This is a genomic window from Mesorhizobium sp. M1396, from assembly GCF_040317725.1.
In the GTDB taxonomy this organism is placed as follows: Bacteria; Pseudomonadota; Alphaproteobacteria; order Rhizobiales; family Rhizobiaceae; genus Mesorhizobium.
Window position 1 is genome coordinate 1 of record NZ_JAMYLA010000056.1, and the last position, 44611, is coordinate 44611.

Here is a 44611-nt window from a genome sequence, read left to right on the forward strand (position 1 = left end):
CGACCACGGTCGTCCCGCACATGTAAGTCCGGCTTAGCGTGACCTGGCCGTCCTCCGGCCGATTCTCCCAGCTCGAAATGGCAACAGCCTGGGTCACCGCATCAATGGCCGATCCGCTCATGACCAGGTTCGCGGCGGTCTTGACGCCGGCGCGCATCGACAGCGAACTCGTTACGTAGGACCAGCCGTCCAGAATACCAAGCAGCACAAGGCACAGGATGGGCAGGACCAGCGCGAACTCGACCGCCGCAACGCCCGCTTCATCGCCAAGGATCGGCGTCGATCGGCGTTCCACGAAGCTACTCTGCCAGTACCACGGATTGCGCGGCTGGAATGTCGCGCATGCCGAGGCTCGAGCAATCCTGATTGATGGTCGCATTGCCGGACCATTGGATCGTATTGGCGACGACCTGAGTGCAGCCACCATTGCCCGAGAAATTGCCAAGATAGTTCACTTGCTGCTTGGGGAAGTAGATGGCCCCTGTCAGCAGCGAATCCGCCGTGCCATTGAAGGTACTCTGCGCCGCGGTCCCCGTCCTGTCGCCGTAGAACAGAACGCCTGAATAGCTGCCCGAAGTCGGCGCGCTAAGCTGCACGGACGCATTGCCATTCATGCTGACGGTTGAACTGCCCGACATGAAGATGGTCACTCCGCTGCCGGTAATGGCCGCGTTGGCGTTTATCTTGAAGTTGCCCTGGACGATATAGACGCCGGGCGAAAGCGTGACATTACCATTGAGGTTCATGCCACCGCAGTAGGTCCCGGGCTGGATTGTCTGCGTCGTTTTGTTGCCGTTAACATTCTTGCACGGATTGCTGGCCGCAGGCGTTGGCAGGTCGGCAAATGGATCGGCGGCAGGCAGTGCCTGGGTGATCGGGGCCGCGCAGACGGTGGTGACGGGATTGCTGAGAGAGACGCCGCCCGCCGATATCAGGCAATCGACCTGGAGGTGCGCCGAGCCCTGAAGATTGATGGCGTCCGGGGCGTTCGAATTGGTCATGATGACGCAGTGTGTGAAATTCACGCTGGTATTGCCGGAAAACTGTACAGCCTGCGGGGCGGTCGGATCGAGTGCGGTTAAGCAGGACTTCGAGGCATCGGTGATGAGGGCCACCGCTCTCGCCTGTTCGGGAACCTGGCTCTGCGTGAAGATCAAGGTGAACATCCGGTCGAGGTTCTGGCCGACGATCACCTCGACCGCTTTCTTCGCCGTATTCGGTCCCGACGCCGGCGGCGTGTTGACGACGATCGTGCCCGAGCCAAGGCCATTGGCGCCGGCCGACTGGGTCGCGGCCGCGACGATGCTCGGCTTGTTGGGACCCGAGATCTGTTCGAGCGCGCCGGCATAGGCGGCGGCATCGGCCATCGCCTGCAATCTCAGGCTGTTGTAGTACCAATACGAGGTCTCGACACCGAAGCCGGCGGAGCCGACAACGATCGGCAAGGTCAGGGCGAAGATCGTGGCAACATTTGCGCCGGTGCCCCGGCATATACCGTTTGCGATAAGTCGAATCCGGGTGAAGCAATTGAAGGCCATGACGTAGATTAGAAAGCACGCATATGTGAACGAATGGCTAAAAAGTTCAGTTCATTTTTTGTCAGCGATCTATTGTCCCCCAAAAGAAGGGGTTCGTTGGCTGATCGACGGCCATTGAAGGCAGCAAGACGACCAAAAAAACCCGTATCCCGCGTGGCGATAGTTTACTGTTTGCTAACAGCGCAATTGCAGAGACGGCGGCAAATGACCCGCTATGGGGCAATCGGCCGGCTCGCGTTCGCAATAGGACTTATGCGCGGCAAACCGGGACCAAGGTCCGTCTGGCGGGTTCATCGACGCCGTCGCATGATTTATCGAGCGGGACGGCCGACTCGAAGGATGGACCATGAAAAATCGAACCAATCTGCTCGCAGCGGTCGCGGCGCTCACACTTCTCGCCTCTTCGGCGTTTGCTGGTCCTGGCGGCAATGGCAATGGCGGCGGCAACGGCAACGGCGGTGCGAACGGCAACGGCGGGAATTCAGCTGGAGCTGGATCGCAGGGGCATGGAGCTGCGACATCCACGGCGGCAAAAGATCCTTCCACCAGCGGTTTGACAAAGGCGCTCAGCGTCGTGGCGACCACGCCGGCATCACCGCAGGCCACGCTGTCCCTGCAGGCAGCCCTGGACAAGCTTTTGGCCAAGAACGCAACTGAAGATCCGGCAGACACGACGGATGACTCATCTGACGAAATCACTGGCTCTACGGAATAGATAGCTTTGGGGTAGTGGCGCTTTGACGTGACACTCCTTGTGGCCCGCGCCGGTTCGCCGGTGCGGGCTTTTTTCATAGTCGCGTATCTTGGCGGCCGTGCGGGGCCGGCGCCAGCAAGTCACGGCGGCGAGAGCGACCGTCTTAGCGCGTCCCGCCTGCGATGCGTTCAGCTGGATACCATGCCGCTCGAACCCATGCAGCCATGCGGCGCTGCCCCATAGCCACGAAATTTGTTTCAAGCGGAAAGAATTGGCATCGTCTCCGCACCCATATCGGCCAACATCTCTCTCTGTACGGCCAGGAAGAACCTGCGCACCTCGTCGCCGGCTGCTGTTCTGTCCCTGCCGGATCCGGCAACGAGGTCGAGCAACTCCGACGCCTTGGCCCTCCAGAAGGAGGTGGCGGTCTCGCCATGCAGATTGCCTAACTTGGCGGCAACCTCCCTGACCAAGAATACCTGACGGTCGATCGGGAACGCACGAACTTTTTCTGAGGACATCTTCCGAACCATGAGACTGACGCAACGAATCAACCATTGCCAACAAGCAATGGCGTAGCCGGCAAGGTGGAAACGGATGCTTAACGGGGCAGACGCTGGTGCATCCTGGTGCGGGTTCGTCGGGGACGAGACAGGCGCAGTGGTACGCGTCGCCCCGTGCCTTCAAACGCGATCGTTGGCGTTGCAATCGGACAAGGCGAAACGGTGGCAGCCCTCAGGCCTGGAGCGCCCTCGACCCACCGCCGCGCCTGCGCGGCGTCATCATGTCCCTGGCCATCAGTCCGCTCGCCCGGCAAAACGCCATGAACGCCCGGCACGCGTCCTCGGTCTTGACCACGTCCACCGTGGCGCCAAAGCAGGCGTTGAACGCTTTCTGATAGATCGGGCCCTGACGGCGCGCCGGCCAGTCCTGGAGAAAATCGAGCGCCTGTTCGACCCCGTAGATCTCCTCGACTGGCAGGCCGGGCGCGGGTGCGATGCGCACCGGCACCTCGAATTGCAGTCTGTCCATTCCACATCTCCCGAACCGGCGTCACCGGGGCGGCAACGCCGTTCGTCGTCAAAAGCTGCTTTGACCGCTTTTGGTCGAGAAATGTGTCGTCACTTGGGATGACCAGAAAGGAAAACCGGGCAAAAACCGGATAGACGTCGCCCCATGCACGAGGAATTTCCCGAAGCGCGGCCGCGTTGGGCAGTTCTTCCTTGAACCTTCTGCCCTCAAGTGCCAAATCTGGGGAGATCTTCACATCGGCTCTCCTGCCGGGCCCTATCGCCTACACGGACAAAATGGTCACCTATCTCGACGCAGCCACGGCACCACTCAGAAACACCGGCCAGATCCGCCTCTATGGCGAGGAAGGCTTTGCTGGCATGCGCAAGGCATGCGATCTCACCGCGCGCTGCCTCGACGAGCTGGTGCCGATGGTCGAGCCCGGCGTCACCACCGAAACCATCGACCGCTTCGTCTTTGAATTCGGCATGGACCATGGCGCGCTGCCGGCGACACTCAACTATCGCGGCTACACGAAATCGTCCTGCACCTCGATCAATCATGTCGTCTGCCATGGCATCCCCGACAACAAGCCGCTCAAGGATGGCGACATCGTCAACATCGACGTCACCTACATCCTCGACGGCTGGCACGGCGATTCCTCGCGCATGTATCCAGTCGGCACGATCAAGCGCGCCGCCGAGCGCCTGCTCGAAGTCACGCATGAATGCCTGATGCGTGGTATTGCGGCGATCAGGCCCGGCGCCCGCACCGGCGCCATCGGTGCTGCCATCCAGACCTATGCCGAGGGCGAGCGCTGCTCTGTGGTGCGCGACTTCTGCGGCCACGGCGTCGGCCAGCTTTTCCATGATGCGCCGAACATCCTGCACTATGGCAGTGCCAATGAGGGCGTCGAGATGCGGCCCGGCATGATCTTCACCGTCGAGCCGATGATCAATCTCGGCCGGCCGCACGTGAAGGTTCTGTCGGACGGCTGGACCGCGGTGACGCGCGACCGCTCGCTGTCGGCGCAATACGAGCACACGATCGGCGTCACCGACACCGGTTGCGAGATTTTCACGCTGTCGCCAAAAAAGCTCGACCGTCCGGGCCTGCCGGCTTAGAGCGCATCTTGCCCGGCGGAGGCCGTCTATGCCGACTGCACATCCGCGGCATTCGGCAGGTCGATGGTGACGACCAGTCCGCTGGGCTGGTTGTCCTGCAATTCGATCCTGCCGCCGTGACCCTGGACGATGTCGGCAACGATCGAGAGGCCCAGACCGAAGCCATGCTTCGATGCAATGCCGCGCGACGCATCTTCCTTGAAGAATGGTTCGAAAACACGAGCACGTGCCGTCATTGGAATACCCGGCCCGTCGTCCCCTACCGTGATGCGCGCCGCCGTGCCGGTCGCTGTCAAGGCGACCGTGACATTGCCAGCGAATTTGACCCCGTTGTCGCAAAGATTGGCGATCGCACGCGCCAATGCATTGGGCTTGCACCAGCCCAGGAGCCGGTCCGGCCCAGAGTATGAGACAGGAAATCCGACATCGGAGAATTCGGCGCAGACGGTTTGCAGAACGCTGGCAATGTCGGCGCGCTGCAGCTTCTCCGTCGAAACATCGTTGCGCAGATAGGTTAGGGTCTCGTCGATCAGGATTTCGATGTGCTGGACATCGGACAGGATTGCGGTTCGGATTGGGCCATCATCCATGCGCTCGGCGCGAAGCCGCAGCCGCGTCAAAGGCGTGCGCAGATCATGACTGACGCTGCGCAACATGCGCGTGCGGTTTTCGATCATCGTGCGGATGCGCGTCCTCATCCTGTTCAGGGCGCGCGCCAGCCCTACCATTTCAATGGAGCCGTGTTCGACGAAGAGCTGGTCGCTATTCTCAATCTCGGCTGAACCGACTGCCGCCGAGATGCGCTTCAACGGATCCGTCACGGCCCAAACCGCAAACAGCCAGATCAGCACCGGCAAGGCGACGAAAGCCATGAACCTATAGAACGAGGCACGGACGAGGCCCGATGTCAGCCAGGAATCGGGCATGCCGAAATGGGCCAGGACGTCCCGCTGGTCCAGGTCGATGACAAACGCGTATCGGCCGCCGATCCTTATCCAGCGTCCGTCAACCGTCCCCCTGTCGATACGCAAAAGCCATTCGATACTTCGCCATTGCAGATAGGACTGGGGAATGCCGCGTATCTGGTCCTTGGGCAATATCTCGAAATCAAAGCCGGCCCGCTTTGCTGTCGCCAGAATTGCGCCACGCGCCTCCGCCGGCGTTTCTTGCAACAAGGCAGCAACAACGGCCGCACGCCTTGCGTTATCTTCCACGGCGGGAAGGTCGACATTCTCTATGAAACTCTCGACGACCGAACCGACGAACATGATCACGATCACCGCCATGAAAATGATCGCCACAAACTGCCCACGCACGGACTGTGGCAAGAAACGGCGGATGAAACCCCTCATGCTTCCTCCACCGTCGCGGTGAAGATGTAGCCACCCAACCGAACGGTCCTCAAAAGCACCGGATCGCGCGCGTCCTTTTCGATCTTCCTGCGGATCCGGCTGATATGGACATCGACGCTACGCTCGATCGGCCCCGCGAGCCCGGCGTGGGTTACGCCCAGAAGTTCCTCGCGCGAGAGAACCCGGCCTGCATTACGACAAAACGCAAGCAACAGGTCGAATTCATGCGTTGTGGTCGTAACCCGCGCATTGTTGGGGTCATGCAATTGCCGGCGTATGGGATCGAGGCGCCAGTCATTGAAACGAAGCACCTTCGACCAGTCCCGCTCGTCTGGAGCATAGGCTGTACGGCGCAGCAGCGCCCGTATCCTGGCCGTCAGTTCGCGCGCGCTGAACGGTTTCGTCACATAATCATCCGCGCCGATTTCCAGTCCGAAGATGCGGTCGATTTCCTCACCGAGCGCGGTCAACATCAGGATCGGAATGTTCGTTCCGGCACGAAGGCGGCGGCAGATATTGAGACCGTTTTCACCCGGCAGCATGACATCCAGCACGATGAGATCGAATTTCTGATTGCGAAGCGCGGCGTTCATCTGGACGCCGCTCTCGGCAATTTCCACGATCATGCCGTTATCGGTGAGTGTTTCACCCAGCATGCGTGCGATCTCGATATCGTCTTCGACTATGAGGATACGCGAACCTTGCTTCGCCGATCTGGATTCGGCGCTCAAATCGCTTTGGTGCCGTTGCTGCGCCATGTCGGAATTTGTCTAGCCTGCATTGATGCCTGGTAGGCGTCAGAACCGATATCCGACGAGAAGCATCCCTGAAGGCTGGAGCTTTTCGACGACAACAGGGCTGTCGGCAGCGTCACCCAAGAGAACGCCGACCCCCGCTTCGCCGCGCACCATCCAGTTCTCGTTGAGCATATATGTGGCGGAAATCGAAAAATCGGCGCGCTTCAACCCGGCGCCGGCGTCATAGCGCGCCAGACCCGAGCGAGCCGACTGTTCGGGCGTGACGCCAAAATAGGCCTGCATGTAATTTTCGTCGGCGAAGACGGCCGATGCGCTGGCGCCGATCACCAACGATTGGGACAGAGGTTGGGTCACCTCGATCCCCACCTTGCCCAACAGGCCATCGCTGCCGCCGATGGTCTTGTCCAATTGCGCGAAGATTTCAGCCGGGCCGAACTTCACCGCGGCCTTCGCACCGACCGTCGCGCCCGTGCCGACATCCCCCAATCCGCGGAGATGATCGGAGTCGTCTTCCTTACGACCCATCTCAAAGCCAAGCCGCGCGCTGAATTCGAACGGTCCTTGTCCATAGACGGCGATGTTGGCGCCTGTCGGATCGATCGTCACCGTGTCCAGGAATGTCGCCGTGACGAAAGGCACCGGCATGATCTTGAACTCGTCGCTGCCCTCATATTTGGGGACGATGATGGCGCCGCCGCCGAGCACGACATGCCAGTCGGACAGTTTCTGTTCGAAGCGCGCGAAACGGGAAGGCTCGGGCGGCAGGGTAAAACCATCGGAATTCACCGCAATGGCGTCTGCCGCCAGCGCGCCCTCTGAATGCGTTGAAAACAGGATTGCCATGGCCGCAAGAGATGCCCGGCCGGCAAATAGTCCAGAGTCAATTTTGGCGAACATGCGTGCTCCAGTATAGCGAGGCAATGAGCCTCCGATGGCGTCACCATGTCAGGTGAAAGTGGCCGCATGCGTTAAGTGATGTTAAGTTTTGTTGCGCAATCGTGGTTTCATCTTGCCGCTGTACAAGGAAGCTGGAGGCTGATAGCGGGAGCCCGCCACGACCTGTCGCGGATCGTCTCGTGATGGGCGAACACAACTGTTTCAATCCAGGCCGGAACGGTTCTAATGTCGGCGCCAGAGCAATGTGGGCGGCATATGGGCAACACAAGCGACGACGACGAGCGGAGTTTCTTCTCCGAAGCGCCGATGCGACCAGCTGCGAAAGCCAAGGCGGCGGTCGGCGAAAAGCCGCATTATCTCGGCCATCGCGACCGCCTGCGCGAGCGCTTTGCCTCGGCGGGTCCGGACGCCCTGCCCGACTATGAATTGCTGGAACTCCTGCTCTTTCGCCTGATTCCTCGTGCCGACACCAAGCCGGCGGCCAAGGCTTTGATCGCCCGCTTCGGCACATTGGCCGAAGTGCTCGGCGCGCCGGTTGGCCTGCTGCGGGAGGTCAAGGGCATCGGCCCGTCGGTAGCGCTCGATCTCAAGATCGTCGCGGCAACCGCTCAGCGCATGGCGCGCGGAGAGGTCCACGGCCGCGAAATCCTCTCGTCGTGGACGCAGCTTCTCGACTATTGCCGATCAGTCATGGCGTTCGAGGCACGCGAGCAGTTCCGCATCCTGTTCCTCGACAAGAAGAACGCGCTGATCGCCGATGAGGTGCAGCAGACAGGCACCGTCGACCATACACCTGTCTATCCGCGCGAAGTGGTCAAGCGCGCGCTCGAGCTCTCGGCGACCGCCATTATCCTGGTGCACAACCATCCGTCAGGCGACCCAACACCGTCGCGCGCCGACATCGAGATGACGAAGGAAATCATCGACGCGGGCAAGCGGCTGGGCATCGCCGTGCATGACCACATCATCATCGGACGAAAAGGCTATTCCAGCATGAAGGGCCTGCTGCTGATCTGAGTGGTGAGTTCCAAAAGGTGAGCGCCTGAGCAAGTCGTGCCGCCTTGGCCCGCGCTCCGGTCACGGCGGATCGGTGTTGCAGCTGCCGGCCACCTGGTTAACCGCTTCACCGAACCCGGCGAGGTTGAAATCGGCCTCGCCGCGTCCCGACAGCAGCCCGAAGCGCCACGAAAGCTGGAGCCGGTTCGCGGCAACAAGGCGCCTGATGCCATCGGCGCCATCGCGCACCAGCATCCTGCCGCGCGGCCCGACCGACCAGCTCTCATCGAACTTGCTGCTTTGGTCGAGCGTGACCGACATGGTGATCTTGCGGCTGGCCGAGACGCCGTCATTCAGTTGCAGCCATTCGGTCCAATGCGGCTCGCCGTTTGCCCGGCAGGCAATCGTCAGGATCGGGCTGTAGCTCAAGGCACCGCCACCGGTGATCAGCTTGTTGGTGGCATAGAGCGACGCCGTGACGAGGCCGTCCTCGCCCGTTTCGAACCGCCAATTGTCAAGCACGGCTTCGGCACGGGCAATGCCGCAGACCGAGACCAGGATCAACGCAACCGCGGCAGCGTGCCCCACTTCGACGAATAGCCTCAACACGTCCTCCAACAACCCAAGCGGCTGCAATAGAAGCGCAGATAATGATCAAAGCTTGGTCGCCACAGGCCGTCGTGCGCAAAGCGCACCGGCTGTTGCAGTTTGGCAACGAAAAAGGCCGCCTCGAGGGCGGCCTTCTCCTGTTCCAGTGAAATGCTGGTGTTATTCGGCGTCCTTGGCGGCCTTCTTCTTCGGCGCGGCCTTCTTCTTGGGCTCTTCGGCGTCGTCGGCCTTCTTCTCGTCGGCCTTCTTGGCGGCGGCTTTCTTCGCCGGCTTCGCCTTGACGGCGGTTTCGTCCTCCTCGTCGTCGGCCATCAGCTCTTCCTTGCTGACCTTGACGTCGGTAACCGAAATCTGGCCGAGCAGATGATCGACCACCTTCTCCTCGAACATCGGCGCCCGCAGCGTGTTCAACGCTTCCGGGTTGTTGCGGTAGAATTCGAAGACTTCCTGCTGCTGGTTGCCCGGATAGCGGCGCACCTGCTCGAACAGGCCGCGCTGCAGCTCTTCGTCCGATACGGTGACGCCGGCCTTCTCGCCGATTTCAGCCAGCACCAGGCCGAGGCGCACGCGGCGCTCGGCGAGACGCAGATACTCGGCACGTGCCTCTTCTTCCGTCGTCTCTTCGTCGGCGAAAGTGCGTCCGGCCGCTTCCAGGTCGCGATTGACCTGCGCCCAGATGTTGTTGAACTCGGCCTCGACGAGCTTCGACGGAGCCTCGAACGAGTAGGACGCGTCGAGTTGGTCGAGCAGCTGGCGCTTGACCTTCTGGCGCGTCATGGCGCCGAACTGGTTCTCAATCTGGCCGCGCACGACGTCGCGCAGGCGCTCCAGCGACTCCAGGCCGAGGTTCTTGGCGGTCTCGTCGTTGATTTCGAGCGCGCCGGGCTGGGACACTTCCTTGACGGTGACGTCGAAGGTCGCTTCCTTGCCGGCAAGATGCGCCGCCTGGTAGTTTTCCGGGAAGGTCACGGTGACCTGCTTTTCGTCACCAGCCTTGGCGCCGACAAGCTGATCCTCGAAGCCGGGGATGAACTCCTTCGAGCCCAGCACCAGCGGCTGATCGGTGCCGGCGCCGCCGCTGAAGGCCTCGCCGTCGATCTTGCCGACATAATCGATGGAGACGCGGTCGCCAATGGCGGCCTTGCCGGTCTTCGGCTCGTAGCTGCGCGCCGATTCAGCAACGCGCTGGACCTGCTCGTCGATCTCGGTATCCGGCACGTCGAATACCTGGCGTGTCACCTTGATGTCGGAAAAGTCCTTGATCTCGATCGCCGGAATGATCTCGTAGTTGAGGCGGAATTCGAAATCGGCGCCGCCGGCCAGGATCTTCTCGGCTTCCTTCTCGTCCTCGGTCATGATGACTTCGGGCTGCATGGCAGCCTTTTCGCCGCGCCCGGTGATGATCGAACGGGTCGAATCGTTGAGGATCTCATTGACCACTTCGGCCATGAACGACTTGCCGTAGACCTTGCGCAGGTGCTGCACCGGCACCTTGCCGGGACGGAAACCGTTGATGCGGACCTTGTTCCTGGCATCCGAAAGCCGCGCCATCAGCTTGGCTTCCATGTCACCGGCCGGCACGGTGATCTTGATCTCGCGCTTGAGACCGGAGTTGAGCGTTTCGGTGACCTGCATCGTAAAACCTTTGTTTTCACCAATGAGACTGCACGGCCTCTGCCGTTTACAGCCTGCCGGTATATTCTTGCCGGGAATGGCTTTTGGTACGGAACCTGGCGATTTGACCGAAAAAACGGCTCAAACTCTCCCAAACTGCGTTCCAAAATGTGAATAAGTTCTTGTTTTTCCTACTTCTTATCACATTCTGTAGAAGCGGATCGTCGCGTCCCGTCACATTTGACACGCCTTTTGTCACAGGCGAGGCTAATTTTCAACAGTCTTCGCATTTCGGCGAATAACCAACATTTTGGTCCTAACCCAACATCTCGTCTCTGACATTGACAGAATGATGGCTACATGGGATTGCCGGTTCATGCGGATGTGGCGGAACTGGTAGACGCCCTGGATTTAGGTTCCAGTGCCGAAAGGCGTGGGGGTTCGAGTCCCTTCATCCGCACCACCCTTCGCTCTTCGAGATTCCGGTGGCAGGCCACCTTGGTTGAAACGTGCAGCCTTGGCCATCCCGCTGATAAAGCGCGGGGCGGCAAGGCTTTGCCGCCTATTTCCTTACAATCCACTCCAGCAAGTCGGGATCGACCGTCGCAACGCCGGTGAATTCACGGATCATCAGCAAAGCAAATTCCTGCCATCGATCTTCAGGGATATTCTCTTCGATGATTGCTTTATGGAAAGCGCTTCGCAGGATGTCGCTGTCGAGCGCCGACACGCGGCAAAGTTCAAGATCCTGATCCATGATGCGAGCCTCCCATCCACGGGCGGGAGCACAACCGCACTCAATCACCGATGCCCACTACCCTCGCCCTGTGACATTGGGGATTCTAATCCGTCAGATGCTGGATTCAATGCGATGTACGGTTTCGTACCAATCGCAAAACTCGGCATTTTCGTTTCGACTCGGAACTTTTTAGCTACGGCTAATGTTAATGACAGCGGTACATCCTTCGGGAGATAGGGGCATGAATAGGCGCCTAGTACTCTTTTCCGCGGTCACAGCAGTGTTCATCGCTGCTGGACCATTACCCCTCACCTCCGCTCGCGCTGATGAACCGCAATCGGCGGGAGACGTTCGAGCGGCAATGCGAAAGCTTTGGGAGGATCATATCACTTATACGCGCAATTACATTATCAGCGCACTCGCTGGCCTTCCGGGTTCAGATGAGGTTGCCAAGCGCCTTCTGCGGAACCAGGATGACATCGGCGACGCAGTAAAACCTTACTACGGTGATGCGGCAGGTCAAAAACTGGCGATGCTGTTGAAGGACCACATCAAGATTGCAACGGACGTGGTCAAAGCGGCCAAATCAGGCAGCAAAAACAAGCTCGCGGCGGCTCGGAAGAAATGGACAGGCAATGCTGACGACATTGCCATATTTCTCAGCAAGGCCAATTCGAACTGGTCCGAACAAGACCTGAAGGAAATGCTGCACAAGCATCTGGAGCTGACGACCGGCGAGGTCGTTGGCCGGCTGAAAAAGGATTGGGCGGCGGATATCAAGTCCTATGACGAAGGCCACGTTCATATGTTGAAGTTCGCTGACATGCTGACGGACGGTATCGCCAAACAGTTCCCTGACAAGTTCAACGGCTGACTGCCGCGAGGCATGGTACGGTTTTGCTTCGCCGCGTAGCGATTTTACCCGGGCGGCATCTGCATCTACGCCGCGAACGCTCTCCCCGTGAACCACTCGGCCAGCTTTGCCAGCTCCGGCCCCAGCACGCGATCGTCGCCGACAGGCGGCACGATATTTCTGATTTCATCGACGAATGACCGCAGTGCCGGCGGCGGCGCGCGTTCGGTGACGTGCAGCGCCTGCGAGGCCATCATCGCCAGCATCGCCATGGCGGCATCGACGCAGCGGCCGGCGGTCGCTTCCTTGGTCCAGGCGAAGAACGCCGTCGTGGCGACATCGTCCTGTCCAGCACCGGCCGATTCCGCTCCAGGGATGAAGGTGCGCTGTGCCGCCAGCTTGGCCTGCTCGAGATAGCCGGTGATCGCCATCGGCACATAGCCGACATTGCCGTGGCCGTCGCTGTCGGCCGAGTGCCGTCCGGTCATCAGGAGATCGGGCAGCAGCGACACCTTGCCGTTGAGGAGTTTTGAGGCGTGGCGGTCGCAGAGCAGGCAGATATCGGCCCATATCGCCGCCAGATCGTCCAGCGCCGGCGTCGCCATGGCATTGTGATAGCCGCCGGTGCTGATGCAGCGGCCGAGCGGATGTGCGTCGTCGGGAGGGATGTAGACCGGATTGTCCGATATGGAAGCCAGCGACACCGTGGCCGCTCGCTCCGCCGCCGACAGCGCTCGATGCGCCTGACCGAGCACGCGCGGCACGATGCGGTAGCTGACCGGCGCCTGATAGTTGCGCCGCCCATCGCCGGCGCCGACCAGAAACTCCCGCAACCCCTGGAGGGCCGCCGCTTCATGTTCATCACCCCAAAGCGTGTCGAGGGCCGTATCGTAGTGCTCGAGCGGGGCGCGAAACGCTTCGATCGACAGCGCGAATACTTTTTGGGCCATCCCGATACGGCGGCGTGCCGCGAGCGCTGCGTCGGCCACCAGAGCAGCGGCGCAGGGCGAGCCGTTGATCAGCGAGCCGCGCTCCTTGACCTCCAGGTCGAAGCGCGTCGAAAGCTCGGCAAACAGCGGATAGAGCGCCAGGATTTCGCCGGCGCCGCCCTGGCCGGAAACCGGCACCATCGGCATCGGGCGGCCATCGAGCATTGCGGCCACGGCAAGCGCGATGCGCGGCGTGGTGGCGGCGTTGCCCTCGATGAAGTTCGTCAGGCGGGCAAGCACGATCGCCCGGACCACTCGCTCCGGCAGCGGGTCACCGAACGAGGTCGCGGCGGCGAACGCCTTGATGCGCGCATGGCGGTCCCGCTCATCGAGTTCGAGCCTGCGGCTCGCCAGCTCCCCCATGGCGGTGGTGACGCCATAGATGACTGGTGGCGGATCGGTTTCAATCAGCTTGAGGAACGAGGCACGGCATTCGGCGATGCGCCGCAGGGCCTTCTCGCCGATCTCCACCGTATCCTTCTTCCAGGCGACGCGGAAAACAGTGTCGAGGTTGATGTCCTCACGCGTCGACAAGGTAACTGGCATGCTTCACACCACGGCAAACAAGGACATTAATAAAGCGGTTCCTCGAACAGCGTCTTGTCGCCGTCCACCAGCGCCTTGATCTGCGCGGTGCCGTCGCCGGCGAGCGCGAGGCGGATGCCGAACGGACGCACCCGCATGTCGTTCTGGATCGCCATCCCCTCGCCTTCCGGCAGATAGAAGCGCTCAATGCCGTAGTCCGGCGCGATGGTCATCGCTTCGCCGCGAAGATCCCAGCCCTCGGTGACATGGCCGGATATGTCAGCCTCGTCGGCAGCGGCCGGCGTTGGCGGCTTGCCGAGCCAGGCAGTCGTCGGCTGCCAATAGCCGTCGGCGCCCTTCTTCAACCGGACGACAATCGACGTATCGTCGCTGGAAAATTTGTCGGCCGGAATGTCAGCGATCATTTTCACCGGTATCCGCGAAATCTCGTAGCCGAGGATAATGTAGTCGCCGCGCAGGAGGTCGCGCGGATCGACGGGCTCGATCTTCAGCAGCACTTCCTTGCCGTTGCGCAGGATCGCCGCTCGGCCGGCGATGATCCAGTTCAGGAAGCCTATCTGGACAAGCGCCAGCACCAGCGCCGAGATAACAAGTCTTTTCCCGGCGATCATGCCGTGGCTCCCGTGGTGATTGGGCCCTTCATACGCTTTTCCACGCGAATGATGACCAGCGCAAGGATGCCGAGCAGCACCGCCGCGGCCAGGAAGAAGCCGGCCGTATCGAGCATCGATTGCAAGGTCACCACATAGATGATGGCGAGTTCGAAGGCGAAGCCGGCATAGGCAAGCCAGCGCAACCCACGGCTCTCCCGTCCTGCCAGCACGACTGCCGCGACGATGCCGGCAAGAGCGACCACCGAAGCAATGGCGAAACCGCTGTTGTAGCTGCTCTCGTCGGCCAGTTCGAACTGGATCATCGCCAGGCCGGTGAGGAAGCCGAGCAACGCGTGCAAGGGCAAGCGGCCGCCAAGCTGCACGATCCTGTCGGCCGGGCCCGGCGCGAAGACAGAAGCCGCAAACAGCAGCGCCGCGACGACGACCAGCGGGATCGCCACCTGCAGCGTATCGTGGTTGGAGACCAGCAGCACCAGATAGAACAGCACCGACAGGATGATCAGGTGCCGCGCCGGCTGGCTGCGGGTCCAGAACGAGACGGCAAACAGCACGATCGCCATGGGGACGAAGGCATGCGGAAATTCGCTGCGGCTGTAGTAATCGAAGCCCTTAAGAAACAGCCAGGCATCGGCGATGCCGACAGAAGCCACCGTCAGCGGGTTCGAACGCAGCGCCACCGCCGCCAACGCCGTGCCGGCGCCCCAGGTGATCAGGGCCGATGCCTCGTCGCCGGACAGATGATACATCTGGCTGATCAGTGCGATCGAGCCGCCGAAAGCCGCCGCCGCCACGATCCACAGCGCCTCGCCAATCGCCGCATGGTCGCGGGTCTTCAACAGCGCGCCACCGACGTAGCCGCCAAGGATGACCACGAACAGTGCCGCCACGCGCGCCAGCCGCGGGATCGCGTCCCAGTTGGCGGCGACGAAAATCAGGATGGCGGCGCCGAACAACAAGGCAGCCAGCATCGCCAGGATCGAGCCGAAGCTGAGCGACTCGCGCTCGTTGGCCTCGACATCGCGCGCCAGGGATTCGGCAATGGTGGCGTCGATCAGCCCGGCTTGCCGCCACCGCGCGATATCCGCCCTGACCCGCGACGAATAACTCGCCATGCCACTTCTCCCCCGGTTTGGTCTTTTTTTCAGCCGACCCGGCCAAACCGTTGACGCAACGGCATTTTCCGATTCGGGTTTCTTTGTGTCAGGTCCGTGAACGCGCGTTAATGCTGCATTGCACAATTTGCATTGCTGCCATGCAGCCATAGCGCTTTTAAATCGATATAGGCCCGCCTATCTATGGTTCGTACACAAACGGAATGATCCGCAAGAAAGACGAAACGAGAACTACCATGAACCTGATCCGCAACTACCGCAACTGGCGCCGCTACAGGGACACCGTGTCCGAGCTGAGCCGCCTGAGCAATCGTGAACTGACCGACCTCGGCATCAGCCGCAGCGACATTCCTTACGTCGCTCGCAAGGCGGTCTAATTCTTCGGACCGCGAATGGTCCGAACCAGTTTTGAAAAAGAGAACGACAATGAACCTGATCCGCAACTATCGTAACTGGCGCGTTTATCGCGAGACGGTTACCGAGCTGGGTCGCCTTTCGAACCGCCAGCTGCATGACCTCGGTATCGTCCGCGACGAAATCAAGGTCATCGCCCGCCGGGCGATCTAACCAGAATTTCGCCAGGGTCGACCTCCTCCCCGACCCTGACGAATCCGGTCAACCTTCACCTCCTCCCGAGGGTTGACCACCAAAACGGCGCCCGCCGCACCTCCTCCCGCGGCGGGCGTTGTTTCCCCGGAGCAAAACGAATTTTGCCCAAAAGGTTTCGCTCCTTTTCAAACTGCGAAAGAGATTTCGTCAAAGCCGACCTCCTCCCCGGCAATGACGAATAGGCCCGACCTTCACCTCCTCCCGAAGGTTGGCCATCAAAACGGCGCCCGCCGCACCTCCTCCCGCGGCGGGCGCTGTTTCCCCGGGGCAAAAACGAATTTTGCCCCAGAGGTTTCGCCCCTCGTAAAAACAGCGAAAGAGATTTCGTCAAAGCCGACCTCCTCCCCGGCAATGACGAATACGGTCGGCCTTCACCTCCTCCCGAGGGTCGACCCCAAAAACGACACCCGCCGGACCTCCTCCCCCGGCGGGTGTTGTTGTATTCAGAGGTTGCTTCCCTGAGCTGTTGTTTGCCCCGCACCACGCACGGCAATTGCAATCGCCGCATCAAGCGATTATTCCGGCGCTCATGAGCAAAAATCCCATCCACATCATCGGCGGCGGCCTCGCCGGTTCCGAAGCCGCCTGGCAGGCAGCACAGGCTGGCGTTCCCGTCATCCTGCATGAAATGCGGCCCGTTCGCGGCACCGATGCACACAAGACCGATAGCCTGGCCGAGCTGGTCTGCTCCAATTCCTTCCGCTCCGACGACGCCGAAAACAACGCCGTCGGCCTGTTGCACGCCGAAATGCGGCTGGCCGGCTCGCTGATCATGAGCGCCGGCGATGCCAACCAGGTACCTGCCGGTGGTGCGCTTGCCGTAGACCGCGACGGATTCGCAGACGCGGTAACGAAAAAACTCGAAGCGCACCCGCTGATCACCATCCAGCGCGAGGAAGTGCCGGGCCTGCCACCGGCGGATTGGGACCAGGCGATCGTCGCCACCGGTCCGCTGACCGCGCCATCGCTTGCCCAGTCGATTGCGGAAGCGACCGGCGCCGATGCGCTGGCTTTCTTCGACGCCATCGCGCCGATCGTCCATTTCGACACGATCGACATGGATATTTGCTGGTTCCAGTCGCGCTACGACAAGGTCGGACCCGGCGGCACCGGCAAGGACTACATCAATTGTCCGATGGACAAGGACCAGTACCTTGCCTTCGTGCAAGCGCTGGTCGATGGCCAGAAGACTGAATTCAAGCAATGGGAAGGCACGCCCTATTTCGACGGCTGCCTGCCGATCGAGATCATGGCCGAGCGCGGCGTCGAGACGCTGCGCTACGGGCCGATGAAGCCGATGGGGCTGACCAATGCGCACAATCCGACGGTGAAGGCCTATGCCGTCGTCCAGCTACGGCAGGACAATGCACTGGGCACGCTCTACAATATGGTCGGTTTCCAGACCAAGCTGAAGCATGCCGAGCAGGTGCGCGTGTTCCGCACCATTCCGGGTCTCGAAACCGCCGATTTCGCCCGCCTCGGCGGCCTGCATCGCAACACCTACATCAACTCGCCGACCTTGCTCGACGCTTCGCTGCAGCTGAAGTCGCGCCCCGGCCTGCGCTTCGCCGGCCAGATCACCGGCTGCGAAGGCTATGTCGAAAGCGCCGCGATCGGCCTGCTCGCCGGGCGCTTCGCTGCCGCCGAGAGGCTCGGCCATGCACCATCGCTGCCGCCGCTCACCACGGCGTTCGGCGCGCTGCTCAACCACATCACCGGTGGCCACATCGTTTCGGATGACGAACCTGGAAAACGCTCCTTCCAGCCGATGAATGTCAATTTCGGCCTGTTCCCGCCCGTGGAGGCGCCGAAGACCGAAGGCAAACGCATGCGCGGCAAGGACAAAACCGTTGCCAAGCGCCACGCCATCACATCGCGCGCACGCGCCGATTGCCGGCAATGGCTGGGATTGGCGGCGCAAACAGCCGAAGCAGCTGAGTAGCCAGCTTCCTCCCTGAGTGGACCTTAGGCGTTCGCGCTCACCTCCGGCATGATTGACGTTTACGTCAAAGTGCTGGCCAGCCCTTGCTCGCGCGACGCAACAACAGCCAATGCCGGCGCAAGGCCGACAGCCGCGCCACGCCGTCGAGCGGCGAGCCGCGCTCCATTTTCGTGAGGTAGGCGCGCGACAGGGCCAGCGGCAGAAATGCCGGGCGCAGCGAGACCGGCAACGCCGCAGCGCCTTGCTCAAAGGCGGTGAGATGCTCCCGCGCCAGCGCCATCATCGCCGCCACCGCGCGTTTGGCGCCAAGACCACCGTCGGCAGTGACGAACTCTGCCGGCGACGATCCCGCCGCGGCAAGGATATCGGCCGGGATAAAACACTGCCCGCGTTTGCGGTGCAGCGGCAATAACAGCAACAGGCCGGTCATCGCCTGCGCGCAGCCCGCCCTGCCCGCCAGTTCGGCAAAGCGTGGCGCCTCGCCAGGGTCGAGCAGCATCGCCGCAAGCTGGATGAGCGCCGCGGCCGTCTCGCCGCAATAGCCCTCCAGATCGGTGCGCGACGGCATCGGGTCGTCGTAGAGGTCGAAGATGCGCGCATCGAGCATGTTCTCGAAGGCCGGCTTCGGCAGGTTGAATGTCGCTATGGTGGCATTCAAGGCTTCGGCTATGGGGTGGCCGGCGCCCGCTTCCCCGCCGGCGGCAATGACATCGCGCCACCATTGCAGGCGCACCTCGCCCGGCAACGCTTCATGGATGCGATCGCGGATGCCTGCGATCTCGGCATTGAAGGCATAGAGCGAAAACAGCGCGTCGCGCTTGTCCGCCGGCGCGTAAAGGGCGGTCAGATAGCGGTCGTGATCGGCGGCGCGCACCGCGTCCATGACAATTTTGGCATTCTGGGACATCTCAGTCGACGGCGATGAGCGCGGCGGCCACGGCGCGCTCTTCCGCCAGAAGGACATTGTAGGTCCGTACCGCTGCACCGGTCGACATCGGGTCGGACGCAATGCCGGCCGCCTTCAGCGCGGCCCGCAGTGCGGCGGGCAATGGCCTGAGATCCCTGCCCATGCCGACCAGCAGGATCTCGATCCTGTCGGCTTGCGCCAGCAGCTTGTCGAAATCCGCTACCGTCAGCGCCAGAGGATCCGCCGGTTCCCAGCCATGGATGCCGGATGGCAGGCAGAGCAGCGAGCCGCGATGCGACATGTCGGCAAAGCGGAACCCGCCATTGCCGTAGGCTTCGATCGGCGCTCGACCGGGAAAATGCGCCTCGCGGATGACGATGCCTTTGCTGGTCACCGTTTTGTCACCCCTTGCGGGCGGCGCGTCAGGTCGCGACCGCCTTGCCGCCGCCGGCCGGCTTCTCCTCGTCGGCCGTAGCTTGCGGCCGCAGCTTGAACAGGATCAGCAGCGGTGCTGCGATGAAGATCGACGAATACGTGCCGAAGACGACGCCGAACAGCATCGCCATGGTGAACGAGCGGATCACCTCGCCGCCGAAGAGCACCAGTGCCAGCAACGCCAGGATCGTCGTCACCGAGGTCAGCGTCGTTCTCGACAGCGTCTCGTTGATGGCGTTGTTCAAGAGTTGCGGCAGCGGCATCCGCTTGTATTTTCGCAGATCCTCTCGAACACGGTCATAGACCACGATCGTATCGTTCAGCGAATAGCCGATGATGGTCAGGATCGCCGCCAGCGATGACTGGTTGAATTCGAGCCCGGAGATGACGAAGAAGCCAAGTGTCATGACCACATCGTGCACCGTCGCCACGATGGCGCCGACCGCGAACTGCCATTCGAAACGGAACCAGACATAGATCAGGATACCGAGCAGCGCGATCAGCATGGCGATCGTGCCTTGCTTGGCGAGCTCGCCCGAGACGGTCGGTCCCACCACTTCGACGCGGCGGAAGTCATAACTGTCCTGCAGTTCGCCGCGCACCTTGTCGATGACGGTCTGCTCGGCATTCTCGCCGCCATCCTGCGTCCCGACACGGATCAACACGTCATTCGGCGTACCGAACTGCTGGACTTGCACCTCACCGATGTTGAGTTCGGTCAGCCGCGCGCGGAGGTCCGCGAGGTCGGCATTGCCGCTCTTGGCCTGAACCTCGATCAGCGAACCGCCCTTGAAGTCGATGCCGTAGTTGATGCCGACCGTCATGAACAGCACCACCGACAGGATCGACAGCGCGCTTGACAGCGTGAACGTCCAGCGACGGATTCCCATGAACGGAATTTTCGTGCCGGGCGGGACGAAGGTCACCGGCGCACGCGGCAACTCCTTCGGGCGAGCACGGCGCAGCCAGATCGAGACCAGCAGACGGGTGAAGGTGAACGCGGTGAAGACGGTCGTCAGGATGCCGATCGCATACGTGATGGCAAAGCCCTTCACCGGTCCGGTACCGAGATAGAACAGAACCACGGTCGCTATCAGCGAGGTGATGTTGGAATCGACAATGGTCGCCAGCGCCTTGGTAAAACCGGTGTCGATCGCCTGGATCACCGAGCGGCCGGCACGCCGCTCCTCGCGGATACGCTCGTAGATCAGCACGTTGGAATCGACCGCCATGCCGATGGTCAGCACGATACCGGCGATACCTGGCAAGGTCAGTGTCGCGCCGAGCAGCGACAGCAGCCCGACGATCATCGCCACGTGCACCGCCAACGCGATGTTAGCGAGGAAGCCGAGCAATCCATAGGCAACGAACATGAACACGACGACCAGGATCGAACCGATGATGCCGGCGACCTTGCCGGCATGAATCGAATCCTGACCGAGACCCGGGCCAACCGTACGCTCTTCGATCACCGTCAGCGTCGCGGGCAAGGCGCCGGCGCGCAGCAGCACGGCAAGGTCGTTGGCGCTCTGAGCGGTGAAGTTACCCGAGATCTGGCCGGTGCCGCCGAGGATCGGCTCACGGATCTGTGGCGCCGAGATCACCTGATTGTCGAGGATGATGGCGAACAGCTTGCCGACATTCTGTGAGGTCGCCTGACCGAAGCGCGCGGCACCCTTCGAATCGAAGCGGAACGAGACCACTGGCTCATTGTTCTGCGAATTGTATGTCGCCTGCGCATCGACGAGGTTTTCACCCGAAACGATGACGCGGTTCTCGATCAGATACGGGACCGGCGGATCGTCCTGCGAATAGAGCACCGACGAACCGGCGGGCGGACGGCCGTTGAGCGCGTCCTGCACCGGCATCGACTGGTCGACCATCTGGAAGGTCAGCTTGGCGGTCTGACCGAGTATCTCCTTCAGCCGCTGCGGGTCCTGAAGACCCGGTACCTGGACAAGGATACGGTCGTCGCCCTGCCGCTGCACGATGGGTTCGGTCGTGCCGAGTTCGTTGACGCGGCGCTCGACCACCTCGATCGACTGCGTCAGCGCCGTCGATGTGCGGTATTTGATGCCGGCGTCGGTGACGTTGAACTTGAGCAGGCCGGGCTCGGAATCGTCCAGCGTCATTTCCTGGATGGAGCCGCCGGTGAACAGGCCGGCAGCGACCGGATCGGTCAGCGTCTTCAGTGCTGTCTTGGCGGCATCGACCTGAGCGGGATCGGTGATGCGGACCTGCAAGGTCCGCCCCGTGCCGGCAAGGCCAGTATAGCCGATCTTGGCGTCGCGCAGCAGCGTGCGGATTTCGTCGCGCGTCGTCTCCAGCCGGTCCTTGATCAGATCGTTCTGATTCATCTCCAGCAGGATGTGCGAGCCGCCCTGCAGGTCGAGGCCGAGCGTCATCTGCCGCTTCGGCACCCAGTCGGGAAGCTTGGCCAAGGTGCTTGCGGGAATGAGATTGGGCGCGGCGAGGATCACTGTGATGGCCACGGCCACCCAGATCAGGATCATCTTGAAGCGCGAAAAATACAGCATATGGCGTCGTCCGTCAGGGCATGCTGGCGGATCGCTCCGCCTAAAATTGGATTATTTCTTGGCGTTCTGGTTGGCCACCGGCTCGCCCTTGACGCGCACATCGGCGATCGTCGAACGCAGCGCGGTCACCTTGGTGCCGCCGCCGAGGTCGATCTCGAGCTCGTTATCGTCGATCACCTTGGTCACCTTGCCGACGAAACCACCGCCGGTGACGACCGTATCGCCCCGACGGACCGCCGCCAGCATCTCGCCGCGCTTCTTCAGCTGCGTGCGCTGCGGCCGGATGATCAGAAAATACATGATCACGAAAATCAGGACAAACGGCAAAATGCTGATGAACATGTCGGGAGAGGCGCCGATACCTTGGGCGTATGCCGGTGTCACGAACATCGAGGTACTCCTGAATTGGAAAACAGCCGCCAAACCGTAATTTGGCGGCCCCTTGAAATTTGGCCGGAATATAGTCGGTAAAGTTGTCAATGCAACTGCGCGGCCAGCCAAATCGGCTGCTTTTCCGGCCTGTTGAGCCGTGTTAGAGCATGATCGCGAAAAGCGCGAGCCGGTTTTGCGAAAAGATCCCGCTCGAACAAAAGGTTGCAACCGGTTTCGAACCCGACGCAATCGGGCAGGCTCACGCTCCCGCACGTCAAAAACGAGAAAACAAAAGACCGACATGACCGACAGCAGCATTGAAGCCTTGAACCAGAAACTCGACCGGCTGATCGAGGCGGTGAGCCGCCTCGCCGCACCGCCGGTGCCCCAAACCGACCTCGGCGAGGCCGATTGCTTCGTCTGGCAGGCCGATCCGGGCTATCTGGAGCCGGTGCGCAAGGTCAACCGCGTCGACATCGGCCTGATCCGTGGCGTCGACCGCGTCCGCGACATCCTCGTCGACAACACCGAACGCTTCGCCGCCGGCTATCCAGCCAACAACGTGTTGTTGTGGGGCGCGCGTGGCATGGGCAAATCGTCGCTGGTCAAGGCCGTGCATGCGGAGATCAACGCCAAGGCCAAGTCCGACCTGCCGTTGAAGCTGATCGAAATCCACCGTGAGGACATCGACACGCTGCCGAAGCTGATGGGCTTGCTGAAGGCGGCCCCCTTCCGCTTCATCCTGTTTTGCGACGACCTCTCCTTCGACCACGATGACACCTCCTACAAGTCGCTGAAGGCAGCGCTCGAAGGCGGCGTCGAGGGCCGCCCGGTCAATGTCATCTTCTACGCCACCTCGAACCGCCGGCACCTGTTGCCGCGTGACATGATCGACAATGAGCGCTCGACCGCCATCAACCCGTCCGAGGCGGTCGAGGAAAAGGTATCGCTGTCCGACCGTTTCGGCCTGTGGCTCGGCTTCCACAAATGTTCGCAGGACGAGTATCTCGACATGATCGACGGCTATGTCCGCCATCATGGCTTGGACATGAATCCCGAGCAGTTGCGCGCCGAAGCGCTTGAATGGGCAACGACACGCGGCAGCCGCTCGGGCCGCGTCGCCTGGCAGTTCACCCAGGACCTGGCCGGACGGCTCGGCAAGCCGCTCAAGGATTGATCTGCCCGCAACCAACTGAAAAAGCCCGCCCCTTGCGGAGCGGGCTGAGCCGGCGGGCGGACTGGAGGTCAGACGTCCCGCAAATTGCTTTTTTTCTTCTATTCGAGATAGCCCCCGACTATTCGAGATAGCCGGACGGATCGACCGGGGCCGAATTCTTGCGCACTTCGAAGTGCAGCTTCGGCGAGTCCGTCGTTCCGCTCATGCCCGACAGCGCGATTTCCTGGCCGCGCTTGACCTTCTGGCCGCGCTGCACCTCGATCGAGCTGGCGTGGCCGTAGACGGTGACCAGGCCATTCTCGTGGCGCACCAGCACCGTGTTGCCGAATTCCTTGAGGCCGTCGCCGGCATAGATGACGACGCCATTCTCGGCCGCCTTGACCGGCGTTCCTGTCGGCACGGCGATGTCGACGCCGTCCTTGCCCGACCCGAACCCGGAAATCACGCGGCCGCGCACCGGCCAGCGCATCTTGCCGATGCCGGTGGCGTCAGGCGCGACGGCGTCATCGTCCTCGGCCTGCTGGATGACTTTCGAATCTTTCTTCGGCGGCGTGTAGGACGCCAGCGTTTCCGACGGCGTGACCTTTGCGGCGGGCTGGGTGGTGGCCGTGGTCACCGGATCGATCTTGGCCGGCTTGGCGCTGGCGACGGTCGCGGTCCCACCGGCCGGCACCTTCAAGGTCTGGCCGATCTTGAGCAATCCATCCTGCATGCCGTTCGCCTGCTTGATCGCAACGACGCCGACGCCGGTCTTCCTGGCAATCGACGAAAGCGTATCGCCCGACTGGACCGTGTAGGTCCCAGCCGCGTTGGTCGCCTTGGCCGCGGCAATCTGCGGCTTGGGCTCCTTGGGCTGGTTTGCGGCGGCTGAGGTGTCGACCTGAGCGGCGGACTTGCCCTCCTTCAGCTTCGGCTGCTGCGGCAGCACCGCGACCTTTTCTGGTGCCGTGGCCGGCTGATCGTGCTTGCCGTCTTTCGCCGGCTTGGCATCGGCGACTTTCGGCTCGCCCTTGCTCGAATAGGCATAGGCCGGGATGATCAGCTTCTGGCCGGTCTTCAGCCCCTTGGTCGCGCTCAGCCCGTTGACCTTCATGATCACGTCGGACGGTACCTTGTAACGTTGCGCCAGGCCGCCGATCGTTTCGCCGTCCCGAACGACAATCTCGGTTGCATGCGGCTTACCAGAGGGCGCCACGCGGGGTTCATCGGGCTGGGCAACCTTGAAGGGCGATGCGGCCGGAGCGACGGTGCCGGTCGTGGTCCTGTCAACATGCGGTGCCGGAGCCAAAGCGGTGCGCATCGGCTTCGCGGCGGGCGCCAGTGCGGGAGCCGGCTGCGCCTGGGCAACGGGCGGCGGCAATGGCCGCGTCGAAACCGGATCGAGGCTGGAGCGGCTGACCGACTGTGTGTGGCTGCCATCGATGGGAGCGGCCGCGACATCACCCGGATAGGGCTGCTGCACGGCATCCTGCTTGTTGATGATGGTGCGCTGATTGTTGGTCGAGGATGTAAAGACGTCGTCGACGCCATTGAATCGCGAAACCTGGGAACTGCACCCCGCCGCAGCACCGGCGACCATGAGGACAGCGCAACCTCGCAGCAGGTTGCGTCCGTTTGTCTTCAAAACACTGAGTTGCATCGCACTAACCCGCACATACCCGGTACAAACTAGGCATGATTAAAGCGCGTTAATGTTACTCGACGGTTAACCCCATGGAATTCGACGCAATTTTTCTTAAAATATTACAAGGCGCGGAGCGGTGTTGAGATTCAGGTCAGGCCGAGTCGAAAACGCTGGGTTCCGAGAACCGGAGCGGAGCGTACTTTTGCGCAGGAAGCTGCCGTTTGCAGACCGGCACCACCTGAATATCAGCGCCCCTAGATGACGGCGGCCACGCTGCGCAGGATAGGCTGCAAGCGGACAAGGCCGATGTCCTCACGCTCGAACCGGCTGCCGACCTTGGTCAGCTTGGCCAGCACCTGCTCGCCCTCCTCGGGTCCGATCGGGGCGATGACGATGCCGCCGCTCGACAATTGGTCGAGCAGGAAGCGCGGCAGGCTGTCGAAGGCCGCCCAGGCGACGATGCGATCGAACGGCCCTTCATTCGGCAGCCCACCGGAACCATCGGCGTGGCGCACGATGACATTGCCGATACCGAGCGCCTCGAAGCGCTGCCTGGCCTGCTCGACGAGCGTCTTGTAGCGATCGGTGGTGACGACCCGCGCCGCCAGCCGCGACATCACCGCCGAGGTATAGCCGGAGCCGGTCCCGATCTCGAGCACGCGATTGCCCTGCTCGATGGCGAGTGCGGCGATCACCGCCGCCTGCATGTCGGCGCCTTCGATCGCCTCGCCGCATTCGATCGGCAGCATGCGGTCCGACCAGGCGATCTGATGGAATTGGGCCGCCAGGAAGCCGCGCCGCGGCGTCGCCTCGAAGGCCGCGATCAATGCCTTCGGCACCGTCCCCCGGCCGCGCAGGCGCAGCAGAAAGGCGGCAAAGCCTTCGCGGTCATCGATCCCCTGGTTCATGCAAGCGCCTTGCTCAGTTGGTCACGGATTTCATGCGCGGTGAGGTCGAGTTGCAATGGCGTCACCGACACCAGCCTGTTGCGGAGAGCGTAAAGGTCGGTGCCTTGCTTGCCTTCGACCGGCTCGCGGCCGAAACGCAGCCAGTAATAAGGCAGGCCGCGCCCGTCGCGGCGCTCGTCGACCCACAGGCTGTGCACCAACTTGCCTTGCGATGTGACCACCGTCCCGGCGACCTCTTCGGGAAGGCAGTTCGGAAAATTGACGTTGAGCAAAACGCCGTCCGGCAACGGCGTCGCGACCAGTTTCTTCAGCAATGCCGGCGCCAGCGCTTCGGTCGTCTCATAAGGGACGACGCGATCCTCGCCGACATAGCTGTAGCCCTGGCTGAGTGCGATCGAGCGGATGCCGAGCAGCGCGCCTTCCATGGCGCCGGCGACGGTGCCGGAATAGGTGACGTCGTCGGCGATGTTGGCGCCGGAATTGATGCCGGACAGGATCAGGTCGGGTGCGCCGGGCAGGATCTTCTTGACGCCCATGATGACGCAATCGGTCGGCGTGCCGCGCACGGCAAAGTGCTTCTCGCCGATCTTGCGCAGCCGCAGCGGTTCCGAGATCGACAGCGAATGCGCGTAGCCCGACTGGTCCTGCTCCGGCGCCACCACCCAGACATCGTCGGACAGCGTGCGCGCGACGCGTTCTAGCGACGCCAGGCCCTCGGCATGAATGCCGTCGTCATTGGTCAGGAGGATGCGCATTATTTCGATTCGATCTTTTCCAGACCGCCCATGTAACGTCGCAGCACTTCAGGAATGGTTACGCTGCCATCCTCGTTCTGGTAGTTTTCGATGACGGCTATGAGCGCGCGCCCAACCGCGGTGCCCGAACCGTTGAGCGTGTGGACGAAGCGGTTGCCCTTGCCGTCCTTGTCCTTGTAGCGGGCGTCCATGCGGCGCGCCTGGAAATCGCCGCACACCGAGCAGGACGAGATTTCGCGATAGGCGTTCTGGCCTGGCAGCCAGACCTCGATGTCGTAGGTCTTGCGCGCGCCAAAGCCCATGTCGCCGGTGCACAGCGTCATGGTGCGGAAGGGCAGGCCGAGCCGCTTCAGCACTTCCTCGGCGCATTGCGTCATCCGCTCGTGCTCGGCGAGCGATGATTCCTGGTCGGTGATCGACACCAACTCGACCTTGTAGAACTGGTGCTGGCGCAGCATGCCGCGCGTGTCACGCCCGGCCGAGCCCGCTTCCGAACGGAAGCAAGGCGTCAGCGCGGTGTAGCGCAGCGGCAGTTTTTCATGCGCGGTGATCTCCTCGCGCACAAGATTGGTGAGCGGCACTTCGGCGGTCGGGATCAGGCCAAGCCGGCCCTCCCCGTGCGACGTAAAGAACAGATCTTCCTCGAACTTCGGCAACTGGTTGGTGCCGAACAGAACGTCGTCCTTGACCATCAGCGGCGGGATGACTTCTTCGTAGCCATGCTCGGTCGTGTGCAAGTCGAGCATGAACTGGCCGAGCGCGCGTTCCATCCGCGCCAGACCACTTTTCAGGATCGTGAAGCGCGAGCCTGACAGCTTCGCCGCCCGCTCGAAATCCATCATGCCAAGCGCTTCGCCAATCTCGAAATGCTCCTTCACCCAATTCGGACGCGTTGGCACCTTGCCGACGATGTGCTTCACCACATTGTCGTGCTCGTCCTTGCCCACAGGCACGTCATCGAACGGCACGTTGGGCAGCACCGCCAGCGCATCGGTCAGCGCCTTGTCGAGCTCGCGCTCGCGCGCCTCGCCGTTCTGGATGAAGATTTTGATCTCGCCGACCTCGGCTTTCAGCTTCTCGGCAAGTGCCGCGTCGCCCGAACGCATGGCGTTGCCGATCTCCTTCGAGGCGGCGTTGCGGCGCTCCTGCCTGGTCTGCAGCTCGGTGACGTGTTCGCGCCGCGCCTCGTCCGAGGCGATCAGCCCGTCGACAGTGGACTGCGCCTCACCCGCCGACCACGAGCGCTTGACCAGCGCCTCGACAAGGGCCTTCGGGTTGTCGCGAATCCATTTGATGTCAAGCATGGTTCATCCGTCCTCAGGGAGCATGTCGCCCAAAGTGCGCAGCGGTTTTGGGACAACGACACGCTCAAAACAAAACTGAAACGCATCGCTTGATAGCGATGCGTTTCAGCCAGAGGGCGTAAACCGCATCCTTGATCGATGCAAGATGAGGCTAGGCCGCGGCTGCCGTTTTCCACGCAGCCCGGTGTTACGAGGCGGCAGGCGCCGGAGGCTCTTCCGGTGCTTTGTCCGCCACGGTTTCCGCCGCGTCCCTCTTCTCGCGCGCCACGCGCTGCTTTTCCTGATCGCGCTCGATCAATCGGGCAGCCCAGATGGAGACCTCGTAGAGAAGGATGGTCGGAAGGGCGAGGCCGATCTGGCTCATCGGATCGGGTGGCGTCAGCACGGCAGCGACGACAAAGGCGATGACGATCGCCCATTTGCGCTTCTCGGCCAGCCCCTTGGATGACAGCATGCCGACGCGCGTCATCAGGCTGGTCACCACCGGCAGCTGGAACACCAGGCCGAAGGAGAAGATCAGCGTCATGATCAGGCTGAGATATTCCGACACTTTCGGCAGCAGCGAGATCTGCACCTGATCGTCGGTGCCGGCCTGTTGCATGGCGAGGAAGAACCACATCACCATCGGCGTGAAGAAGAAATAGACCAGCGACGCCCCCATCAGGAACAGGATCGGCGATGCGATCAGGAACGGCAGGAAGGCGTTGCGCTCGTTCTTGTAGAGGCCTGGCGCGATGAACTTGTAGATCTGCGTGGCGATCAGCGGAAAGGCGATCACCATGCCGCCGAACATGGCCAGCTTCACCTGGGTGAAGAAGAATTCCTGCGGAGCGGTGTAGATCAGCTCGACCTTGTGCGGATCGAGCCCCGCCCACTTCGTCGCCCATTTAAACGGGATCACCAGAAGGTTGAACAGCTTCTTGGCGAAGAAGAAACAAACGAGAAAGGCGACGAAGAAGCCGCCGATCGACCAGATCAGCCGCCGGCGCAGCTCGATCAGATGCTCCATCAGCGGCGCCGACGATTTCTCGATCTCGTCCTTTTCCTTGTCCGAAACGCTCACCTGGCGGCTCCCGCCGTCTTCTTGGCCGCCGGCTTCTTCGCCGGAGCAGGCTTCGAATCGGCTTTCGCCACGGTCTTGCTCGCGATCGCCTTGGCCGCAATGGGCTTCGCGGCTTTGGGCGTTTCAGCCTTTGCCGCCGTCGCGGGCTTGGCCGGCACCTTGGGCAGAGGCGTTGCCTTGGCAATCTCCGCTTTCGCCGGCGCAGAAACTTTTGCGCCATTCGCCGAAGCCTTCGCCTGCGCTTTTACCACCGGCATCGCCTTTGCCGGCGCAGGCTTGGCTTTCTTCGCCGCTGACGCCTTCGGCGCCACAACTGATTCTGGCGGCACTGACGCCGTCACCACCGATTCATCGGTCATTGCCGGGAAAATCGGCGCTGCCGGTACTGCGTCCGGCCCGTTGACGCCAGGCATGGTCGTTGCGCCATTCTTCAACGGCTCGGCGGCCAGCGGGGTCGAAGCGGCAGGCATTGCCGGGTCCGCCGCCGGCTTCGGCTTCATCGCCGCGTCGACGCCGGAGCGAACGTCGGCCGCGGCCTGTTCGAACGGATTGAGCTGCTTCCTGATTTCGGCCATCGGGCTGAGGCCTCTGAGCTCGTCGACCGACTTCTTGACGTCGTCGAGCTCGGCTTCCTTCAGCGCTTCGTTGAACTGTTTCTGGAAATCGGACGCCATGGCGCGCAGCTTCGCCGTCGTGCGGCCGAAGGTGCGCAGCATATTGGGCAAATCCTTGGGTCCGACGACCACGATCATGACGATCGCGATGACCAGCATTTCGGTCCAGCCGACTTCAAACATGGCACTTTGTTCCGACTAGAACCTGTGGCTCAGCTCTTGCTGGCTTTTTCCTTCGCGGCCGCAACGGTCTCGTCGGCGCGATGTTCGACGGTGCGCTTGTCTTCGGCAACGTCGTCGTCGGCCATGCCCTTCTTGAAGCTCTTGATGCCCTTGGCCATGTCGCCCATCAGCTCGGGAATCTTGCCGCGGCCGAACACCAGCAGCACGATCACCAGCACGATCATCCAATGCCAAATCGAAAATGAACCCATAACAAATCTCTCTCGAATGTTTTCCCTGGCGATGATCTATGCGTTTTCGCGTTGGGATTCAAACACAACTGCGACAGAGTTTATGAAAGGGTGGCGGATGTCACGCATTTTCAACGCGATGGCCCGCTACGAATCCGCGCATCCTCGACAGATCGGCGGCCAATGCCAGTCAATCTTCCGTGACGCGCGGCGTCAGCAGGCCGAGTTCTTCAAGATCGATGTCGGTCAGCGCATCCTCGTCGTCGGTCAACGCATCAGGATCGGACGGAGGAACCGGAATGGCGAAATTCGACGGCATGCGGCCCGAAAGCAGTCCGGCCCCCTTGAGTTCCTCCATGCCGGGAAGATCGCGGATCTCCTCCAGCGCGAAATGGTCGAGGAAGGTCTCGGTGGTGCCGTAGGTGACAGGGCGCCCCGGCGTTTTGCGCCGGCCGCGCATGCGCACCCATTCCGTTTCCAGCAGCGTGTCGAGCGTGCCTTTCGAGGTTTCGACGCCTCGGATGTCCTCGATCTCGGCGCGCGTCACCGGCTGGTGATAGGCGATGATCGCCAGCACTTCGAGCGCCGCACGGGAAAGCTTCCTTTGCTGGACAGTATCCCGGCTCATCAGGAAAGCCAGATCGCCGGCCGTGCGGAATGCCCAGGCATCGCCGACACGCACCAGATTGACGCCGCGCCGCGCGTAGATCTGCTGCAGCTCGGTCATGGCCAGGGCGATACTGATGCCGTCCGGCAGCCGCGCCGCAAGTTGCTTTTCGCTGACGGGCTCGGCACTGGCGAACACGATAGCCTCGGCCATGCGTACCGCTTCCGCCAGATGCAGCCGTTCGGCCGGATTCTGCATTTGTTGCTCGGCCGGATCCCGGGAAAGCGACTCCTCTTCGGGTTCATCGCCGACCTTGAAAGGGATAACCGAAGCGTTGGCGCGTTCGCTCATGATGCCACCTCGACTGCCTTGATTGCCTGTGCGCGGCCGCGCAGATAGATCGGCGCGAAGACTTCGTCCTGCCGCATGTCCATCGTGCCTTCGCGCACCAGTTCCAGCGTGGCCGCGAAAGAGCTGGCGATCGCCGTGCGCCGCTCCTCGGGGCTGGTCATGTACACGATCAGAAAGCTTTCCAGCGTTGCCCAGTCGTGCAGAGCCCCAACCAGGCGGGTCAGGATATCGCGCGCGTCCTTGAGCGACCAGACACCGCGCCTGGCGATCGTCACATTGTTGATCGCCTGCTTCTGCCGCTGCTGGGCATAGGCAGTGAGCAGATCGTAGAGCGAGGCTGAATAGGCGTTGCGCTTTTCGACGATGACCATTTCCGGCATGCCGCGCGCGAACACGTCACGGCCGAGCCGATTGCGGTTGACCAGGCGCGCCGAAGCGTCGCGCATGGCCTCCAGCCGCTTCAGCCGGAACTGCAGCACCGCCGCCAGTTCCTCGCCGCTTTCGCCTTCGTCGCCCGGCTGCTTGGGGATCAGAAGCTTCGATTTGAGGAAGGCCAGCCACGCCGCCATGACCAGATAGTCGGCGGCAAGCTCGAGCCTGAGCGCCCTCGCCGTCTCGACAAAGGTCAGATATTGCTCGACCAGCGCCAGGATCGAAATGCGCGCCAGATCGACCTTCTGGGTGCGAGCCAGATGCAGCAGAAGATCGAGCGGGCCTTCGAAGCCGGCCACGTCGACGACCAGCGACGGGTCGCCGGTGACGCGTGAATCGTCATTCTCGGCCCACAGACGGTCCATCGGTGCGGCCTTTGCAGCCTTGCTTTCCAATGTTTCCGCCACTTCCTCTCAATTCCCTTTGTTAAGCCACCGCATCGAAATAGGTGGCGAATTCAGCGCGTATCTCGGTTTCTTCCACCGCGTCGCGGTTCTTAATATAGGTCAGCGCCCGCCTTGCGCGCTCCAGCGACGTGCCCTCGAGCCCCGTGGTCCGCGATGCGATGCCGGCCATCTCCTCGAAAACGCCATTGCAGTGAAGGACCAGATCGCAGCCCGCCGCAAGGATCGAGGCCGCCTTTGTCGGGAAATCCCCAGAAAGTGCCTTCATCGACGTGTCGTCGCTCATCAGCAGCCCGTCGAAGCCGATCTCGCGCCGGATGATCTCGTCGATGACCTTGCCGGAGGTGGTCGCCGGATTGTTGGGGTCGATCGCGCTGTAGACGACATGTGCCGTCATCGCCATCGGCAGATGGTTGAGCTCCCGAAACGGGGCAAAATCATGCCGCTGCAGATCGCTCAGCGAGGCGTTGACGACAGGCAACTCGAAATGCGTGTCGGCAAAGGCGCGCCCGTGGCCCGGAATGTGCTTCATGACGGGCAGTACCCCGCCCGACATCAGCCCTTCCGCCGCAGCGCGGCCGAGTTCAATCACCGGTCGCGGGTCCTTGCCATAGGCACGCGCGCCAATAACGTCGCTGGCGCCTTCGATCGGGACATCGAGCACCGGCAGGCAATCGGCGGTGATGCCGTAACGCAGCAGATCGAATGCATGCAGCCGCGCCATCAGCCAGGCCGCGCGGGCGCCGGCATCATGGTCGTCGCGCCACAGCGCGCCGAGCGCGCCGCCGGCCGGATAGTTCGGCGCCAGGGGCGGCCGCAGGCGTTGCACACGCCCACCCTCCTGGTCGATGAACACCAGCGCGTCCGGACGTCCGATACAGTCGCGCATCTCGGCGACCAGATCGCGGATCTGTTCGGTCTCGCCGATGTTGCGCGCAAACAGGATGAAGGCCCATGGGCATTCATTGCGATAGAAATTGATTTCTTCGCGGGTGAGCGATTTCCCGGCACAGCCGAGGATCATGGATTTTGATTCGGTCATGTCAGAAGTCTAAAGCTTCGCGCGATCAAAGGGAATCATCCGGATCACAAGCGGTCAAACGCCAGATCTGCTTTCCCCATGAAAAAAGCCGGCGCGGTCACCGCGCCGGCTTTTGATTGGTTGGCCCGGCTCTAGCGCGAGACGAAGCAGTTGCCGCCGGCGGCCTTGTAGCTGGTGCACAAATTGATCGCATCGTTGCGCGACTGCGCTGGCACGCGCACACGGTAGAACGTGCCCTTGCCGGCGATCTCGGCCTTGACGATGTTGGCGGTACGGCCGGCGAGCACGCTGCCATAGCGGCGCTGCAGATCCTGATAACTGGACTGGGCGCTTTCGACCGTCGGCTGTGAAGCGATCTGCATCGACCACGAACCACCGCCGGTCGCGGTCGATGCCGGATCGATGGACGCAACCTGATCGGGCTTGACCTCGCCGACGACATCGACCGGCTGGTCGGACGGGCGCTGCGGCGCGAGCGGAACCTTGGCCGGCGTGTTGGCCGACTGCGCCTTGGCCTCGGCCTTGGGCCTGGCTGCAGCCACCGGTTTGAGAGCCGGCTCGTCGTCCGCCGGGGCGGCGGCGGGCGCCACGGTGCCGGTCTGGTCCGCGTCAGCCTGCCCCGACGGGGCAACATGCTGCGGCGCTGGATCGACCGGCTCCGCGGCCGCCATCTGCGGGGCGGCGGGCGCCGGATCCTCACGCGGCACCAGCGAACCGTCCGACTTGACCACCATGGTCCTCACCTTGCGCGGCGCAACGGCGACGACATCGGCATTGGTGCCCTTGTCGGCTTCCTGCAGCACCTGTGCGATGCGATCCTCGGACTTGGGCGCGGGTGCTGTGTTGTCGGCCGAAGCGGCGCCGGCGGTCGGCGCGGCGTTGCCGTCATCGGTTCCAGCAGCGGCCGCGGCGGCTGCGTTCTGGTCCGGCGAAAGATCGATGGCGCGGGCCGGGTCCTTCGCCTGCACGTCCACCGGTTCTTCGGTGTTGGTGACCAGCTTTTCCTGGACCGGCTCGGCGGGCTTCGCGCCCCTGACCGCGTCGTAGACCTTGTTGCCCTGGTTCGGCACCACGGCCCCACCCGGATTCTCCGGCTTGACCTTGATCGGCGCGTTGTCGGCCTTGACGATCACCGGCGCCTCGCTGCCGCCCTTGCCGCCGAAAGTCAGCGCAAAGGCACCGAGGCCGCCTGCGACCGCCACCGCACCGACAATCGCGGCGATGAACAGGCCACGCCCGCGCGAAGGCCTCGCTGCCTCACGCTCGCCGAGGCCCGGAACAGCCATCGCCTCATCGTGTTCAGGATCGTAGTCGAGTTCATCGACGGTGAAATCGTCCGCCTGTGAAACCGGCTGGTTGCCGGGCAGACTGTCGAGATCGAAGCCGTCGGCGGCATCGGCATAACCCGTTGGAGCCGCCGCGCGGGCAGACACTTCCATCGGCCGCGCCGCATAGGTCCGGGCTTCCGGCTCATAGCCCGGCTTGACCCCGTCATAGCCCGGCTTGACCCTGTCATAGCCCGGCTTGACCCTGTCATAGCCCGGCTTGACGCTGTCATAGCCCGGTTTGAAGCCCGCGGCGTAGGAGTCATCATCGTAAGACGCGCCGGCCGCGTTGCTTGTGGGAGCGGCAGCGACCTCCACCGCGTTCATCTCGGAGAGAAGGCTGGAGAACTCGGCGTCGAGATCGTCATAGCCAGACGTCGCCGGCTGATCTTCCTCGAAGTGCAGTTCTGGAATATCGAGATCGTCCGCCAGCGCCACGACACGCTCGGGCACATCGACCGTCTCGACATCGGGCATCTCTTCGTATTGAGCGGACTGGCGCGATGGCGGCGCGGATACAGGGGCGACGGTCTCGGCCGGCTCGGCCGAACGGTAGGACGTCACCGCGGCGACTGCCGGCGCTGCGGCCACGGACGCCATCGAAGCGACCGGCTGAGCGCTAAACGCAGACTGAGCGCTAAATGACGGCTGCTGCGGAACCGGCGTCACGCGGCTCCACGAACGGGCTGGCTCGGGCGGCGTGGAACGCTTCGCCAGCCAATCGAGAGAATCCGCCGAATTGTCCCGGGAAGCGGACGCATCACCACGCGGATCCAGGCTTTTGGCCAAAGCCGCGTCGAACGCATCATTGTCGAAATCGACATCGCCATGTCCGGCGACGTCCGAGCCCGGATCCTCAAGTTCATCAGGCAGAAGATCGTCGACATCCGCATCGGCTGCCTGGGCGGTGCCAAGGTGCTGGGGCTGATCAGGCGCGGGTTCTTCAAGATCCCAGTCGAGGTCGCCGACAAGATCGGCCGGTTCCTCGGTGGTCTCGGCGGCCTCGACGACGTGCGACTGAGCGGCGTCAGCCGGCTGAGCCATGACTGGCTCCACTTTGGCCAGGGGCGTCGTGCGCGCGGTCATGGCACCCAGCAGCGCATTCAACTCGTCTTCCAGGCTTCGTTCGTCCGCGATCGGGGCTTGCACCGCGGGTGCGACATTGGCTTCTGGTGCCGCCGGCTGGAGCGCAGCGGCGGCGATTTCGGCGACCGGCTCTTCGACCGTCTCGGCAAACGTGTCGTCGAAGTTCAGGTCGAAAGCATCATCCGACGCAGCTTCAACCGACGCAGCTTCAGGGCTGGGAGTCTCGCCCTTCGCATCCGCGCTATCGGCGAGCATATCATGCGCTTCCGGCTCCTCGGATACGACCGGCTCATCAGCGCGAACGTCAAAATCCATGTCGACATCGGCCATGGAGTCGTCGAAGTGGCCGGCGAAATTCTCGTCGGAGGCAAAATTCTCGTCGGAGGCTTGGCCATCAGGCGCGGCCGCCTGCTCCGGCAGGGGATACTCGGCGGGATCGGCAGCCGTGTAGGCCTGTTCCGCCACCGAATGGTCGTCGAGCATCAGCTCGTCTTCGAGCGAGATCGCAACCGCATCGTCGAATTCATGATCCGAGGCGGCCGTCTCGACAGCAGGCGCGTCGGCAACGGCAACAGCGTGCGGGGCCTCTTCGGCCTCCTCATCGATCCGGACGTCCTGGTCTAGCGACGCGGCAAGCTCGTCCGCCATCGGCTGGTCGTCCTCGAAGGGCGAGACATCCTCAAGCGAACTGGCGACGGCATTGTCGAAATCAGCGTCGAAAGCCGGCTCGACAGACGGCGCGGTTTCGGCGGCGGCCGTATCGCCGACGGCGTGGTCGTCGACATCAGTCATGTCCAGATGGAAATCGTCGTCGAGCGACACCAAAAGCTCGTCATCGTCCATTGCGCCGGCATCAGCCGTTTCGAATGCAGGCTCATGCTCGAAAGTCGGCTCACGAGCCTCGGCAACCGGGGCGGCGTCGCTGTCGTCAGCGCCGAACTCGCCCATTATTTCCTTCTCGAGATCGATATCGAAATCGCCCTCCTCCGCCACGTGATCGGCGGCTGGGGCTTTCGGCTGGGCGGGCGACTGCGGTTTGACCGGCTGGCGCGGGTCGAACCCCATGATCCTGGTCAGTTCCGCGAACGGATCATCGTCAGTGATGTCGTTGTTGTCGGATACTCTCAGCTGGGTTCTGTCTGCCATTATTGTTCCCGAACTCGCACTCATTCGGACGCCATGGACGTCGCGTAGGGTTGGCCCTTACCAGCGCAATGTGGGCAAAAGGTGACAGGTTATTTAGTCAAACCTAACGCATTTCGGTGGGCGCGGCGGCTCCGATCAACGTCAGGCCGGACGTCAAGACGTCCGAAACAGCCTGCACCAGCCCTAGTCTGGCATGCGTCAATTGTCGGTCGTTAACCTTAACAAAACGTAAGTCCGGATTATCCGTGCCACGGTTCCAGTGTCCATGGAAGCTGGAAGCCAGATCATAGAGGTAAAATGCCAGCCGGTGCGGCTCGAGCGCAAGTGCCGCGGACTCGATCAGGCGGGGATATTCAGCAAGCTTGCGGATCAGGCCAATCTCGCCCTCGTCGGTCAGCAAAGCCACGGCGGACGCCAGGCTGTTGCGGTCGAAATTGGCTTCACCCAATTGCTCGCTCGCCTGCCGGAACACCGAATGGCAGCGCGCCGAGGCATACTGCACATAGAACACCGGGTTGTCCTTGGACTGCTCGGTCACCTTGGCGAAATCGAAATCCAACGGCGCATCGTTCTTGCGGTAGAGCATCATGAAACGGATCGCGTCGCGGCCGACCTCCTCCACCACTTCGCGCAACGTCACGAAATCGCCGGACCGCTTCGACATGCGCACCGGCTCGCCGTCGCGAAACAGTTTCACCAATTGGCAAAGCAGCACGGTGAGCTTCACCTCGTCCCCGGCGATCGCCCGCGCCAGCGCTTCCAGCCGCTTGACATAACCGCCATGGTCGGCGCCGAGCACATAGATCAGGTCGATGAAGCCCCGATCGACCTTGTCCTTGAGATAGGCGACGTCGGCGGCGAAATAGGTGAATGAGCCATCGGACTTGACCAGCGCCCGGTCCATGTCGTCGCCGACCGCGGTCGAACGGAACAGCGTCTGCTCGCGGTCCTCCCAATCTTCGGGCTTCTCGCCCTTGGGCGGCGGCAGCTTACCCTTGTAGATATGGCCTTTCAGCGTCAGATCGCTGATCGCCGATCGAATCTTCCTGGCATTGTCGGCATGCAGTGTGCGCTCGGAGAAGAACACGTCGTGATGCACGTTGAGCATCGCCAGATCCTCGCGGATCATGGCCATCATCGCATCGATGGTACGGTCCTTGACGATGGCGAGCACCTCGTCGTCCGGCATCTGCAGGAGCGAGCGGCCGAACTCCTTGGCCAGCGCCTGACCGACAGGGACGAGATAATCGCCGGGGTAAAGCCCGGCCGGAATCTCGCCGATATCATCGCCAAGCGCCTCCCGGTAGCGCAGCATGACCGAGCGGCCGAGCACGTCGATCTGCGAGCCGGCATCGTTGATGACATATTCCTTGGTCACGTCGTAGCCGGCGAAGGCCATCAGGTTGGCCAGCGCGTCGCCGACCACGGCACCCCTGCAATGGCCGACATGCATCGGCCCCGTCGGATTGGCCGAGACGTATTCGACATTGGTTTTCCGGCCACCACCAACCGTCGAGCGCCCATAGTTGCGGCCCTCGCCAAGCAGTGCGGTCAGATGCGTCTGCCAGAAGCCGTCCTTCAGCCGGAGATTGACGAAACCAGGACCGGCCACTTCGGTGGCGGCGACATCCTTGTCCTCACGCAGCGCCTGCGCCAGTCTTTCGGCCAGCGCGCGCGGATTCTGGCCGGTCGGCTTGGCCAGCACCATCGCCGCATTGGTCGCCAGGTCGCCATGGCTGGCGTCGCGCGGCGGCTCGACGGCAATGCGCGACAGATCCGGCGAAACGCCGTTACTGTCTTTCAAATCAAGCGCTTCGACAGCTTTTATGATTCGCGCGGTGAAATCGGCGAAGATGTTCATGGGACTGGCTCTGGTGGCTTTACAGGGAATCCGGCTCGTTGGCCGGCAAAATCGAGCCCGCCCTAGCTCAATTCAGGCGTATGGTCAAACAAACGCCGGTGTTCCTTGAGCGCATAGGTATCGGTCATACCCGCCAGGAAGTCGGTGACGCTGCGCGCCTTGATGCGATCGTCGGCCCGATCCAGCCCCTCGCGCCAGCCGTCCGGCATGGCGCGCGGATCAGCGAAATAGGCGTCGAACAGATCCTTGACGATTTGCTCGGCGTCCGCGCGCACCCGCATGACTTCCGCGTGCCGATAGAGATGCTTGTAAAGAAAGGCCTTCAGTTCTTTCTCGAAGGCGGCCATTTCGGCCGAGAAAGTCACCATCGTCTCGCCTGCTGCTCTCACCGCATCGGAGTTCTGCGGCCTGATGCGTTCCAGATTGGCAGTGGTGGAGACGATGACATCCTCGACCATGGCGGTGATCTGCCGCCGCATCAGTTCATGGCCGGTGCGCACGTCGTCGAGGGAGGGATAGCGTCCGCGCACGCCTTTCAGAATGGTTCCGGGCAGCGAAACCATCTCCAGCATGTCCAGCGTCAGCAGCCCTGCTCTCAACCCGTCGTCGATGTCATGGTTGTTGTAGGCGATGTCGTCGGCGATCGCCGCGCATTGCGCCTCGATGCCGGCAAACCGGTCCAGTTCGAGATCGTGCAGCTGCGAATAATCACGGATCGCCTGCGGCACCGGCCCTTTCAGATCTTGACCGTTGGCGTCCGTCAGCGGTCCATTGTGCTTGACCAGACCTTCCAGCGTTTCCCAGGTCAGGTTGAGCCCGTCGAATTCGGCGTAGCGCGCCTCCAGCCTGGTCACGATGCGCAGCGATTGCGCGTTGTGGTCGAAGCCGCCCCAGGCGGCCATCTTCTCGTTCAGCGCGTCCTCGCCAGTATGGCCGAACGGCGTGTGGCCGAAATCATGCACCAGTGCGACCGCCTCGGCGAGATCCTCGTCGCCGCGCAGCGCCCGTGCCAGGGCGCGCGCGATCTGCGCCACTTCGATCGAATGGGTCAGCCGGGTGCGGTAATGGTCGCCTTCGTGCGCGATGAAGACCTGCGTCTTGTGCTTGAGCCGGCGGAAGGCCGTCGAATGGATGATGCGGTCGCGATCACGCTGGAACGGCGTACGGGTTGGGCTTTCCACCTCGTCGAACAGCCGCCCGCGCGACTTTGCCGGATCGCAGGCATAGGCGGCGCGTGGCCGATAGCCGAATCCGATGTCGCCCAACTCATTGGTCATGGCTGATGCCGCCGCGGTTGACTTGGTCCAGATGATTTGGCCTGGTTGACTTGGCCCCTCTCGCTTCATACCTATCATGTGAAACCGAAAGCAAGGTGACGCCCATGGGCGCGGATGCCAAGACTGCCATGAAAGTCGACATGACCGAGGCCGCCGCCAGGCGGATCGCGAAGATTGTCTCGGGCGAGGCCGGCAAGACGGCGTTGCGCGTTTCGGTCGAAGGCGGCGGTTGCTCGGGCTTTTCTTACAAGTTCGATCTGGTCGATACGCGCAACGACGATGACGTCGCCATCGAGAAGGATGGCGCCACCGTGCTGATCGACGACCTGTCGCTGGTCTATATGGGCGGCTCGGTGATTGATTTCGTCGACGATTTGATGGGCCAGTCGTTCCAGATCAGGAACCCGAATGCCGTCGCCTCCTGCGGCTGCGGCACGAGCTTTTCCATATAGAATGCCCGCCATCGGCGCGGTCCGTCAGATCGCGCTGTCGGCCGGCCGCGACCTCGATGCAACTCTGGCCTTTTGGCGCGACGTGCTGGGCATGAGCCTGCATGCGCGCTTCGATCCGCCGGGCATCGCATTCATCATGGCTGGCGATATCAGGCTGTTGTTCACCGACGGCATCCCGGCCGGAACCGTTTATCTCGACATATCGGGCCTCGACGATTTCCACGCCTCGGCGGCGGCGGCCGGCGTCCCCTTCACCGCGACGCCGACGCTTGTCCATCGTGACAGCGAGGGCCAGTTCGGCCCGGCGGGGGAAACCGAATGGATGGCCTTCCTAAAGGACCCGGCTGGCAATACGATCGGGCTCGTCGAACGCCATCCGCCGCAAGAGCCCAACTGAGCAGCATCGGGACCGTCATGAAAATCGTCACCTGGAACATCAACGGCGTGCGCGCCCGCATCGGCAACCTGACCCATTGGCTGACCGAAAGCGCGCCCGATATCGCCTGCCTGCAGGAGATCAAGACGGTCGATGAGCAGTTCCCGCGCGCCGAGATCGAGGCGCTCGGCTACAATGTCGAAACCCATGGCCAGAAGGGTTTCAATGGTGTCGCCATCCTGTCGAAATTGCGCTTCGACGAAGTTGTCAGAGGCCTGCCTGGCGACGATGCCGACGAACAGGCGCGTTTCATCGAAGGCGTTTTCTCGACCGACAAGGGCGCCTTGCGCGTCGCCTCGCTCTATCTGCCGAACGGCAACCCGATCGATGACGAGAAGAAGTTCCCTTACAAACTGTCCTGGATGGCGCGGCTGGAGCGCTGGGCTGAAGAGCGCCTGAAGCTCGAAGAGGCGCTGGTGCTGGCCGGCGACTACAACGTCATCCCCGAGCCGATCGACGCGCGGTTTCCGGAGAACTGGCTGGGCGATGCGCTGTTCCAGCCGCAGACGCGGCAGGCCTTCCGCCGGCTGCTCAACCTTGGCTTCACCGAGGCGGTGCGCGCGGTCACCGACGCGCCCGACACCTATACGTTCTGGGACTATCAGGCAGGCGCCTGGCAGAAGAACAACGGCATCCGCATCGACCATCTGCTGCTGTCGCCGGAAGCCGCCAACCGGTTCTCATCGGCCTCGATCGAAAAGCATGTCCGCGCCTGGGAAAAGCCGTCGGATCACGTACCGGTGGCGATCGACCTTGCGCTGCGGCCAGCTGACAACGGCTAAACCCTCATATCGCCACATTTCGAGCAGTTCATTGCGGGGCAGCATGGCGGCTGGGGTTCCATGACCATACGATTTCATCTTTGTCCGATCGGCCTGGCATTTGCCATGGCTGCTCCTGCCTCGGCACTTGCCGATCAGGAATGCCTGGCCAATGGAAAATCCTATCAGCTCGGCCAGGTCGCCTGCCTGACGGTTGGCGACCAGAGCCATCTTGCCCGCTGCGACATGGTGCTCAACAACACCTCGTGGACAAAGGTCGGCGACAGCTGCCCCGCAAACACGATGGCGCCGCACCTACACCCCACGCCGATCTCGACGCCGGCGCCCAGCATGGTGCCGACGGAACCGACAGAGAACTGATCAAGATTTTGTTGGTGAGGCTGGCGCGAAACTACTGGTCCGCGTTGCCGCCCTTGGTGATGATGTCATCGGCCAGCGAGATCGCGGTGCGGCGGTCGGCTTCGCCCGCGGTGGCAAATGCCTCTTCCTGCATGCCGCGTATCCAGGGCTGGTCGGCCGGCGAAGCGCGTTCGAGCGCCGCCGTCATCATCGCCAGGCCGCGGACGATCTTGCCGCTCTGGAACAACAGGTGGCCCAGCGTCGCCTGGGCACCGGCATGGCCCTTCTCGGCGGCAAGCTGGAACCAGCGCCCGGCCTGCTTGACGCTGGCCTTCACCCCGCCCTCGCCCTTCAGGAACATCTGCCCCATCTCGAACTGCGCGTTCGGGTTGCGGTAATTGGCGGCGGCGCGCATGTAATATTCCTGGGCCGCCACCTCGTTCTCGGTCACCGGGCTGCCGGGAATGCCCTTGCGCAGATAATCGCCAAGCGCCACCAGCGCGTCGGAGACATAGCTTTCCTCGGGCGAGCCGGGCTCGACATCCTGGTCGACGATCTCCGAGAAGAACTTGAACGCCTCATAGTCGTCGCGCGCCACGCCGTCGCCTTCGGCATACATGCGGGCAAGCTTCCAGGTGGCGCCGATCTGGCCGTTTTCGGCGGCATATTTGTAGGCCTCGGCGGCCTGTTCCTTGTGGCCGTTCTTGTAGGCGGAGAAGCCGAATTGGAACACGGCCCAAGGACTGGACTGCGGCTTCACGCCGGTCTTGTCGTCGAACACCTTGTCGTCGAAGGCCATGGCCTGGCCCACGGCGCCAAAGGTCGCGCCAAAAGTGGCGGCCACGACCAGTGCCGAAAAGACAGACGACCTCAACAACTCAGATGTCCGCATAGCAGTGTGTTTCTTTCGCACCGCCCGGATGGGTCACCGCGCCATCGCGCGCCGGCCCTACCGTCTGTGCATATTTCCATATCGCGCCCGACTGATAGTCGGTCGTGCGCGCCTTCCAGGTCTTTGCCCTCGCCGCCAGTTCGCTATCGGACAATGCCACCTCGATCGTGCCGTTCACCGCGTCGATCGAGATCAAATCGCCATCCCGGAGCAGCCCGATCGGACCACCCACCGCTGCCTCCGGCCCGACATGGCCGATGCAGAAACCGCGCGTCGCGCCCGAGAACCGCCCGTCGGTGATCAGCGCCACCTTGCCGCCCATGCCCTGGCCGTAGAGCGCTGCCGTCGTCGACAGCATTTCGCGCATGCCGGGGCCGCCGCGCGGCCCTTCGTAACGAATGACGAGAACCTCGCCTTCCCTGTAGTTGCGATGCGTCACCGCCTCGAAACATTCCTCTTCCGAATCGAAGCAGCGCGCCGGGCCGGAGAACTTCAACTCCGACATGCCGGCGACCTTCACGATCGCGCCTTCGGGGGCAAGGTTTCCCTTCAAGCCCACGACACCGCCGGTTTGGGTAATAGGTTTGTTGGCCGGGCGAACCACATCCTGATGCTCATTCCAGGCAACGTGCTCCATATTTTCGGCCAAAGTGCGGCCAGTCACGGTAAGGCAGTCGCCATGCAGATAACCGTGATCGAGCAGTGTCTTCATCAGCAGCGGGATGCCGCCTGCCTCGAACATGTCCTTGGCGACATATTTGCCGCCCGGCTTGAGGTCGGCGATGTAAGGCGTCTTCTCGAAGATCTTCGCCACGTCGAACAGGTCGAACTTGATGCCAGCCTCGTGCGCGATCGCCGGCAGGTGGAGTGCCGCGTTGGTCGAGCCACCGGTGGCCGAGACCACGGTCGCCGCGTTCTCCAGCGCCTTCAGCGTGACGATGTCGCGCGGCCGGATGTTTTTTGCGATCAACTCCATGATCTTTTCGCCCGAGGCGAAATTGAAACGGTCGCGCATCTCGTAGGGCGCCGGCGCGCCACAGGAATAGGGCAGCGCCAGACCGATCGCCTCGGCGACGGTGGCCATTGTGTTGGCGGTGAACTGGGCGCCGCAGGAGCCGGCCGACGGACAGGCCGCCTGCTCGATTTCGAGAAGTTCGGCATCATCGATCGTGCCGACGGAGTGCTGGCCGACCGCCTCGAACACATCCTGCACGGTGATCTGGCGGCCGCGATAGCTGCCGGGCAGGATCGAACCGCCATAAATGAAGATCGACGGCACGTTGAGCCGCACCATGGCCATCATCATGCCGGGCAGCGACTTGTCGCAGCCGGCCAGCCCGACCAGCGCGTCGTAGCAATGGCCGCGCATGGTGAGTTCGACTGAATCGGCGATGACCTCGCGCGACACCAGCGACGACTTCATGCCCTGGTGGCCCATGGCGATGCCGTCGGTGACGGTGATGGTGCAGAATTCGCGCGGCGTGCCGCTGGCGGCCGCGACGCCCTTCTTGACCACCTGCGCCTGGCGCATCAGCGATATGTTGCAGGGCGCCGCCTCGTTCCAGCAGGATGCGACGCCGACCAGCGGCTGCGCGATCTCGGCCGCCGACAAGCCCATCGCATAGAGATAGGAACGGTGCGGCGCACGCGCCGGACCGACGGTCACATAGCGGCTGGGGAGCTTAGCCTTGGAAATGACTTTGGCGTCCATACTCTTCCTTGCCCCACATCTTCCTTGAAACGGGGCGGTGCGGCCTGCCCCATCGCCGAGCCTTTTGGCGCGTATCCCGAGACAAGATCGAGGTGCGCCGGGTTTATGGCGGGAAATGGGCAATTTCCTCTGGCTGACTTCTAGCGCAGGGGTTGTTCAGAAAGTGTTGCCGAAACGTCACAATCGTATGAGGTGAAAGAGGTGCGGCTAATATGCAACGCAGCTTGGATACGGCAGCGCCCACGATGGCCGGCGCAAACAGAAAAGGCCGGGCAATGCCCTAATGCAGTTCACTTAGGCACCTTCAGTGTTCTGACAGGATATTTGGCTGGTAGCCTTTTGACGACACGGGGGCATGATCG

The 44611-nt window shown here is 62.4% G+C and carries 44 protein-coding genes and 1 tRNA gene; 13 read left to right on the forward strand and 32 right to left on the reverse strand.

Annotated features, from left to right (window positions below; genetic code table 11):
• On the reverse strand, positions 1-295 hold a 295-nt coding region (locus NKH02_RS28015; RefSeq protein ID WP_352882939.1), incomplete at its 3' end, for a TadE/TadG family type IV pilus assembly protein.
• 4 nt (positions 296-299) lie between these two features.
• Entirely contained in the window at positions 300-1538 is a 1239-nt protein-coding gene (locus NKH02_RS28020) for a DUF7305 domain-containing protein (RefSeq protein ID WP_352882940.1), read from the reverse strand.
• Positions 1539-1884: 346 nt separating this feature from the next.
• On the opposite strand from NKH02_RS28020, the gene NKH02_RS28025 reads away from it, so the two are divergent.
• Entirely contained in the window at positions 1885-2253 is a 369-nt protein-coding gene (locus NKH02_RS28025) for a hypothetical protein (protein WP_352871228.1), read from the forward strand.
• A 236-nt stretch (positions 2254-2489) separates the two neighbouring features.
• Here the strand turns inward: NKH02_RS28025 and NKH02_RS28030 are convergent, their stop codons facing one another.
• Both NKH02_RS28030 and NKH02_RS28035 read right to left on the reverse strand, forming a co-directional pair.
• Positions 2490-2753: a DUF6074 family protein gene (locus NKH02_RS28030; protein ID WP_352882941.1), complete on the reverse strand. Its 264-nt coding sequence runs from the start codon at positions 2751-2753 to the stop codon at positions 2490-2492.
• Positions 2754-2967: 214 nt separating this feature from the next.
• Positions 2968-3264: a DUF982 domain-containing protein gene (locus NKH02_RS28035; RefSeq protein WP_352871230.1), complete on the reverse strand. Its 297-nt coding sequence runs from the start codon at positions 3262-3264 to the stop codon at positions 2968-2970.
• A 275-nt stretch (positions 3265-3539) separates the two neighbouring features.
• Here NKH02_RS28035 and map point away from each other — a divergent pair, with 275 nt between their 5' ends.
• Entirely contained in the window at positions 3540-4367 is an 828-nt protein-coding gene (gene map, locus NKH02_RS28040; RefSeq protein WP_352628040.1) for a type I methionyl aminopeptidase, read from the forward strand.
• Between the two features lie 26 nt (positions 4368-4393).
• On the opposite strand, the gene NKH02_RS28045 is transcribed toward map, so the two are convergent.
• The 3 genes from NKH02_RS28045 to NKH02_RS28055 are packed head-to-tail and all read right to left on the reverse strand — an operon-like array spanning position 4394 to position 7374.
• On the reverse strand, positions 4394-5719 hold the full coding sequence (locus NKH02_RS28045) for a HAMP domain-containing sensor histidine kinase (protein ID WP_352882942.1): 1326 nt from the start codon (positions 5717-5719) through the stop codon (positions 4394-4396).
• Positions 5716-6477 (reverse strand): response regulator, encoded by a 762-nt coding sequence (locus NKH02_RS28050; protein WP_352882943.1) that lies wholly within the window; start codon positions 6475-6477, stop codon positions 5716-5718. Before NKH02_RS28050 ends, NKH02_RS28045 begins: the two co-directional genes overlap by 4 nt.
• A gap of 39 nt (positions 6478-6516) precedes the next feature.
• Positions 6517-7374: a MipA/OmpV family protein gene (locus tag NKH02_RS28055; protein WP_352882944.1), complete on the reverse strand. Its 858-nt coding sequence runs from the start codon at positions 7372-7374 to the stop codon at positions 6517-6519.
• 255 nt (positions 7375-7629) lie between these two features.
• Here NKH02_RS28055 and radC point away from each other — a divergent pair, with 255 nt between their 5' ends.
• A complete protein-coding gene (radC, locus tag NKH02_RS28060; protein ID WP_352882945.1) occupies positions 7630-8391 on the forward strand; it encodes a RadC family protein in 762 nt (253 codons plus the stop codon).
• Positions 8392-8451: 60 nt separating this feature from the next.
• On the opposite strand, the gene NKH02_RS28065 is transcribed toward radC, so the two are convergent.
• Together NKH02_RS28065 and tig are read right to left on the reverse strand one after the other, a co-directional pair.
• Positions 8452-8976 (reverse strand): hypothetical protein, encoded by a 525-nt coding sequence (locus tag NKH02_RS28065; RefSeq protein ID WP_352882946.1) that lies wholly within the window; start codon positions 8974-8976, stop codon positions 8452-8454.
• Between the two features lie 162 nt (positions 8977-9138).
• Complete coding sequence (gene tig, locus NKH02_RS28070; RefSeq protein ID WP_352871239.1) at positions 9139-10614, reverse strand: trigger factor; 1476 nt, start codon at positions 10612-10614, stop codon at positions 9139-9141.
• A gap of 357 nt (positions 10615-10971) precedes the next feature.
• On the opposite strand from tig, the gene NKH02_RS28075 reads away from it, so the two are divergent.
• A tRNA-Leu gene (locus NKH02_RS28075) sits at positions 10972-11056 on the forward strand.
• A 99-nt stretch (positions 11057-11155) separates the two neighbouring features.
• Here the strand turns inward: NKH02_RS28075 and NKH02_RS28080 are convergent.
• Positions 11156-11350: a hypothetical protein gene (locus tag NKH02_RS28080; protein WP_352871241.1), complete on the reverse strand. Its 195-nt coding sequence runs from the start codon at positions 11348-11350 to the stop codon at positions 11156-11158.
• Positions 11351-11573: 223 nt separating this feature from the next.
• On the opposite strand from NKH02_RS28080, the gene NKH02_RS28085 reads away from it, so the two are divergent.
• Positions 11574-12206 (forward strand): acetylglutamate kinase, encoded by a 633-nt coding sequence (locus NKH02_RS28085; RefSeq protein WP_352882948.1) that lies wholly within the window; start codon positions 11574-11576, stop codon positions 12204-12206.
• A gap of 65 nt (positions 12207-12271) precedes the next feature.
• Here the strand turns inward: NKH02_RS28085 and NKH02_RS28090 are convergent, their stop codons facing one another.
• From NKH02_RS28090 to NKH02_RS28100, 3 genes are read right to left on the reverse strand one after another with little or no spacing between them, the layout of a single operon-like run.
• A complete protein-coding gene (locus NKH02_RS28090) occupies positions 12272-13720 on the reverse strand; it encodes an aromatic amino acid lyase (RefSeq protein ID WP_352882949.1) in 1449 nt (482 codons plus the stop codon).
• 26 nt (positions 13721-13746) lie between these two features.
• Positions 13747-14331 (reverse strand): GDYXXLXY domain-containing protein, encoded by a 585-nt coding sequence (locus NKH02_RS28095; protein ID WP_352882950.1) that lies wholly within the window; start codon positions 14329-14331, stop codon positions 13747-13749.
• Positions 14328-15446 (reverse strand): DUF2157 domain-containing protein, encoded by a 1119-nt coding sequence (locus NKH02_RS28100; protein WP_352882952.1) that lies wholly within the window; start codon positions 15444-15446, stop codon positions 14328-14330. Before NKH02_RS28100 ends, NKH02_RS28095 begins: the two co-directional genes overlap by 4 nt.
• Before the next feature lie 236 nt (positions 15447-15682).
• Here NKH02_RS28100 and NKH02_RS28105 point away from each other — a divergent pair, with 236 nt between their 5' ends.
• The 3 genes from NKH02_RS28105 (at position 15683) to trmFO (ending at position 17997) form a co-directional block, all read left to right on the forward strand.
• Positions 15683-15823: a DUF1127 domain-containing protein gene (locus tag NKH02_RS28105; protein ID WP_013531315.1), complete on the forward strand. Its 141-nt coding sequence runs from the start codon at positions 15683-15685 to the stop codon at positions 15821-15823.
• A gap of 49 nt (positions 15824-15872) precedes the next feature.
• Entirely contained in the window at positions 15873-16013 is a 141-nt protein-coding gene (locus tag NKH02_RS28110; protein WP_023757605.1) for a DUF1127 domain-containing protein, read from the forward strand.
• Positions 16014-16584: 571 nt separating this feature from the next.
• The gene (trmFO, locus tag NKH02_RS28115; RefSeq protein ID WP_352871249.1) at positions 16585-17997 is read left to right on the forward strand and encodes a methylenetetrahydrofolate--tRNA-(uracil(54)-C(5))-methyltransferase (FADH(2)-oxidizing) TrmFO; all 1413 of its coding nucleotides are present in this window, start codon (positions 16585-16587) and stop codon (positions 17995-17997) included.
• Positions 17998-18061: 64 nt separating this feature from the next.
• On the opposite strand, the gene NKH02_RS28120 is transcribed toward trmFO, so the two are convergent.
• The 4 genes from NKH02_RS28120 to yajC are packed head-to-tail and all read right to left on the reverse strand — an operon-like array spanning position 18062 to position 22266.
• Entirely contained in the window at positions 18062-18904 is an 843-nt protein-coding gene (locus NKH02_RS28120) for a phytoene/squalene synthase family protein (RefSeq protein ID WP_352882953.1), read from the reverse strand.
• 1 nt (position 18905) lies between these two features.
• On the reverse strand, positions 18906-19298 hold the full coding sequence (locus NKH02_RS28125) for an Mth938-like domain-containing protein (protein ID WP_352882954.1): 393 nt from the start codon (positions 19296-19298) through the stop codon (positions 18906-18908).
• A gap of 28 nt (positions 19299-19326) precedes the next feature.
• A complete protein-coding gene (secDF, locus tag NKH02_RS28130) occupies positions 19327-21876 on the reverse strand; it encodes a protein translocase subunit SecDF (protein ID WP_352882956.1) in 2550 nt (849 codons plus the stop codon).
• Positions 21877-21927: 51 nt separating this feature from the next.
• Positions 21928-22266: a preprotein translocase subunit YajC gene (gene yajC, locus NKH02_RS28135; protein ID WP_027024896.1), complete on the reverse strand. Its 339-nt coding sequence runs from the start codon at positions 22264-22266 to the stop codon at positions 21928-21930.
• Between the two features lie 283 nt (positions 22267-22549).
• Here yajC and NKH02_RS28140 point away from each other — a divergent pair, with 283 nt between their 5' ends.
• Positions 22550-23425: an ATP-binding protein gene (locus tag NKH02_RS28140; RefSeq protein WP_352882958.1), complete on the forward strand. Its 876-nt coding sequence runs from the start codon at positions 22550-22552 to the stop codon at positions 23423-23425.
• Between the two features lie 118 nt (positions 23426-23543).
• Here NKH02_RS28140 and NKH02_RS28145 read toward each other — a convergent pair whose 3' ends face one another.
• From NKH02_RS28145 to NKH02_RS28205, 13 genes are all read right to left on the reverse strand, one after another.
• Positions 23544-25064: a peptidoglycan DD-metalloendopeptidase family protein gene (locus NKH02_RS28145; RefSeq protein ID WP_352882960.1), complete on the reverse strand. Its 1521-nt coding sequence runs from the start codon at positions 25062-25064 to the stop codon at positions 23544-23546.
• Between the two features lie 239 nt (positions 25065-25303).
• The gene (locus tag NKH02_RS28150) at positions 25304-25957 is read right to left on the reverse strand and encodes a protein-L-isoaspartate(D-aspartate) O-methyltransferase (RefSeq protein ID WP_352871261.1); all 654 of its coding nucleotides are present in this window, start codon (positions 25955-25957) and stop codon (positions 25304-25306) included.
• Entirely contained in the window at positions 25954-26712 is a 759-nt protein-coding gene (surE, locus tag NKH02_RS28155; RefSeq protein ID WP_352655206.1) for a 5'/3'-nucleotidase SurE, read from the reverse strand. The genes NKH02_RS28150 and surE overlap by 4 nt, the downstream gene beginning before the upstream one ends.
• The gene (gene serS, locus NKH02_RS28160) at positions 26712-28016 is read right to left on the reverse strand and encodes a serine--tRNA ligase (protein ID WP_352882961.1); all 1305 of its coding nucleotides are present in this window, start codon (positions 28014-28016) and stop codon (positions 26712-26714) included. Before serS ends, surE begins: the two co-directional genes overlap by 1 nt.
• A gap of 187 nt (positions 28017-28203) precedes the next feature.
• Positions 28204-29079, reverse strand: coding sequence for a twin-arginine translocase subunit TatC (gene tatC, locus NKH02_RS28165; protein WP_352882963.1), 876 nt, complete (start codon positions 29077-29079; stop codon positions 28204-28206).
• On the reverse strand, positions 29076-29876 hold the full coding sequence (tatB, locus tag NKH02_RS28170; protein WP_352882964.1) for a Sec-independent protein translocase protein TatB: 801 nt from the start codon (positions 29874-29876) through the stop codon (positions 29076-29078). The genes tatC and tatB overlap by 4 nt, the downstream gene beginning before the upstream one ends.
• 29 nt (positions 29877-29905) lie before the next feature.
• Positions 29906-30127 (reverse strand): twin-arginine translocase TatA/TatE family subunit, encoded by a 222-nt coding sequence (locus NKH02_RS28175; protein ID WP_013531295.1) that lies wholly within the window; start codon positions 30125-30127, stop codon positions 29906-29908.
• 169 nt (positions 30128-30296) lie between these two features.
• Complete coding sequence (gene scpB / locus NKH02_RS28180) at positions 30297-31064, reverse strand: SMC-Scp complex subunit ScpB (protein WP_352882966.1); 768 nt, start codon at positions 31062-31064, stop codon at positions 30297-30299.
• Positions 31061-31861, reverse strand: a complete 801-nt coding sequence (locus tag NKH02_RS28185) for a segregation and condensation protein A (RefSeq protein ID WP_023757623.1) — start codon at positions 31859-31861, stop codon at positions 31061-31063. The genes scpB and NKH02_RS28185 overlap by 4 nt, the downstream gene beginning before the upstream one ends.
• Positions 31862-31922: 61 nt before the next feature.
• Positions 31923-32942, reverse strand: coding sequence for a beta-N-acetylhexosaminidase (gene nagZ, locus NKH02_RS28190; RefSeq protein ID WP_352882967.1), 1020 nt, complete (start codon positions 32940-32942; stop codon positions 31923-31925).
• 131 nt (positions 32943-33073) lie between these two features.
• Positions 33074-36499: an SPOR domain-containing protein gene (locus tag NKH02_RS28195; protein WP_352882969.1), complete on the reverse strand. Its 3426-nt coding sequence runs from the start codon at positions 36497-36499 to the stop codon at positions 33074-33076.
• Positions 36500-36602: 103 nt separating this feature from the next.
• A complete protein-coding gene (gene argS, locus NKH02_RS28200; RefSeq protein WP_352882970.1) occupies positions 36603-38360 on the reverse strand; it encodes an arginine--tRNA ligase in 1758 nt (585 codons plus the stop codon).
• 62 nt (positions 38361-38422) lie between these two features.
• A complete protein-coding gene (locus NKH02_RS28205; protein ID WP_352871273.1) occupies positions 38423-39637 on the reverse strand; it encodes a deoxyguanosinetriphosphate triphosphohydrolase in 1215 nt (404 codons plus the stop codon).
• Between the two features lie 104 nt (positions 39638-39741).
• Here NKH02_RS28205 and erpA point away from each other — a divergent pair, with 104 nt between their 5' ends.
• From erpA to NKH02_RS28225, 4 genes are read left to right on the forward strand one after another with little or no spacing between them, the layout of a single operon-like run.
• Positions 39742-40089, forward strand: coding sequence for an iron-sulfur cluster insertion protein ErpA (erpA, locus tag NKH02_RS28210; RefSeq protein WP_027024881.1), 348 nt, complete (start codon positions 39742-39744; stop codon positions 40087-40089).
• A 1-nt stretch (position 40090) separates the two neighbouring features.
• The gene (locus tag NKH02_RS28215) at positions 40091-40486 is read left to right on the forward strand and encodes a VOC family protein (RefSeq protein ID WP_352871274.1); all 396 of its coding nucleotides are present in this window, start codon (positions 40091-40093) and stop codon (positions 40484-40486) included.
• Positions 40487-40503: 17 nt separating this feature from the next.
• Positions 40504-41307: an exodeoxyribonuclease III gene (gene xth, locus NKH02_RS28220; RefSeq protein ID WP_352871275.1), complete on the forward strand. Its 804-nt coding sequence runs from the start codon at positions 40504-40506 to the stop codon at positions 41305-41307.
• Positions 41308-41367: 60 nt separating this feature from the next.
• Positions 41368-41667 (forward strand): hypothetical protein, encoded by a 300-nt coding sequence (locus NKH02_RS28225; protein ID WP_352871276.1) that lies wholly within the window; start codon positions 41368-41370, stop codon positions 41665-41667.
• Positions 41668-41698: 31 nt separating this feature from the next.
• On the opposite strand, the gene NKH02_RS28230 is transcribed toward NKH02_RS28225, so the two are convergent.
• Together NKH02_RS28230 and ilvD are read right to left on the reverse strand one after the other, a co-directional pair.
• Positions 41699-42538, reverse strand: a complete 840-nt coding sequence (locus tag NKH02_RS28230; RefSeq protein WP_352882971.1) for a tetratricopeptide repeat protein — start codon at positions 42536-42538, stop codon at positions 41699-41701.
• A complete protein-coding gene (gene ilvD, locus NKH02_RS28235; RefSeq protein WP_352882973.1) occupies positions 42525-44249 on the reverse strand; it encodes a dihydroxy-acid dehydratase in 1725 nt (574 codons plus the stop codon). Before ilvD ends, NKH02_RS28230 begins: the two co-directional genes overlap by 14 nt.
• Between the last annotated feature and the right edge of the window lie 362 nt (positions 44250-44611).

Excerpts from the sequence above, each read along its gene's own strand:
- NKH02_RS28020 (WP_352882940.1), bottom strand. The coding sequence starts at position 1,538 with ATGGCCTTCAATTGCTTCACCCGGATTCGACTTATCGCAAACGGTATA.
- NKH02_RS28025 (WP_352871228.1), top strand. The coding sequence starts at position 1,885 with ATGAAAAATCGAACCAATCTGCTCGCAGCGGTCGCGGCGCTCACACTT.
- NKH02_RS28030 (WP_352882941.1), bottom strand. The coding sequence starts at position 2,753 with ATGTCCTCAGAAAAAGTTCGTGCGTTCCCGATCGACCGTCAGGTATTC.
- NKH02_RS28035 (WP_352871230.1), bottom strand. The coding sequence starts at position 3,264 with ATGGACAGACTGCAATTCGAGGTGCCGGTGCGCATCGCACCCGCGCCC.
- map (WP_352628040.1), top strand. The coding sequence starts at position 3,540 with ATGGTCACCTATCTCGACGCAGCCACGGCACCACTCAGAAACACCGGC.
- NKH02_RS28045 (WP_352882942.1), bottom strand. The coding sequence starts at position 5,719 with ATGAGGGGTTTCATCCGCCGTTTCTTGCCACAGTCCGTGCGTGGGCAG.
- NKH02_RS28050 (WP_352882943.1), bottom strand. The coding sequence starts at position 6,477 with ATGGCGCAGCAACGGCACCAAAGCGATTTGAGCGCCGAATCCAGATCG.
- NKH02_RS28055 (WP_352882944.1), bottom strand. The coding sequence starts at position 7,374 with ATGTTCGCCAAAATTGACTCTGGACTATTTGCCGGCCGGGCATCTCTT.
- radC (WP_352882945.1), top strand. The coding sequence starts at position 7,630 with ATGGGCAACACAAGCGACGACGACGAGCGGAGTTTCTTCTCCGAAGCG.
- tig (WP_352871239.1), bottom strand. The coding sequence starts at position 10,614 with ATGCAGGTCACCGAAACGCTCAACTCCGGTCTCAAGCGCGAGATCAAG.
- NKH02_RS28080 (WP_352871241.1), bottom strand. The coding sequence starts at position 11,350 with ATGGATCAGGATCTTGAACTTTGCCGCGTGTCGGCGCTCGACAGCGAC.
- NKH02_RS28085 (WP_352882948.1), top strand. The coding sequence starts at position 11,574 with ATGAATAGGCGCCTAGTACTCTTTTCCGCGGTCACAGCAGTGTTCATC.
- NKH02_RS28090 (WP_352882949.1), bottom strand. The coding sequence starts at position 13,720 with ATGCCAGTTACCTTGTCGACGCGTGAGGACATCAACCTCGACACTGTT.
- NKH02_RS28095 (WP_352882950.1), bottom strand. The coding sequence starts at position 14,331 with ATGATCGCCGGGAAAAGACTTGTTATCTCGGCGCTGGTGCTGGCGCTT.
- NKH02_RS28100 (WP_352882952.1), bottom strand. The coding sequence starts at position 15,446 with ATGGCGAGTTATTCGTCGCGGGTCAGGGCGGATATCGCGCGGTGGCGG.
- NKH02_RS28105 (WP_013531315.1), top strand. The coding sequence starts at position 15,683 with ATGAACCTGATCCGCAACTACCGCAACTGGCGCCGCTACAGGGACACC.
- NKH02_RS28110 (WP_023757605.1), top strand. The coding sequence starts at position 15,873 with ATGAACCTGATCCGCAACTATCGTAACTGGCGCGTTTATCGCGAGACG.
- trmFO (WP_352871249.1), top strand. The coding sequence starts at position 16,585 with ATGAGCAAAAATCCCATCCACATCATCGGCGGCGGCCTCGCCGGTTCC.
- NKH02_RS28120 (WP_352882953.1), bottom strand. The coding sequence starts at position 18,904 with ATGTCCCAGAATGCCAAAATTGTCATGGACGCGGTGCGCGCCGCCGAT.
- secDF (WP_352882956.1), bottom strand. The coding sequence starts at position 21,876 with ATGCTGTATTTTTCGCGCTTCAAGATGATCCTGATCTGGGTGGCCGTG.
- yajC (WP_027024896.1), bottom strand. The coding sequence starts at position 22,266 with ATGTTCGTGACACCGGCATACGCCCAAGGTATCGGCGCCTCTCCCGAC.
- NKH02_RS28140 (WP_352882958.1), top strand. The coding sequence starts at position 22,550 with ATGACCGACAGCAGCATTGAAGCCTTGAACCAGAAACTCGACCGGCTG.
- NKH02_RS28145 (WP_352882960.1), bottom strand. The coding sequence starts at position 25,064 with ATGCAACTCAGTGTTTTGAAGACAAACGGACGCAACCTGCTGCGAGGT.
- NKH02_RS28150 (WP_352871261.1), bottom strand. The coding sequence starts at position 25,957 with ATGAACCAGGGGATCGATGACCGCGAAGGCTTTGCCGCCTTTCTGCTG.
- surE (WP_352655206.1), bottom strand. The coding sequence starts at position 26,712 with ATGCGCATCCTCCTGACCAATGACGACGGCATTCATGCCGAGGGCCTG.
- serS (WP_352882961.1), bottom strand. The coding sequence starts at position 28,016 with ATGCTTGACATCAAATGGATTCGCGACAACCCGAAGGCCCTTGTCGAG.
- tatB (WP_352882964.1), bottom strand. The coding sequence starts at position 29,876 with ATGTTTGAAGTCGGCTGGACCGAAATGCTGGTCATCGCGATCGTCATG.
- NKH02_RS28175 (WP_013531295.1), bottom strand. The coding sequence starts at position 30,127 with ATGGGTTCATTTTCGATTTGGCATTGGATGATCGTGCTGGTGATCGTG.
- scpB (WP_352882966.1), bottom strand. The coding sequence starts at position 31,064 with ATGAGCGAACGCGCCAACGCTTCGGTTATCCCTTTCAAGGTCGGCGAT.
- NKH02_RS28185 (WP_023757623.1), bottom strand. The coding sequence starts at position 31,861 with ATGGACCGTCTGTGGGCCGAGAATGACGATTCACGCGTCACCGGCGAC.
- nagZ (WP_352882967.1), bottom strand. The coding sequence starts at position 32,942 with ATGACCGAATCAAAATCCATGATCCTCGGCTGTGCCGGGAAATCGCTC.
- NKH02_RS28195 (WP_352882969.1), bottom strand. The coding sequence starts at position 36,499 with ATGGCAGACAGAACCCAGCTGAGAGTATCCGACAACAACGACATCACT.
- argS (WP_352882970.1), bottom strand. The coding sequence starts at position 38,360 with ATGAACATCTTCGCCGATTTCACCGCGCGAATCATAAAAGCTGTCGAA.
- NKH02_RS28205 (WP_352871273.1), bottom strand. The coding sequence starts at position 39,637 with ATGACCAATGAGTTGGGCGACATCGGATTCGGCTATCGGCCACGCGCC.
- erpA (WP_027024881.1), top strand. The coding sequence starts at position 39,742 with ATGGGCGCGGATGCCAAGACTGCCATGAAAGTCGACATGACCGAGGCC.
- NKH02_RS28215 (WP_352871274.1), top strand. The coding sequence starts at position 40,091 with ATGCCCGCCATCGGCGCGGTCCGTCAGATCGCGCTGTCGGCCGGCCGC.
- xth (WP_352871275.1), top strand. The coding sequence starts at position 40,504 with ATGAAAATCGTCACCTGGAACATCAACGGCGTGCGCGCCCGCATCGGC.
- NKH02_RS28225 (WP_352871276.1), top strand. The coding sequence starts at position 41,368 with ATGACCATACGATTTCATCTTTGTCCGATCGGCCTGGCATTTGCCATG.
- NKH02_RS28230 (WP_352882971.1), bottom strand. The coding sequence starts at position 42,538 with ATGCGGACATCTGAGTTGTTGAGGTCGTCTGTCTTTTCGGCACTGGTC.
- ilvD (WP_352882973.1), bottom strand. The coding sequence starts at position 44,249 with ATGGACGCCAAAGTCATTTCCAAGGCTAAGCTCCCCAGCCGCTATGTG.